The sequence below is a fragment of the Cypionkella aquatica genome (assembly GCF_030161095.1).
Lineage (GTDB): Bacteria > Pseudomonadota > Alphaproteobacteria > Rhodobacterales > Rhodobacteraceae > Cypionkella > Cypionkella aquatica.
Genome location: NZ_BSPP01000004.1, coordinates 221,561 through 279,032 on the forward strand (window position 1 = coordinate 221,561; position 57,472 = coordinate 279,032).

Sequence of the window (57,472 nt, forward strand, 5' to 3'; positions counted from 1 at the left end):
TGCGTCTTTGCAGGAACATGCGGTTGCCTTCAACTTCGCCAATCTGGCGGTGATCGCAAGCGTGGTGCTGGCGACCTATCTGGCGCTGGAGCGGTTGTCGCGCAGCCCGTGGGGCCGGGTGTTGCGGGCCTTGCGTGAAGATGAACGCGCCGCCACCGCTTTGGGCAAAAGCGCGCAATCCTATCGGATTCAAGCCTTTGCCGTCGGCGGGGCGGTGATGGGGCTGGCGGGGGCGGTGCAGGCGCATTTCATCGGCTTTATCGCGCCCGACAACTATCTGCCGACGCTGACGTTTCAGGTTTGGGCGATGCTGATGGTCGGCGGGTCGGGGTCGAACCGGGGTGCGATCTTGGGGGCGATTGTGGTCTGGGCGATCTGGGTCGGCTCGGGGTCTTTCACCGCCGCGATTGTGCCAAGCGATCTGCAAGCGCGGGCGGCGTCGCTGCAGATCGTCGCCATCGGGGTGATGCTATGCCTGATTTTGCTGTGGCGTCCGCAAGGGTTTTTCGGCGCGGGGCGCAAGAAGTGAGCGCAGATCCCGCCACGCTTTGGCATGCGACAGCGGCAGCCTTGCAGCCCTTCCCGGCGCTGAAAGGTGCGGTTGAGACAGATCTCTTGGTGATCGGTGGCGGTTTTGCCGGACTGTCGACCGCCTTGCACGCGGCCGAGGCGGGTCAATCCGTGGTGCTGCTGGAAGCCCATCGCATCGCTTGGGGCGCGTCGGGGCGCAATGCGGGCTTTGTGGTGCCTAACTTTGCCAAGGTTGATCCCGATGGCATCCGGGGGATGCTGGGGCCAAGGGCCGAGCCGCTGATCAATATGGCGGCAGGCAGTGGCGATCTTGTGTTCGATCTGATCCGCCGCCATCAGATCACTTGCGATGCGCAGCAATCGGGGTGGTTGCAGCCTTCACATTCCGATGCGGCCTTTGCCAAAGCAAAAGACCGCGTGCGGCAATGGTCGGCTTTGCAGCGCCCGGTGCAGGTTCTGGATGCCGCCGGGATTGCCGCGATGACTGGCGTTGCGCCAGATCGCAGCGGTTGGCGCGGCGGCTGGATCGACCGTTCGGGCGGAGTGATCAACCCTGTGGGTTATGCGCGGGGTCTGGCGCGGGCGGCGACAGCGGCAGGGGCGGTCTTGCACGAGGCGAGCCCGGTCACCGCCTTGCAGCAGGTCGGCGCAGAGTGGTTGGCCAGCACACCGCAGGGCCAGATCAAAGCGCGGCAAGTCGTGCTGGCGACCAACGCTTATGCGGGCGGTTTGTGGCCGGGGCTTGCGCGCAGTTTCTTTCCGCTGCGGGTGTTTCAGGTTGCGACCCAGCCCTTGCCCGACGCCGTGCGCAATCGTTTGCTGCCCGGCAATCAAAGCCTGTCGGACAGCCGCCGCAATCTGTTCACCTTTCGCTTTGATGCCGCAAATCGGTTGATCAGTGGCGGCATGCCGATTGTGCCGTGGGGAGCCGACCGCCGCCTGCCCCGTGCCATTCATCGCCGCTTGGCGCAGATGCTCGATCTGCCAGACTTGCCACCGCTGCAATTTCAATGGTCGGGCATGGCCTCGGTGATGCCGGATTTCCTGCCGCGCGTGGTCAAGCTTGCCCCCGGACTGTTGGCCGGGTTTGCCTGTAACGGGCGCGGCATTGCGCTGTCGACTGCGATGGGGCGCGAACTTGCCGATTGGGCCAGCGGCACCCCAGCGGATGCGCTGGCAATCCCACTGAAGCCTGCCGCGCCGATCCCGGCGCATGCATTGGCGCGGCTTGCCCCCAATGCTTTGTTGCCATTCAGCATCTTGCGCGACCGGATCGAGAATAAACGCTAGAAAAGAAAGCGGTTCCAGCGCTGCCCCCATTGGCAGAACCAAATCAACGCCCGCGCCGCCGCAAAACACGCAAACGCCGCCAAGGGGCCGCAATCCGGGCAAAATTTCTTGTATTTTACAGCAAACTCGGCTTTGCCCCGCTGGTGCGGGCAATGAAATATTGCCACATAGCGCCAGCCAAAGCTTGAAGGACGCCGATCATGACCAGCAGCACCGCCGCACAGGGCCTTTCCGCCAGCACATTGACGCATTTGCAGCGGCTTGAGGCTGAAAGCATCCACATCATGCGCGAAGTGGTGGCCAATGCCGAAAACCCTGTGATGCTGTATTCGGTCGGCAAGGATTCAGCCACCATGCTGCATCTGGCGAAGAAAGCCTTCTACCCCGCGCCGCCGCCGTTCCCGTTGCTGCATGTCGATACAACGTGGAAATTCCGCGAGATGTATAAACTGCGCGAGAAAGCCGCCAAAGACGCCGGGATGGAACTGATCGTGTATCAGAACCCCGAAGCGGTGGAAAAGGGCATCAACCCGTTCGACCATGGCGGTTTGCACACCGATATGTGGAAGACCGAGGGCCTGAAACAGGCGCTGACCAAGTATAATTTCGACGTGGCTTTCGGTGGTGCGCGCCGCGATGAGGAAAAGTCGCGGGCGAAAGAACGGGTATTCTCGTTCCGCTCGGCCAATCATCGTTGGGATCCGAAGAACCAGCGGCCAGAGTTGTGGAAGCTGTATAACACCCGCAAATCCAAATCCGAAAGCATCCGGGCGTTTCCGATCAGCAATTGGACCGAACTGGATATCTGGCAGTATATCCACCTTGAGGGCATCGAGATTGTGCCGCTGTATTTCAGCGAAAAGCGCCCGGTGGTCGAACGGGGTGGCATGCTGATCATGGTGGATGACGACCGCTTCCGCCTGAACCCCGGCGAGGTGCCAGAGATGAAGTCCGTGCGCTTCCGCACCCTTGGGTGCTATCCGTTGACGGGGGCTGTGGAATCCGAGGCGAAAACGCTGCCGGAAGTCATTCAGGAAATGCTGCTGACCACCACTTCAGAACGTCAGGGCCGCGCCATCGACCACGATCAGGCCGCGTCGATGGAGAAGAAAAAGCAAGAGGGGTATTTCTAAATGACCGTTGCCGTAAACACCCCTGTGGACCCCATCTATGTCACCGATCAGTTGATCGCCGACGACATCGACGCCTATCTGGTGAAGCACCAGCACAAGACCATGCTGCGGTTTATCACCTGCGGTTCGGTTGATGACGGGAAATCGACACTGATCGGGCGCTTGCTGTATGACAGCAAGATGATCTTTGAAGATCAGTTGGCCTCGCTGGAGCATGACAGCAAAACCTCGGGCACCCAAGGGCAGGACATTGATTTTGCCCTGCTGGTGGATGGTCTGGCCGCTGAACGCGAGCAAGGCATCACCATCGACGTGGCCTACCGTTTTTTCGCCACCGACAAGCGCAAGTTCATCGTGGCCGACACGCCGGGGCATGAGCAATATACCCGCAACATGGTCACCGGGGCTTCGACCGCTGACCTTGCGGTGATCCTGATTGATGCGCGCCAAGGGGTGCTGACGCAGACACGGCGGCATAGCTATCTGGTGCAGCTTTTGGGCATCAAGAACGTCGTGCTGGCGGTCAACAAGATGGATCTGGTTGACTACAGCCAAGCTCGTTTTGATGAGATCGTCAAGGATTACAGCCACTTCGCCAAGCAGATCGGGATGCAGGCTTTCCTGCCGATCCCGATTTCCGGGCTGAAGGGTGAGAATATGATCACCCGCTCCACCCAGATGCCGTGGTATACTGGCCAGACGCTGATGGAGCATCTGGAAACGGCGCCCGTGAATGATGCCCGCATGCTGGATGTGCCGTTCCGCATGGCGGTGCAATGGGTCAACCGCCCGAACCTCGATTTCCGCGGCTTTGCCGGGCAGATCGGCGCGGGGGTTGTGAAACCCGGCGATGCGATCCGGGTGCTGCCTTCGGGCAAGACCACGACGGTCAAATCCATCGTTACCTATGATGGCGCATTGGATCAGGCGATTGCTGGCCAATCAGTGACGCTGACCTTTGCTGATGAGGTCGATTGCTCGCGGGGCGATGTGATCGTCAAGGCGGATGAGCCCTGCGAGGTCGCCGATCAGTTTGAAGCGACCGTTGTGTGGATGGACGAGCAGCCGATGTTGCCGGGCCGCCCGTATCTGCTCAAGATCGGCACCCAAACTGTGACGGCCACGGTGACAGAGCCGAAGTATGAGGTGAACATCAACACGTTGGAGCATCTGGCGTCGCGCACGCTGGCGCTGAATGCGATCGGCGTCTGCAATCTGTCGATTGACCGCGCGATCCCGTTTGAAGCCTATGCTGTGAACCCCGACTTGGGTGGGTTCATCCTGATCGACCGAATGACCAATGCCACGGTCGCCGCCGGGATGATCCATTTCGCGCTGCGCCGCAGCCAGAATATCCATTGGCAGGCCGTTGATGTCGACCGTGACGCGCATGCGGCGTTGAAAACGCAAAAGCCTGCGGTGGTCTGGTTCACCGGGCTTTCGGGATCGGGCAAATCCACCATTGCCAATCTGGTTGAGAAAAAGCTGCATGCTTTGGGCAAGCACACGTTCCTGCTGGACGGCGATAACGTGCGCCACGGACTGAACCGCGATCTGGGCTTTACGGACGCCGACCGGGTGGAAAACATCCGCCGGGTGGGTGAAGTGGCCAAGCTGATGACCGATGCGGGCCTGATCGTGCTGACGGCGTTCATCTCGCCATTCCGGTCCGAACGCCGCATGGTGCGCGATCTGATGGCGGGCGGCGAGTTCATCGAGGTTTACGTCGATACGCCCTTGGCCGTCGCCGAAAGCCGCGATGTGAAGGGGCTGTATAAGAAGGCGCGCGCGGGTCAGCTGAAGAACTTCACCGGCATCGACAGCCCTTATGAGGCCCCCGAGACGGCTGAGATTGTGGTGAACACCTCGGATCTGTCGGCAGAAGCCTCGGCGGATCGGATTGTCGAAGCGATCCTTGCGCGCTAAGGCGCAGGCTTTGGGATAGGTGAAAGGCCGGGTCAAGCGCCCGGCCTTTTGCTTGCGCCGCTAGACTTTGCGCCCCTAGGCTTTGCGCCGCGCCAGCAGCAGCAGGAAATAGCTGCCACCCAGAATTGCCGCGACTGATCCGGCGGGCAGTTGCGTCGGATACAGCAGGGTGCGGCCCAGCCAATCTGACAGCAGCATCAAAGCCGCCCCGGCCACGGGTGCGACGATCAGTTGATCCTGCATCCGCCGCGCGCCCAGCAGCACCGCCAGATGCGGGCCGACCAACCCCACGAAACTGACCGGCCCCATAAACGCCGTCACCGCCGCCGTCAGACCCGCCGCCAGCACCATCAACCCGCGCCGCGCCGGGGCCAGCGCCAGCCCGCGCCCCATCGCAAGGCCGTCGCCCGCCCCCAGCAGCGTCAGGGGCCGCACGGCCGCTGCCGCCAGCGCCAAGCCCACCGCCAAACAGCCGAGCAGACCCAGAGCGCGGCTTGCGTCGATGCGGTAGGTCGATCCGCTCATCCAGCCAAGGATCGCGAATGTCTCGGACGTGCCGCCTGCCATCGACACCCGCACCACGGCATCCAGACCCGCACCCAGCGCAATGCCGATCAACGCCAGCGCCGCCGGGGCGTGGGAATGTCTGCGCCCGAACCACAACAGCAGCGCCAAAGCCCCCCCACAACCCGCCAAAGCCACCGGCAGGCGGGCGGCGTGAATGGAGCCGCCCGTCAGCAAAGCCACACCCACCAAGGCCGCAACCGCCCCTGCCGACATGCCCAGAATATCTGGGCTGGCCAGAGGGTTGCGGATCAGCCGTTGCAGAATTGTGCCGGCGAGCGCCATGCTCGCCCCCGCACAAGCGCTGGCCAGAACGCGCGGCCAGCGCAGCGACAGCACCAGCGGGTCGTGAAAGCTGATGGCCCAACCGCTTTCGGTAACGCCGATGAACAGCGCCGCAAACACCAGCGCCAAGACACTTACCATCAACACCAGCCCGCGCAGAGGGCCGACCCGCGCCGCACCTGCGGGCAGGGAATGGGTCGCGTGATCCTCGGCCCCCAATTTGCGCTTCAGCAGCCAGATCAGCGCGACCGCCCCGGTCAATGCAGCGGTGGCCCCGGTCGGCACGATATTGGCCACGAATTTCGACAGCAGCAGCGCCAGCACATCCGCACCGATCAGGCAAACCGCCCCCAGCAGCGCCGCGCTGGCAAGCTCTGCCCCCGCCCGCCGGGCGCCCAGAAGCCGCGCCAGATTAGGTGCGACAAGGCCGATAAAGCCGATCATCCCCACCGCCGTCACGGAAACTGCGGCCAGATGCAACGCGGCCAGCGCCGCAGCCGCAGCAACCGGCCACAACACCATGCCACGCCCGCCTGCCGCCTGCGCCCCCAGACGCAGCAGGCTTAGGGGCCGGATCAGCAGCGCCGCAATTACCACGCCGGGCAACAGCCGCGGCAGCAGCCACAGCGCCGGATCCCAACTCGTCTGCGTCAGATCGCCCGCGCCCCACAGGAACAGATGCTCGGTATAGGGGTTCGCCAGCAGCATTGCGGTCGCAGCCAGTGACCCGAACAGCAGGTTCACCGCCATGCCCGCCAAGGGCGCTTGCATCCCGACCAACCCACGCGCGCCAGTGACGCTCAGCACCAGCGCGGCCGCAACGGCAGCGCCACCCAAGGCCAACCACTCCGAGCGCGCCATCTCGGGCGCAAAGATCGCGGCCAGCACCAACGCCAGCCAAGCGCCCGAAGACACCCCCATCGTCATCGGCGAGACCAGCGCATTTTGCGTCAGTTGTTGCAGCAGACTGCCCGCAAGCCCCAAAGCGCCGCCGACCAATGCGGCCATCGCCAAACGCGGCAACGCACCCTGCACAAACAAAGCATCGGCAAATTCGGCAGGCTCTGCCCCAGCGAGCAACTGCGCCATCCGCATCAGCGGCAGATCACTGTCCAGCCGCAGATGCAGCGCCACAAGGGCCAGCGCAAGCAACGCCATTGCTGCGATTAGCGCCGGTTTCATTGCGCAAGCGCTGCGACGGGAATGGTCAAAAGCGCCGCCTCAAAGCCTTGGGCAAGGCGGGTGATCGACAAAGCGCCGCCATAGCTCCAGACCGGGGCGACATCGGCAAGGCGTCCGGCTTTGACAAACGGCAGAAAGGCCCAGATCGGGGTTTGCCGCAGCCCAACGCCGCCCATATCCGGGCCGATCGTCAGCACGATCCCGGTTTTTGCGGCAGCGAGGTCTTGGGCTTTGACCAAGGTAATCCCCCAACGGCTGTTCGGCTGCGGCAACTCATTGCTGAACCCAAGCCGTTTCAGCACATATTCCGGCATCGAATTGCTGCCGTTGACATAGGCCGAGGTCGCGTCGTTCAGCCGGATGCTGGTGACCTTTGGCAGGGCCGCACCAAAGTGTTCAGCCAAGCGCTTGGCGATGGCATCAAGGGTGGCCTCTTGCGCGGCCAGCTTTTGTTCGGCCAAGGCGCGCGTGCCTGTCAGCGTGCCAAGGCTTAAGAATATCTGCTGTGCCGCCGCTGCGTTGTCTTGATTGGCGTCAAACGCCTGAAACACCACCACCGGGGCGATCTGTTCCAGCACCGGCACCAAGGCCGGGTCAATATCGGCGGTGATGATCACATCAGGATGCAGGGCAGCAAGGGCTTCGAGGTTGGGCTCGGCGCGCAGACCCAGATCGACCGCGCCGGGCGGCAGGGGTGGGTTGACCACCCAATCGGCATAAGCGGCGGGTTCGGCGACGCCAGCGGGGGTCAGGCCAAGATCCAGAAGCGCTTCGGTCACCGACCAGTCCAGCGCTGCGATTTTCTGTGGCGGGCTGGCAAAAGTTTGCGGACCGCGCATGTCGGTGATCGTCACCGGATCGGCGAGGGCGGGCGATGCCAGCAGCATCAGGGCGGCGATCAGGGCGCGCATCAGGATTCCTTAACTTACCACAGCCAGCGGCAGATGGCCCTGGGGCCCCGCCACCACTTGCATTGGCACGGCGTAAAGCATCGACAGGATTTCAGCGCGCAGCAAAGCCGCAGGTGGGCCATCAAACGCGATCCGACCTTCGCGCAGCGCCACCACCCGATCGGCAAAGCGGGTGGCAAGGTTGACATCATGCAGCACCACGATCACCCGCCGCCCGGTGTCATCGACCAGCTTGCGCAGCAGGCGCAACACCTCATGCGCGTGGCCGGGATCCAGCGCCGAGGTCGGCTCGTCCAGAAGCAGGATCGGCGCGTCTTGCGCCAGAAGCATGGCGATATAGCCGCGCTGACGCTCTCCGCCCGACATGGTTTCAACCAGCGCTTCGGCGCGGCTTTCGGCTCCGGTCGCCTGCATAGCCGCATTTACCGCCGCGTGGTCTTGCGGCTGCCAGCGACCCAAAGCACCGCGCCACGGATAGCGGCCAAGACGGACAAGTTCGCGCAGGGTCAGGCCGGGCACCGGGGGCAGGCGTTGCGGCAGATAGGCCACGGCCTGTGCCAGCTTGCGCTGCGGGATGGCAGCAAGCGGTTGATCGTTCAGCGTAATCTGCCCTGTCGTCGCGGTGTCGGTGCGGGCAAGCAGGCCCAGCAGCGTTGATTTGCCCGACCCGTTATGGCCAAGGATCACCGTCAGCCCCTCGGCGCCAAGGGTCAGGCTGTCCAACCCCAGCACGCGGCGGGTGCCGTGGTCTTTGGTGATCGTGCTAAGCCTGAACATCGGCGGCGGTCCAATAGGCTGCGATCATGGTTTCAGATTTCGCCCAACCTGTTGCCGGCGTGAATTGGGCGCGCAGGCGTTGACAGAAGGCCCGCTCAGCCGCGATCCACAGCAAGCGGCCCCCGGCAAGTCCTGCGCGGGGCAAGGTTGTGGTGGCAAGGGCCGTGTCGAGCGTGTCGCCCGATGCCCGCGACAGCCAGCGGATTTGCACGCCCGGGGGTGCTGCAATCGCTTGCACGGCGCGGGCATCGGGCAGCAGGATCAGCGCTTGACCGAGTGTGTCGGGTGCCGCGTTTTCCAGTATCCGCGCGATAGCAGGCAGGGCTGTCTCATCGCCCAGCAAGACCAGATGCCGCGCCATCGGCAGATAGCCACCACCCGGCCCGATCAGCCCAACCTCGGCCCCGCGCTTGACCGCAAGCGCCCAAGCACAGGTGCGCCCGTGGCCATGCACGAAAATATCCAGCTCCAGCCAGCCCGCAGCCGGATCAATCGCGCGGATGGTATAAACCGGATCATGCAGCTTGTCGGCCCCGCTGGGCCAAACCGTGCGGCCCGTATCCGACACGCTGGGCCATACCGGGCTGCGCCCCTGCGGCGGCAGCAACAGCCGCAGATGCAGGCCGGACACCGCGAAAGGCGCCAGATGATCGGCGGCGATCCGCAGCCGGATATAGCCCGCGCCGGGCGTTGAGATCGCCACGATCCGCCCCTGCCGAAAATTCGGCGGCGTGGTCAGTTTCGGCAAGGCACGATCCCAGATCAGCCGTGGCGTCAGCGTCGCGTCAAAGCCGTCAACCAACCCCGCCACCGCTTCGCGCAGCACGAACAGATCGCTGGCCGAGATGGCAGTGATTGCGATGGCCAAACCACGCTCGGCCACCTGCAGCGTGATGGACCCGCTGTCAAAGTTGATCCGCAAGCCGCCGCAGGGCAGGCTAGCGGTGTCAAAGGCCGCGTAAAGCTCGGCGACATGGGCGGCGAAAGCACCGGGTGCGTCATGGATGCGCCCGGTCAGGGCAAGATCATCAACACGGATCATGCGGCGTGCAGATCGGCATAGCGACCCCCCCTTTGGCTGAGATCGCCATGCGTTCCAACTTCGACCACCTGCCCCTGATCCATCACCACGATCTTGTCGGCATGGCGGATGGTGCCCAAGCGATGCGCGATGATGAAGGTGGTGCGGCCCGCCGACAAACGATCCAATGCGGCCTGAATTTCGCGCTCGGTCTGGGTATCCAAAGCCGAGGTCGCTTCATCCAAGATCAACAAAGGCGGGTTTTTCAGGAACACGCGCGCAATCGCCACCCGCTGCTTTTGCCCGCCCGACAGCATCACACCGCGCTCGCCCACCACGGTATCAAGCCCCTGCGGCAGGGCGGCAATCGTGGCCTCCAACTGCGCCGAGGCGGCGGCGGCAAGGATTTCAGCATCACTCGCGCCCAAGCGGCCATAGCCGATATTGTCGCGCAAAGTGCCGCTGAACAGGAACACATCCTGGCTGACAATGCCGATCTGCGCGCGCAGGCTGGCCAGGGTCATCGCATCCAATGCGATGCCGTCAATGCTGATCCGCCCCGAGGTCGGCTCGTAAAACCGGGGCAGCAAAGCCAGCAGCGTGGTCTTGCCCGCACCCGAAGCGCCGACAAATGCCACCGTCTGCCCCGGCTGCACCGAGAAACTGACATCGCGCAGCACCGGGCGCGCGGCGTCATAGCCAAAGCTGACATGATCAAATTGCACCGCACCTTGCAGCACCGGGGCCGGAACCGCGCCGGGTTTATCCACCACATCGGGCTTGGTCGCCATCAGATCAAGATAGCGCCGAAAGCCCGCGATGCCTTTGGGATAAGTCTCAATCACCGCCGCGATTTTTTCCAGTGGGCGGAAATACACGCCGACCAGCAGCAGAAAGGCCACGAAACCACCCGCCGAAAGCGAGCCGTTCAGCACAAAGCCCGCGCCTGCGACCATCACCATCACCTGCACCGCGCGCATCCCGACATAATTCAGCGTCGCGGAAATCGACATCACCTTGTAGGCGGCAAGTTTGGTGGTGCGGTAGCTGGCGTTGTCGCGGGCGAACAGGGCGCGCTCGTGATCCTCGTTGCCGAACGCCTGCACCACCCGGATGCCGCCGACGTTCTCTTCGATCCGCACGTTGAAATTGCCGACGCGGTCATAGATCGCTTGCCAGGTCGCGGTCATCTTGCCGCCAAAGTAGATCACCAGCAGCGCTGCCAGCGGCACGATCACCGCCGTGATCCACGCCAATTGCACATGCACCATCATCATCAGCGCAAACGCGCCAACAAAGGTCATCACTGCAACGATCAGATCTTCGGGGCCGTGATGCGCGACCTCGCCGATGTCTTCCAGATCGCGGGTGACACGGGCGACCATGCGGCCCGAGTGCTGGCGATCAAAATAGCCCCAGGACAGCCGCTGCAAATGGTCAAAAGCGCGGCGGCGCATCTCGGTTTCGATATTGATGCCCAGCATATGGCCCCAATAAATCACAATCGCGGTGAGCCCGGCGTTCAGCAGATAAATCCCACACAGCGCAATGGCGCACAGCACGGTCAGCGGCCAATTGCCCTGCGGCAAAAGCCAGTCGATATAGCCGCGCACCGCCAACGGAAAAGCCAACTCCAGCAGGCCCGACAGCACCGCGCAGCCGAAATCCAGCCAGAACAGACCCATCCAAGGGCGATAATACACGGCAAATTGGCGCAGCATGGGGAATCTCGGGTTAGGTCAGATGCGGGCGGGGTCGCAAGGCAACTTGGCTGGCAAAGGGGGCAAGATCAACCCGCCCCCCCGGTTTGGATCAGAACGACTTGCTGATGCTGATGCTGGCGGTGCGGCCTTCACCATAATAACAATAGTTGGTCCCGGCACAGCTGGAGACATAGGTTTTATCGGCGACATTGGTGATCGCCAGATTGGCCGTCCAGTCGTCTTGCATCGCATAGCTGACGCCCAGATCGAACACGGTGCGCGACGGCACCCACGCGGTGTTGGCGTCATCCGCCCAACTGCCGCCAGTGTAGCGCGCCGCGCCCGTCAGGGTCAGTTCTGGCATCGAAGCTGGCGTCCAGCCCAGTTGCAGGGACGCAAATTCCTCTGGCACTTCGCGCGGGGTATTGCCGATCAGCGCCGCGTTCTGATCATCGAGGATGTCGAGGTCCATCTTGGTGTAAGCCGCCGACAGCGTCAGACCTTCCGCGATCTTGCCTTGGGCCTCAAGCTCGAACCCTTTGGATTGAACCTCACCGATTTGCGAGAACACATAGCCATAAGTGTCCGGCGCAATCAGGCCAAACTGCGATTGCGAGACGTTGCGGCGCTTGATGTCAAACGCCGATGCGGTCAGCAGGAAGCTGTCATTGATCGCCCATTTCACGCCCAATTCGGCCTGACGCGCAGTTTCCGGGTAGATGTCATTGCCCGCCGTGCTGGGCTCGATCGTCGGGTTGAACGAGGTCGAGGTGGTGCCGTAAACCGTCACGCCTTGCGCGACTTCCTTGGCCAGACCCAAGCGCCATGTCATCTCGCCGTCATTGCGTTTGCTGCCCGGATTGCCCGCCGCAGGATCGGCGCTGGCCACGGTTTCCACCCAGTCATAGCGCATGTTGGCGGTGCCGACCCAGCCATTGCCCCAACGGATCTGGTCTTGCAGATAGATCCCGGCCTGCCGCTGGGTAATGTCCACATCCTTGTAGGCGGCAGCATCCGGCTGGATAGCGCCATAGATCGGGTCAACCACGGTCAAAGGCGTCGCCGGGTAGGCGCTCTTTTCCAGAATGTCGATGTTGTATTTCTTCAGATCCAGCCCCGCCATTACCTTGTGTTCCAGCCCGCCGGTGTTGAACGTCGTTTCAACCCGGGTATCGCTGACAAGGCTGCGCGTGGTGGTGTCGTGATCGAAAACGCCGCGCACCAAGGTGCCCACTGCATCCGGCGCGCCGAAGGTGCTGTAGCCATAAGCCACGACCGAGCGTTCAGAAATATCGGCCCAAGAATAGCGCGTGGCGTTGGTCAACGTCCAGTTGCCATAATCTTGCGTGAAGCCAAAGCGCACCGAGGCCTGATCGCGGATATAGCTGTCATGGCCCGGCTCGCCCACGTTGAAATCGCGCGGGATACGGCCAAAGGACGCATCCTCGACCGATCCGGTATAGGGCAGCCAAGCGTTGCCGACATGGCTTTCATCGACTTTCAGCAGATCAAGCCCATAGCTGAGCACCGCGCCATCTTGCAGGGTTTGCTCGACCGATCCCGACAGCAGCGCATGCAGACCCGGATCGAAAGCGCCGTGGCCATCGACGCGCTCGATCTTGCCCAACAGGCGGTAGCTGAGCGAATCCGACACTTTGCGGTTCTGATCGACGCTGGCCCAGACCCGGCCATGCTCGTCCAGACCAAAGCTGAGATCGGTGCTATCCTCGCCCGTGGGCGCTTTGGTGACATAGTTAACCAACCCGCCGGGGTTCGAGCCGCCGTAAAGCACCGAGGACGCGCCCTTCAGCACTTCGATCCGCTCGATCAGGAAGGGGTCGATGAAAAAGCTGCCAAAGCCGTAGGCGCTGTTCGACAGACCATCCTGATATGCACCGGATTGCGAGGCGTTAAAGCCGCGAATGAAGATCCAGTTGGTGTCGCTGTCATAGCCATAAGGCTGGCCGGTGACGCCCGCCACATAGGCCAGCGCGCCGTCGAGTTTGGCGACATTGGTGGTCTTTAGCGTCTCGGTTGAGACCACCGAAACCGATTGCGGCACTTCGGTCACCGGCGTTGCGGTTTTGGTGCCGGTCAGGGTGGCGGGGTTGGTGCCCGTGACCGGGCCGGTGGCGCTGCCCGTGCCTGCGCCTGTCACCACAATCGGCTCTAGCTCGGTGGTGGTTTGCGCCATGGCAAGCTGCGGCAATGTGCAGGCGATCAGGGCCGTTTGGCCCAGAAGTGCTGCCAAACAAGTGCGAGAGCGAAGCGAAGTCATCAGCGTATCCTGAATATTGAAGGGTCAGAGCGCGGGGCGCGAATTCCTGACTAAATAAGTAGTCAAAGCCGCGCTGTCTTGCAGCATCCCGCTTTGAATTGCACAAACGCCGCGTGAACTGCCGCTTGGGCGCGCAACATCCGCACTGATGTCAGCCGCCATGACCCCGCCGCCATGCCGCCGGAGTCGTCCCCGTCACGCCGCGAAACGCCCGCGTCATATGGGCTTGATCGGCAAACCCCGTCGCCGCCGCAACCCCCACCAACGTGGCATCATCGCGGCCCAACATCGCCTTGGCCGCCGTGATGCGCAGGTTTTGCTGCCAGCCATGCGGCGTCTCGCCATTGCTTTGCTTGAAGGCCCGCGCGAACCAGCTTTCCGACAAGCCGATCTGTGCCGCAAGCTCGGCAATCGAGACGCGGCGGTGCAGGTTGGCTTGCATAAAGTCGGTCACGCGCCGCATCTGATGCGGTGTCAGGCCACCGCGCAAAGGCTCGGCCAGCGCGATCTGGTCATAGGCCAGCACCCGACCCAAAATCGCCTGCACCAAGCCTTCTCCATACAGATCATGCAGACCATCGCCCTGCAATTCATCGGCCAGCAGATGCGCAATCGCGTCGATCTCGGGCACACCATCCAGCGTCACAGGGCGCGCAAGCGCTGCCGTCGCCGCTGCCATGCCAAACCGCTCGCCCAGCTTTTGCGCAAGCGCCACGCTGTCGAAATGCAGATCAATATGGCGAAACTCTCCGGGCTGAACGATCTGCGACCACAACGGCATGCCCGCCGGAATGTAGGTGATCTGCGCCGCAGGGCGTGCCGCGACATCAACCGGGCTGTCAGCAAGCCGAATCGCCTTGCCGCCATCTTTCAGGAAAATCACGATCCGCGGGTCGGGCGAGACATAGTGCCCAACCCCGCCCAAGCGGCCCTCGGCATGCCAAAGATCAGCGACCACCCCGGCCCAAGCCCGCCAACGCAGATCGCTCAGCGCCCGGATACCATCGGTAAAGGCGGTCATTTTGGGGCGAAAGGTCATGGGTATAGCCACCGAAAAGGCATGAAAAACGTGAAAGGCTGGCCCGATATTGCCCTGCACCCGAAAGAATCGAGGCAGCACTGCGGGCTGGCACAGGCGCATAAATCCGGCAGCCGAAAGCCTTAGTCAATCAGTCAACTAACCCCGTGCGGCATCTGATAAGCATTGTGACAAATAGGCGACTGAAAGCATAAGAAATATTCTTGACTAGAGCAGTCAACAAACTTAACAGCCAAAATAAGCGCGGTTTGCGCCGCGTTTGGGCGGATGCCTGACCAGACCAGCCACGTGTGATGGCCGCCTCAACACTCTGAGACGGCAAAATGAACGGAGCCCTGCATGTCGAAACCGATGCATCCGATCTTGCCCCGTGTGGCAACTGGCTTTGCCGTGGCGCTTGCCTTGTCTTTGCCGCTTGCGGCTTGGGCGCAAGACACAAGCCAGCCGCCCACAGCACAGCCACCTGTCGTGCAATCCGATATGCCGCAAGGCTTGGCTCCTGCGCCCACAACCGACGCCGCCCCCGCTTTGCCGACGTTGGCCGAACCAGCCCCCTCTACAAGTGCCAGCGTGCCAGCTTCTGCCCAGCCAAGTCCTGCGCAACCAAGTGCTGCCCAGCCAAGCGCTGCCACTCCGGCCGCCGCAGCCCCTGCGCATCTGCAAACCGATTACTCGCCCTTGGGCATGTATAACGCGGCACATTGGGTCGTGAAGCTGGTGATGCTGTCGCTGATCTTCGCCTCTTTCGTGACTTGGACGGTGCTGCTGTTCAAAATCATCGAACTGGCCATCGCCCGCGCCCGTGCCCGCCGCTCGGTCAAAACCATCCACACCGCGCAATCGCTGGAAACCGCATCCGAGGCCTTGTCGCACCACAAAGACCCCGCCGCCTTCATGGCCCAAGCCGCCTTGGTGGAATACCGCCGTTCGGATGCCGCGATTGCCGCCGCTGGCCCGGATGGTGTCAAGGAACGCACCCGCTCGGTGCTGGACCGGATCGAGGTGCAGGCGGGCAGCCGTATTCGCAAAGGCACAGGCTTGCTTGCGACGATTGGGGCCACTGCCCCCTTTGTCGGGCTGTTCGGCACCGTCTGGGGCATCATGAATTCCTTCATCGGCATCGCAGAAACCAAGACCACCAACCTTGCCGTCGTCGCCCCCGGCATTGCCGAGGCATTGCTGGCCACCGCCATCGGCCTGATCGCCGCCATTCCTGCCGTGGTGATCTACAACCACTTCAGCCGCGAAATTGCCGCGTATCGTCAAAGCCTTGGCGATGCTGCTGCCGGGGTTGAACGCTTGCTCAGCCGCGATCTGGATTTCCGCCATATCAAGGTCGAGGTCTAAGCCATGGGCATGACCTCACGCGGGACCGGCGACGATCTTGAGGAAAACCACGAAATCAACGTCACCCCGTTTATCGACGTGATGCTGGTGCTGCTGATCATCTTCATGGTGGCCGCACCGTTGTCTACCGTGGATGTGCCGGTTGATCTGCCCGGCTCAAACGCGGCCCCCGCCGATCGCGCGCCAGAGCCGGTCTATATCACAGTGCAGAAAGATCTGACGTTGTCGCTTGCGTCCGAAACCATTGATCGTGCGGCGCTGGGCGCGCGGCTGGATGTGCTGACGAATGGCGACCGCAGCCAACGGATCTATCTGCGCGCCGATGAAACGGTGGCTTATGGCAAGCTGATGGCGGTGATGAACTTGCTGCGCGCCTCGGGGTATCTCAAGGTCGCTTTGGTCGGGATCGAGGGTGCAGCCGTTCAGCCATGACAGCGCATCCCGCCCATTCTGTCGATTGGTTGGCCGCTTATGCGGGCGATCACCGCTTTGGCTATGCGGCCAAATGGGTGGCGGCGGCGGTCAGCGTGGCAGGGGCTGCGGCGGGTGCGGTGGCGCTTGTGCTGTGGCTGGATGCCGCCACGGGCAGCCAGAACGCCGCCGATACCGCAGTGTTGATCGACATGGTGCCGCTGCCCGAAGCGCCCCCCGCGATCGCGACGCTGGAACCCGCCCCGGAAGTGCCCATGGCTGAATTGCCCGATACGCTGGAGCCCGTGGCGCAAGACGAGCCTTTGCCCGATCTTGCCGAACCCGAACTCGCCCCCGATCTGCCCGAGCCGATGCTGGCCCCCGATCCGTTGCTGGCCGATCTGCCCCCCGATGCCGAGGCCCCGCCGGAACCGCCCAAACCCGAGCCTGTTCCAGAAAAGAAGCCCGAAAAGCAGTCAGAGCCGAAGAAGCAGAAGGTCGAAAAGACCAAGCCAAAGGTCACGGCCAAGACCGAACAGCAGCCCGTCACCGAACAGAAAGCCGCCACTGCAGTCTCGAAGGGCACGGTCAAATCCCTGAAAGACCGCTGGGGCGCGCAGATCCGCAAAAAGATCGAACGCCGCAAAAGCTATCCGCGCGCAGCGGCGGGCAATGAAGGCGCGGTTGGGGTGCGGCTGACTGTGTCGCGCGGCGGTGGGCTTGCGGGTGTGTCGGTGGTGCGATCATCTGGCAATGCGGCGCTGGATGCGGCAGCGGTGCAAGCTGTCAACCGGGCGGGCAGCTTTCCGGCCGCACCCGATGCGCTGACCGATGGGCAATATAGCTTTACCCTGACCATCGCCTTCAAGAAGTAGCCGCTTGCGCTTGGCGCGGCGGGACTGCGATTTCAGCTTTGCGCTGACTTTGCGCCGAATTGCCCGATTGCAGAAATTTTCCGACACGCGCGACGGAAAGCTTTCCCACAGACGTATCAAAGCTATCTTCGGCGCAGCAATACGCCTGTTTTGGGCTGCTTGCCTGTCGCCCGGTCTTTGTTTCGCCTATGCTTCCACCCAGAAAAAATCAAAAGCGGATACCCTATGATTTACCCCCCGGCCCCCATGACCTCGCGGTGCATCATTCGCCATTTGGGCAGCTTATCGTTGATTTCACTGATGTTTATGGCAGGCCAAGGTCTGGCGCAAACCCCTCCGGGCGGTAAGCCCGCAGGGCCAGCTGCGGTTGGCACCGTCACCATCGAAACCCAGGATGTGCCCTATATCCGCACCTTGCCGGGACGCGCCGTGGCCTTTGAAACCGGCGAGATCCGGGCGCGGGTCAGCGGGGTGGTCGAAGAAATTCTCTATGCGGCGGGCGACAAGCTGGAACCCGGCGATCCGATGTTCAAGATAGAGGATGACAGCTACACCGCAGCTTTCGCTTCGGCCAAGGCCGCGGTGGCGGGGGCAGAGGTGCAGGTGCAAACCACCCGCGCCACGGTCGATCGTTACAAAACCCTGCAGGGCAATGCGGTCAGCAAGGCCGATCTGCAAAGCGCCGAAGCCGCCGCCGCCTCGGCAGTGGCCAGCCTTGCCGCAGCACAAGCGGCGCTGGATGTGGCGCAACTGGATCTGGACCGCACCACCGTGCGCAGCCCGATTGCCGGCATCGCGGGTATTGCCACAGTCTCGCTGGGGGCATTGGTGACGGCCAATCAGGCCGATGCCTTGGCCACCGTCACACGGCTGGACCCGATCTATATTGATGTCAGCGATTCCAGCGCCGGGATGCTGCGGGTGCGCGCCCAGATCGACGATGGCAGCCTGAAATTGGGCACCAAAGTTGGCGTCGCGCTGGTACTGGAAAACGGCGAGACTTATGACGGCGAAGGCACGGTCGTGGTGCTGGGCAATGTGGTTTCGGCCACCACCGGCACCTTTGATCTGCGGGTGCAATTCGACAATCCCAAACGCCTGATCCTGCCCGGCCAGTTTCTGCGGGTGAAGATGACCTTGGGCAGCACGCGGGCCAAACTGGTGCCGCAACGCGCGACGGGGCGCAACTCGGATGGCACGTTGACGGTGTTTGTTGCCAAGGATGGCGTGGCGAAAAAGGTGGCGCTGACCAGTTCGGGCAGTCAGGACAACGCATGGATCATCACCGCAGGGATCGAGGACGGCGATCTGGTGATCGTTGATGGCCTGACCAACCTGCGCGATGGCGCGGCGGTCAAGCCGGTGCCTGTCACGATAGATGCTGATGGCGTGGTGCATGATGCCGTGGTTGACACCGCCGTCGCGCCGGATGCTACCAAACCCACAACCGGGAATAACTGATCCATGGCGCGTTTTTTCATTCACCGCCCGGTTTTCGCCTGGGTGCTGGCGATTGTTGTCATGCTTGCGGGCGGCTATTCCGTGCTGCAACTGCCCGTTTCGCAATATCCTGACATCGCGCCCACCACGATCCGGGTGTCGGCAAGCTATGCCGGCGCCACCGCCGAGGCCGTGCAAACCTCTGTCACTGAGACCATCGAAGACGGTCTGACCGGGCTGGAAGGGCTGCTTTACACCGTAGGCTCGTCTTCCACCGGACGGGCGACTTTGACGCTGACCTTTGACGACTCGGTCGATCCCGATGACGCGCAAACCAATGTGCAGGCCAAGGTTGATCAGATCACCCGCCGTCTGCCCGATGCGGTGCAGGATTCCGGTGTCAACGTCAGCCGGTCGTCGTCGTCGATCCTGCTGGTGGGCTCGCTCGTGTCAAAAGATGGGCGCTTCAGCACGGTGCAGTTGGGTGACATCATGTCCTCCACCGTCGAAGGCGCGGTGTTGCGCACCGATGGCGTCGGCAGCATCAACTCTTTCGGCTCGGGCTATGCGATGCGGATCTGGCTGGATCCGCTGAAACTGGCCGAGTTCGCAATGACCCCCGCCGATGTGGTGAACGCGGTGCAGGCGCAGAATACCACGGTTTCCATCGGTTCTTTGGGCGCGCAGCCCGTCACCCCCGGCCAGCAATTCACCGCCACCATCACCGCCCAAAGCCAGCTGACCACGGTTGAGCAGTTCGAGCAAATTCGCCTGACCACCACCGCCGCGGGCAATACCGTGCGTTTAGGCGATGTGGCCACGGTGGAAATCGGCAAGGAAACCTACGGCGGCGACTCTCGGTTCAACGGGGCCAATGCCTCGGGCTTTGGGGTCAATCTGGCCAGCGGCGCCAATGCGGTGGATACGGCTGCGGCAGTGCGCGCCACCCTCAGCGGGCTGGAAGCCGCGCTGCCCGAAGGGGTTGAGATCGCCTATGCCTATGACACCTCGCCCTTTGTCGAGCTGTCGATTGAAAAGGTTGAACACACGCTGCTGGAAGCCATCGGCCTGGTGTTCCTTGTGATCTTGGTGTTCCTGCAAAACTGGCGCGCCACGCTGATCCCGATTATCGCGGTGCCTGTGGTGCTGCTGGGCACCTTCGCGGTGCTGGGGGTCTTGGGCTATTCGATCAACACGCTGACGATGTTTGCGATGGTGCTGGCGATCGGGCTTTTGGTCGATGATGCGATCGTGGTGGTGGAGAACGTCGAAAGGGTGATCGCCGAAGATCACCTGCCCCCCGTCGAGGCCACCGAGAAAAGCATGACGCAGATCACCGGGGCATTGATCGGCATTGCGCTGGTGTTGTCGGCGGTGTTCTTGCCGATGGCGTTTTCATCGGGATCAACCGGGGTCATTTACCGACAGTTTTCAGTCACCATCATCTCAGCCATGTTGCTGTCGGCAGCTGTGGCATTGATCCTGACGCCCGCGATGTGCGCGACCATCCTAAAGCCGCACAAACCCCAAAGCTCGGGATGGCTCAGTGCGCCTGCGCGGTGGTTCAACAATGGCTTTGGTGCGGCCACGCGCGGCTATGCCAAAACCCTGGGCGGCATCCTGCGGTTTCCCTTCACCATGCTGGTGGTGCTCGCCATCGTCTGCGGTGGCGTGGCAGCGATCTATACTCAGATCAACTCGTCCTTCTTGCCACAAGAAGATCAGGGCGTGCTGATGACGCGGATTTCCTTGTCGCAAGGCTCTACCACCGCATCGACTTTGGATGTTGTGGCGCAAGTCGAGGCGTATCTGAACACCGAAGAGAAAGCGGCGGTGGAATCCACCTTTGTGGCGATGGGTTTTGGCTTCGCGGGCACCGGGCAAAACCAAGCCATGGTCTTCGTCAAGCTGCGCGAGTTTTCTGAACGCTCCACTGCCGATCTGTCGGCCTCGGCGGTTGCGGCCCGGGCCAATGCCAAGTTCAAAACCCTGCGCGCAGGCACAGTGCAGTTCAACCAGCCACCGGCAATTCAGGGCTTGGGCAACTCGGCTGGTTTTTCGATGTATCTGGTCGATCAGTCGAACGCAGGCAACGACGCCTTGTTTGCTGCCGCCGCCGAGTTGATCAAGCAGGCCGAGGCCGATGGCAGCGTCACCAACCTGCGCAATGGCGCGTCCGAGGATGAAGCGGCGCTGAAGCTGGTGATTGATCAGGAAAAGGCCGCCGCTTTGGGCGTGTCTTTGACCGAAGTGAATGCGATGCTGTCCACGGTTTTCGCCGGGGATGAAGTCAACGATTTCCAGCTTGGCACTTCGCTGCGCCCGGTGATCGTGCAGGGCATCGCAGGATCGCGGATGCAGCCCGAAGACGTGCTGGCTTGGTTCGCGCGCAACAGCAGTGGCGAGATGGTGCCGTTCTCCGCTTTCTCGAAAACCGAATGGGCACCCGTCGCCCCCAGCCTCGCGCGGATCGACGCTTTGCCCGCCGTGCAGATCAGTGGCGCACCGGCGGTTGGCGTGTCCTCTGGCGTGGCGATGGACCGGATGGAGGCTTTGGCCACCGCGATGCCGGGTGGCTATGGCGTGGCTTGGACCGATCTGTCGTATCAAGAACGCCAATCCGGCAACCAAGCGCCCTACCTTTATGCACTGTCGGTGCTGGTGGTGTTCCTGTGCCTTGCGGCCTTGTATGAAAGCTGGGCGATCCCGCTTTCGGTGATGCTGGCGGTTCCGGTCGGCATCTTGGGCGCGCTGGCGGCGGCTTGGTTGTTTGGCCAGTCGAATGATGTGTATTTCAAGGTGGGCTTGCTGACGACCATCGGTCTGGCCGCAAAAAACGCCATCCTGATCATCGAATTCGCCCGCGAGCTGGAAACCCAAGGCCGCACCCCGGTGCAAGCCGCACTTGAGGCTGCAAAGACCCGGCTTCGCCCCATCCTGATGACGTCCCTCGCGTTCATTCTGGGGGTTCTGCCCTTGGCCATCGCCACCGGGGCAGGTGCAGGCGCGCAAAACGCCATCGGTATCGGCGTGCTGGGTGGGATGCTGTCGGCCACCGTGCTGGGTATTTTCATGGTGCCGTCGTTCTATGTCGTGGTGCGCAAGCTGACGATGAAGAAGGTCAAGGCTGTCTGAAAACACCAAGCCGCCCCGGATCATATCCGGGGCGGCTTTGCATGGGTGGTGCGCTTATTTCAGCACCCCATTCGCCTTGGCGGTAAAGGTCGCGATGTAATCCATCAGCCCCGGCGAAAGTGCGTCATAGGGTGGCAGGCCCAGCTCGGACAGACGCGCGCGGATACCGTCCATCTTGGCCGGATCGGTGCCCCCCTCGATCACCGACGATACAAACGCCGCAAAGGTCGGCGCTGCAAAGCCTTCGGTCCCCGAAAGCTCGGTATGGATGAACGACAACCCGGTGAATGGGTGATTGGGGCGCGTCACCGGCCCGTGCATATGCACACCGCAAACCTTGCAAGCATGCCGCTGGATCAGCGCGCCCGCATCGACCACCGCCAACTTATCGCCGTTCTGCATGACCTTCACATTGTCAGAAGTCACAACCGACACCATCGAGAACGCCGCCCCCGCAGGTTTCCAGCATTTGGTGCAGCCACACACATGGTTGTGCAAGCAATCCGAGCCGATCTGCACCACCACCGGATCGGTTTTGCAATGACAGGTCAACGTGCCGCCCGCAAAGCCCGCCTTACCCGGCTTTACCCCACCGTCAACCGACGGATGTATCGAAACAGATGCCATAACAACCTCCCTGAACCGACCCTCCTCCAGGGTCTGACCCAAAGCCTAGACCTGCCCCGAGAGTCGGACAAGCGCCGTAACCGACATCGCGCAGCCAAGCCGCGCCAATGCCCCCACGCGCGAAAATCCTGCTGTTGACCGAAGCGATGGGCGTGATACGCCTGCACCATGCTGCCCTTATTGACCAATGCCGCCGCCCGCCGCCTGTTCCTGCATCGCCATGCTCTGGCCGAGGCCCCGACAGGCGCAGCCCATGGCCAAGCGCTTGCTGATCTGATCCACCGCATCGGCTTTGTGCAGGTCGACAGCATCAACACCGTTGCCCGCGCCCATCACATGATCTTGTTTTCGCGCCGCCAGTCCTACAAGCCCACTGCCCTGAAAGCGCTGCTAGAGACCGACCGCGCCTTGTTTGAGCACTGGACGCATGACGCCTCAATCCTGCCGGTGCATCTGCACGGACACTGGCAGCACCGCTTTGACCGCAGCGCTGAAAAGATGAGCCTGAACCGCAAGCGCTGGTTCCCCGATGGCGACGAATCGCAACTTGAAACCATTCTGCGCCACATCGCGGATCATGGCCCTGCCACCACCTCGGATGTTGGCAAGGACGAGGTGCGCAGCAAGGGCGGCTGGTGGGAATGGCACCCATCAAAGACCGCGCTGGAATGGCTGTGGCGCACCGGGCAACTGGCGATTTCTGGCCGCGACGGCTTTCAGAAGATCTATGATCTGACCGAACGTGTCATCCCCGCCCATCACCGCGCCGCCACTTACGATCTGGCTGCGATGACAGATTGGGCCTGTGGATCCGCGCTCGATAATCTGGGCTTTGCCAATGCGACCGAGTTGCGCGCCTATTGGAACGCCCTCCGTCCCGATGAAGTGAAAACCTGGGTTAAAGCCGCGCTTGCTTCTGGCCAGATCATCGAGATTGAAATTGAGGGCGCGACGGGCAAACGCCAGCGCAGCTTTGCCCGCCCGGATGTGCTGACCGCCGCCGCCCACGCCCCCGAAGCCACCGCCCGCCTGCGCATCCTGTCGCCGTTCGATCCCGCCCTGCGCGACCGTGACCGCGCCGAGTTTCTGTTCGGCTTTTACTACCGCATCGAAGTCTTTGTCCCTGAACCGAAACGCCAGTACGGGTATTATGTTTTCCCGGTGCTGGAAGGCGACCGCCTGATTGGCCGCATCGACTGCAAGGCTTTTCGTGACGATCGCTGCTTGCGCGTCAAAGCGTTCTGGCCCGAAGCGGGCATAAAACTCGGCGCGGGGCGCTTGGCGAAACTGGACGCCGAACTTGCCCGCTATGCCGCCTTTACCGATTGCGACCGCGTGGAATTCAGCGATGGCTGGCAGCGCGACACTTTGCGGCCAGCCAGCTGACCTATCCCGGCATTGCCGCGAATTTCTGCAAGCCAGCGTCCAGATTATCCCAAGCCTGCCCCCGCGCGTGATAGGTGACAAACTGCGGCGCAAAGGCGGCTGGATCATCCAGACTGCCGGGATGAATGGCAATCATCGCAGGCGCTGCGGCAAAGCTGACAAACAGCGGCGTGCCACAATTCGGGCAAAACGCGTGATGCTTCAGATTGCCGCTATCCCCGGCAATGTCCCAGGTTTTCACCACGCCCGTTACCGCAAACCCGGCGCGGTCGGCAAATACCAGATAGCCCGAATGTCCCGTGCCGCTGCGCTGGCGGCAGTGCTGGCATTGGCAAAGCAACTCTGCCACCGTCTCTCCCGGCTTTTCATACCGCACCGCGCCGCAAGCACAGCCGCCCGTATAGTTATGGCCCATGATACCCCCCTATGCTGCCTTGGTTCTGCCAGACAAATCAAAGCCCTGCCCAGTCTCCAGATAGGATTTCAGGCTCGACAACACCAAGGGCCAGCCCTTGCTGACACCGCTCGCCATGCCCGAGCCAAGCTCCAACTCATCATGGCTGACGGTCAGCCGCACCCGGTCGCCATCTTGCGCGATATCAAACGTCACCCGGCTGTAGGCATCCGGGTTTTCCGCCTGCGAGGCCCCCGCCCAAGTGATCACCAGCCGGGTCGGGGCCACCACTTCCACAACCTGCCCCACGATCTCAACCGGGCGCGCATCATTGTCGCGTACATGCTGCCAAGCCGCCCCCGGCACCCAATCCGAGACGTTTTCATGCCCCCAATAGCGCCTTGCAATCTCGGGCTTGGTGATCGCGGCGAACACCTTTTCCGGCGTCGCGGCAATATAGGTCACATAGACAAAACTGGTCTTTTCGGTCGCCATCACGCATCCCCCTCTAAGATTGTTTTCAGATCATGCAGCAGCCCCAGCCGCTGTGTTTCAAACTTGCGCACCCAGCGCGCATAGATGTCATACAGCGGCACCGGATTGATATAATGCAGCTTTTCCCGGCCACGCTTGACGGCTGAAACCAGATTGGCCGCCACCAAAAGATCAAGATGCTGCGTTGCCGATTGCCGCGTCATTGCCAAATTTTCACACAACTGGCCAAGCGTCTGGCCGTTGTTTTCGCACAGAAGATCCAGCAGTTTTCTGCGCGTCGGATCGCCCAGCGCTTTGAAAACCAGATCGTCGTTCATGCTTCATGTCCCTTCACATTGCCATTTATGCAGGTATTTACCTGCATGTCAAGCAAAGTCACAACGGCAGCGAAAAGCTTAACAAGTCGTGAACGACCACCCCCTAAGCCATTGATTTCTTATGGACAGCCCCTGTGTCCACGCGTGGACAAGGCGTTACTGCAGCTGTTTCCCCTCGGGCCAGCGCAGCACATGATCCAATTGCACCGACTTTTTCTCGCCCGCAGCCAGATCAAACGTCCAAGCCAGAATCCCCCGCTGCCCGTCCACATCAACCTCGGATGGGGCCGGATCGGCGGTATAGCTGATCTCCAGATCTTCCTGTTCCGAATAGGGCACCTGATCGAAAAGCCGCACCGGCCAAGCCTCGGCAGTCAGATTTTCCACCTGCAACACCGCCTTTTCCTCAACCTGCGTCGAGCTGCTTAGAATCCCCCGATCCCCCTCGGCCCGCAGCGGCATATCCCGTTTCAGCCGCAGCCCTTCAATCGCGCCGAACGCCAGCTTTGCCTCAGCCCCCGCCGCCACGGTGCTGAACTGGGTCGCACCGACCAGCTCTCCCTCGCGCAGCAGGTAGGCTTGGCCGGGCAGCAAGATCTCACCGCTGTCGTTGACGAATTTCGCCATCACAAACGCGGTGTCATCGCGGCGCGGCACCGCCCAAGCCTCGATCTGCGGCACCAATTTGATCTCATCCAAAGCCAGCCGCAGATTTTCCACCCCAGTCGCCACATCCACCGCAGCCGGGTAATGATAGACCACCACATCGCCCTTTATCATCGGCGCAGCGACGACCTCGGGTTCCATCACGGGTTCCGACATGCCACCAGAATACAGCATCTCTTGCGCATTTTCATCGCCCGCCGCCGCGCGCTTTGCCATCTCAACCGGATCAATCACCCGCTTCAGATCCGGCCAAAGAACGGAAGGTTCAGCCTGCTCGGAAGGCTGTGCGGTGGATAGCGTCAGATCAACCCCGGCCCAATCTTCACCCGAGGTCTGGCTGACCAGCACGCCGCGCACGATGGTCAAGCTGGGATCTTTGCGGGTCAGCATCATGTCATATACTGGCTGCCAGCTGGCTGACTCGACATAATGCTGCACCACCAAATGCACCGGCCCCGCCGCATCAGCAGTGATTGCCACCGACAAGCCAGCATAATCCGCCGCCCGCTGCGACAGCGCATCCTGACCAGCCTGCGCGTCGCCCAACAGCTTTCTCGCATCCTCCAACACCTTCTGCGCGGCGGGAAGTTGCGTCTGCGCGGCCAAAGCTTCTTTGCGCGCCGTCAGCACTTCGACCCCGACCATGCCAGCCAACGCCTTCACGCCCTCGACCGTGACCGCATCGCCTTCGGGTCTTAGCCGGCGCAGAAAATCCACCTGCGCCTCGGCGGCCTCAACGGCGGCATTGATCGCATCGACCCCAGCCTGCGCCGAACGCACGTCGGTCTCGGCAGCCGCAACCGCCGCCTTGGCTGCCAGCATCGCGGGATCTTTCGTCTCATCCCGCGGGGGCAGCCGGTCGGTGCGCAATGAGAAAGCGCCCAAAGTCACGCCCTCGGCCTGCAACCGGATCAGCTCTGCCGGGGTCTGCGCGGGCAGATCTGGGATCAGCACATCATGCGCCCCCACTGCGGCGTCAAAATCGACCACCCGCGTCACTTGCGCGCCGTAAGGATAGACCGTCACCGCCGTGATATGGCTGGCCGCCACGATCTGATCGGCAAAGGCCGGGCCCATCACGGCAGCACTCGATAACAGCGTGGCAAACAGGGTAAAATGACGCATGGAATCCTCCTTGGGTTTACCAGAGTCTACGGCCCCCATACGTCAACAGGCAAGCCCGTTGCCCCCTTGCCCGACCATCCCTGCGCTGCCATGCTGCCGCAAAATCAAAGGGCCAACCATGACCAAAGCCGAGACTCTGACTATCACAGCCATCTTGCCGAAGGTCACTCATGGCCGTGGCAGCTATCTTTGGGATACGACGGGCAAGCAGTATATCGACGGCTCGGGCGGCCCTGCGGTCTATTGCCTTGGCCACGCACACCCCGAGGTGAACGCCGCCATCACCGCCCAGCTTGGCCAGATCGCGCACGGCTACCGCTATAACTTTTCCACCGACGCGCTAGAGGAATTGACCGAGATCATCCGCGCCCATACCGGCGGCAGCTTGCGTGAAATGGTCTATGTAACGGGCGGATCAGAGGCAGTCGAAAGCTGCCTGAAGATCGCCCTGCAATATCAAACCGCCATCGGCCAGAAATCCCGCCGCCGCTTCATCAGCCGCGAGCGGTCATGGCATGGCAACACTTTGGGGGCGCTGGGGGTTTCCGGCTTTGCCGAGCGCACGACAGCCTATGAGGGTGCGTTCATCCCCTCGATCAAACTCTCGCCCGCCAATGCCTATCGCCCTATCGAAGGGGCGACGCCCGAAACCGCAGGCCAGGCCTGCGCGGCAGAGTTAGAGACCGCCATCCTGCACCACGGTGCCGATACCATCGCCGCATTTATTTTTGAACCCGTTGTGGGCGCGGCTGGTGGCTGCGTCCCTGCCCCCGACGGCTATGCCAAGCGCATCCGCGAGATTTGCGACCGTCACGGCGTGTTGATGATCGCGGATGAGGTGATGTGTGGTGCGGGTCGTACCGGGCCGTGGCGCGCGCTGGCCCGCGACGGTGTGGAGCCTGACATCATGTCGGTCGCCAAGGGTCTTGCTGGCGGCTACATGCCCTTGGGTGCCGCGATCTGCACCACCAGAATCTGGGATGCCATCCGTACCAAAGATGGCGCTTTCGGCACTGGCCACACTTTCACCGGCCACACTGCCGCCTGCGCTGCGGGGGTCGCGGTGCAAAACATCATCGCCCGCGAAGGTTTGCTGGCCCGCGTTACCGCCAACGAGTCCCGGCTGAAATCATGGTTGGCAGAGGCTCTCCATGGCGTCGAAGCGGTCGGCGATATTCGCGGGCGCGGCCATTTCATCTGCACAGAACTGGTCGCGGATCGTGACAGCAAGCAGCCCTTTCCCGCCGCACGGCAATTGGCGCTGAAAATCCGCGCCGCCGCGATGCAGAATGGCTTGATCTGTTATCCGGTCAGCGGCAATGTCGACGGCACCAACGGCGATATCGTCATTCTGGCACCGCCCTATAATTGCACCGATGCCGAGTTGACCGAAATCACCGACAAAACCGCAGTTTCGATCCGCCAAGTGCTGCAATCTGAAGGTCTGGCATAGTTTTGCCATCACACGCAGGCTTGATGCGGCAAAATAAACGAATCGGCTAGCGTGCCTGCACGCGCAGGGATGCCACTCAGACGTCACCAAAGGGAGAAGCAAAAATGCCCCATATCTTCGCTTACATGCTGTTCGGCCTGCTTGGTCTGGTGTCGATGGCACTTGATCCGGCGATGGCCGCTGGCACAGAAGAGGCCACCGAAGTTGACGCCGATTATACCAAAGCCAAGGCCAAGATTGCTGCCGAAGATTACGCAGGTGCTTTGCCGCTGCTGGATCAATTGACCGCGTCACAACCAGAAAACGCCGATGCGTGGAACTTGCGCGGCTATGCCAACCGCAAGCTGGGCAATATGGATGTGGCAGCGGCATCCTACACCACCGCGCTGACCCTCAACCCCGGCCATCTTGGCGCGCTGGAATATCAGGGCGAGATGTTCGTTGAACTGGGTCAAACCGATGCGGCCAAAGCCAATCTGAAAAAGCTGCAAGATCTGTGTGGCGATTGCGAACAGGCCGAGGATCTGGCCGAAGCCATCGGCGTCAGCGGTTAAAGCGGGGCGGCGCAAAATCCACTGCCGGAAACGGTTTCTTTAGAAACAAGCTTTACGCCTGAACGCACGCCAGAACGGCGCGTGTGAAGGAGAGTTTATGCAGCTTGCGACCTCAGCTCGGCACCAGAATTTGGTGATCGGCCCTACCCCCGAACCACCCAGCATCGGCTATGGTGCCATCGTGCGGATGGCCTATGCCGGTGCCAGTCAATCCGCCTTGACCCGCGCACTGGTGGCCCGCGTGCAAGGCCCTGTCGCCGATCCGGGGGCTTTGCTGGATCTGGCGACGTTGCTGATGCTGCAAGGCGGCGATCTTGCGGTGGAAGGCGCGCAGATGCAGCGCCACGCGATTGCGCTGCAGAAAAGCTATCAGATCACCCATGGCTCCGGTCTTGGGTTGCGGATTCTGGCTTTTGTGACGGCGGGCGACTTCATGGCAAACACGCCACTGGATTTTCTGCTGCACGGATCAGATGCGGTGCTGATCCTGCATTTCGTCGACACGGATACCCAGCTTGCCGACCTGCCAGTGCATGATGTGGCCTTCATGGCTATCGGCGAATCCCCAGAAAACGCCGCGGTTCTGCGCCATTTGCACGCCCAACTGCAGCATTGGCCCACCGCCATCGCCAACCGGGATGCTGCCACCATCGCCAATCTGTCGCGCGACCGCGTGACGCGCACCTTGGCTGATGCGCCCGGCCTTTACACCCCGCCCACTCTGCGGCAATCCCGCTCTGATCTGATCCATCTGCTGATGACAACCCCGATCGCAGCACCGCTGATCCTGCGCCCGGTCGGCACCCATGCCGGGGCTGGCATGGCGCGGATCAACGGTGCTGGCGATCTTGCCGAATGGCTGCGCGCCCATGATGCGCCCGAAGTCTATACAGCGCCATTCATTGATTATCGTGGCAGCAACGGCCTCTATACCAAGCAGCGCATCGTTCTGATCAAGGGGAAACCCTTTGCCGGACATATGGCCAGCTCTGCGCATTGGATGGTGCATTACCTGAACGCAGATATGGCCAATCAGCCCGCCCGTCGCGCAGATGAGGCTGCTTGGATGGCGCAATTCGATCAGGACTTCGCCCAACGCCACGCGCAAGCCTTCACCGCGCTTTACCACCGCATCGGCCTTGATTACTTTGGACTTGATTGTGCCGAACTTCCCGACGGCCGCTTGCTGGTCTTCGAGCTGGACGTGGCGATGATCGTGCATGACATGGATTGCCCGCAGATCTTTCCCTATAAACAGCCCGCCATGCGCAAACTGTTCGCGGGTTTTCTGGCAGCACTGAAAGCCATGGCTAAAAACTCGGCGGACTGATCGCCCACAGCACCACCGCCTCTTCCGGGCCGGGATTGCGATAGCGATGCGGCTCGGACGAGGCATAGCTGCAGGTATCGCCCGCGTTCAGCAGAAAGTGCCGATCACCGATCCAGATTTCCAACTGGCCCTGCAGCACAAAGCCCACCTCATCGCCCTCATGCGTGTAGGATTTCTCGCTTTCCGTCCCGGCGGGCATCCGGCTGTAGATCATCTCAACCTGCAAACTCAGCTTGGGCGTGAGCAATTCATCAACGATACCGCCCGCATAGCGCAGGCTCAGCCGGTTATCGCGCCGGATGACATAGCCACGCTCGGCGTCTGGAACCGGCGATTCGCCTGCGAAAAACCATTGCACCGTGACGCCCAAGCCTTTGGCAATGCTAACCAAAGCCGGGATGGACGGCGAGGCAAGGTTACGCTCCAGCTGGCTGATATATCCAATAGACAACCCCGCCGCCCCGGCCAGATCAGCTAAAGTCAGCCCACGGCGCTTGCGCAAACCGCGCATCCGCTCACCCAAAAAACCTGCGGGATCAGTCACATCATCCATGCCGCAAACATGCCGCAGCTGCACAATAATCGCAAGTTTATTTGCCAATAGTAAAAATATCTTCCATTTTTTTACTGACCTGTTAGCTAAGACGCAGCAACCAACAGGCCCGCCATGACCAGCTTTCCGCATCTGTTCGCACCGATCACCCTGCGCCGTACCCAGATCAGGAACCGCATCCTGTCCACCGGGCACGACACCACCATGCCCACCGATGGCACCGTTAATCCCGCGCTGATCGCGTATCATCAGGCGCGGGCGAAGGGCGGGGTGGGCTTGATCATCACCCAGGTGGCGGGGGTGCATGAAACGGCGCGCTATACGTCGCACCTTTTGATGGCGACCACGGATGCTTGTATCCCCGGTTATACCGAACTGGCAAAAGCGGTTCATGCGGAGGGGGCGGTGATCTTTAGCCAGTTGTTCCATCCGGGGCGCGAAATCATGGAAAGCGCTGATGGCTTGCTGGCTGTCGCCTACGCCCCTTCTGCCGTGCCGAACGAACGCTTTCATGTGATGCCGCGCGTGCTATCCCTTGCGATGATTGAGGAAATCATCGCGGGCTATGCCTCTGCTGCCAAGCGCCTGCACATCGCGGGCTTTGATGGGGTCGAGGTTGTCGCCTCGCATGGCTATCTGCCCGCACAGTTTCTGAATCCCCGGGTCAATCTGCGCAACGATGATTTCGGCGGCTCTGACACCGCGCGCCTGCACTTCCTGACCCGCGTTTTGGCCGCGATCCGGGCGGCAACCGATCAGGATTTCGTCATCGGTCTGCGCATTTCCGCAGGCGAGCGTGACGAAGACGGCTTGACCCAGCCCGAGGCGCTTGCTGCCTGTATCGCCCTCGAATCCAGCCTCGATTTCGTCAATATCACCACGGGCACTTCGGCCAGCATCGGTGGTGCTGTGCATATTGCAGCCCCCATGGCCTTTGCTGCGGGCTATTTCGCCGCAGATGCCGGGGCCTATCGCAAAGCCCTGAAAATTCCGGTGTTTGTCGCGGGCCGGATCAATCAGCCGCAAGAAGCCGAGGCGATTATCGCGGCGGGTCATGCGGATATGTGCGGCATGACGCGGGCGTTGATATGTGACCCCAAGATGCCCGCCAAGGCCGAAGCAGGTGCTGTCGATGACATCCGCGCCTGCATCGCTTGCAATCAGGCTTGTATTGGCCATTTCCATCGCGGCCTGCCGATTTCCTGTATCCAGCATCCGGAATCCGGGCGCGAATTGGCCTTTGGCACGCTGAGCCCCACGGACAGGCGCAAGAAGGTCATGGTGGTGGGCGGCGGTCCGGCGGGGATGAAAGCCGCGATTACGGCCGCCAAGCGCGGCCATGATGTGACGGTGTATGAGGCTGCAAGCCAGCTTGGCGGGCAGGCCTTGCTGGCGCAATTGCTGCCGAAGCGCGCGGAGTTTGGCGGCATTATCACCAATCTTGCGCGTGAAATGGAACGTGCGCAGGTGAAGGTGCGGCGGGGCGTGACGGTGACTGCCGCGCTGGTGCAGGCCGAAGCGCCCGATACCGTGATCATTGCCACCGGGGCGCGGCCGCATGTGCCCGACCTGCCGACCGATGGCCAGATTCAGATCGTGACGGCATGGCAGGTGCTGCGGCGCGAGGTCAAACTGGGCGCGCGGGTTGTGGTTGCGGATTGGCGCTGCGACTGGATCGCGCCGGGGATCGCCGAGATGGCCGCCCGCGATGGCGCGCGTGTCACCTTGGCGGTGAACGGTTTGCACCCCGGCGAAAGCCTGCCGCTGTATGTGCGCGATACGATGGCGGCTGATTTGCACCGCTTGCAGATCGAGGTGCGCCCCTATGCCCGGCTGTTCGGCACCGCCGAGGATACGGTCTATTTGCAGCACACCCCGAGCGGTGAGGCGATGGAGATTTCGGGCGTGGATACTTTGGTGCTCAGCCTTGGGCATGTGCCCGTCGATGGCTTGGCAGCCGAGTTGGGCGCATTGGGAATTGCCTTCACCCAGATTGGCGATTGCCTTGCGCCGCGCACCGCAGAAGAAGCGGTTTATGACGGGCTGAAAGCGGGCGTTGCGGCCTGAGGAAGGCCAGCTACGGATGCGATTTATCACAGAAAAATCTGTCCCAGCGGGGACAGACTTGTGTTTTTATGCCGATTTTTCGGAATTTTACACAAGATGTTGTGTATTTTAGCCAGTTTCGCGCATCGGCGGTTGATCGGGTGGCTTGGTTCACATCTGCCGCATGGTCTGCTCGGCTGTAGGGCGCGCAGCAATCGGGGCATAAAAAAAGCCCCGCCAAATGGCAGGGCTTTTCCAATTTAACGCGGGCCAGATCAGCCCTTTTTCAGGTGACGACTGCCCAGCAGTTCTGCGATCTGCACGGCGTTCAGGGCGGCACCCTTGCGCAGGTTGTCAGACACACACCACAGGTTGATGCCGTTATCAATCGTGCTGTCTTGACGGATGCGGCTGATATAGGTGGCGTAATCGCCCACACATTCGATCGGGGTGATGTAGCCACCGTTTTCGCGCTTGTCGATCACCATGATACCGGGGGATTCGCGCAGAATATCGCGGGCCTCGTGTTCATCAAGGAAGTCTTCAAACTCGATATTGATCGATTCCGAATGGCCGACGAACACCGGCACGCGCACGCAAGTCGCGGTGACTTTGATGTTCTTGTCGAGGATTTTCTTGGTTTCCGCGACCATCTTCCATTCTTCTTTGGTCGAGCCATCATCCAAGAACACGTCGATATGCGGGATCACATTGAAGGCGATCTGCTTGGTGAATTTCGACGGGGCGACTTCCTGACCGGGAACGTAAAGGCCCTTGGTCTGATCCCAAAGCTCGTCAATGCCTTCTTTGCCGGCACCCGACACCGATTGATAGGTGCTGACAACCACACGCTTGATGCGGGCGCGGTCGTGCAAAGGCTTCAGCGCCACAACCATTTGTGCGGTCGAGCAGTTCGGGTTGGCGATGATCATTTTGTTGGTATAGCCCGCAATCGCATCGGCGTTCACCTCCGGCACGATCAGCGGCACGGCGGGGTCGTAGCGGTAGAGCGACGAATTGTCGATCACCACGCAGCCAGCCGCGGCGGCCTTGGGCGCGTAGATTTTGGTGGCATCCGAGCCCACGGCGAACAAAGCGATGTCCCAGCCTGTGAAGTCGAAGGTGTCGAGATCCTTGGTCTTTACGGTCTTGTCGCCAAAGCTGATTTCAGTGCCCAGCGATTTGCGCGAAGCCAGTGCGGCAATCTCGTCAATCGGGAACTCGCGCTCGGCGAGGATGTTCAGCATTTCGCGGCCCACGTTACCCGTGGCACCCGCGACGACGACTTTATAGCCCATCGGGGTCTCCTAGAATTTTGTCTGTGACCATCAAAGACGTGGCCTGTTAGCGCATGGGGCGGCGCGGGGAAAGCGTAAAACGAAGGCGGGTCAGTCGGTGCGGTCTTTTGAGACAAGGTAAACCAGCAGGCCAAGTGTCAGCAGGGCGGCGTAGAAGGCGAACAGCGCAGCATAGGGGGTGCTGGGCGGGGCGCTGTTGATCGCGGTGGCGCTGGGGGTCAGGGCGTGGTGCAAGCGCCCGGTCAGCATCTGCATGATGCCTGCAGCACCGATGCCGAACAGGTTGATCAGGGTGACGCCGCGCCCGACCAGATGCGGCGGCAGGAAGGCGCGGCCATGCGCCATCACCATCGGGAAGGATGCGCCGAAAAAGCCAACGCCTGCGAGCAAAGCGATGGGCAGGGGGCCGGGGGTGGCGGGATGGGTGTAAAGTCCCAGCAGGCAGGCAACCCCCAAGGCGTTGCCGCCAAAGATCAACCATTTGCGGGTGCCCAGCAGGCGATCCAGCGGGCCATAGGCGAAATTGCCCGCAACCATGGCCAGCCCCATGATCAGCGTGACCATGCCAATCCGGGTGGCGTCGGCTTGGAACACATCCGCGAAATAGGGGCCCACCCACAGCCCGCGCAAGCCCGCCGAGGGCGCGTAACAGGCGGCCATCATGATCAGAATTGGCCAAAGTGCTGGCATCCGCAGCAGATCAAAGATCGAGCCTTTGCTGGTGTGCTGGACCCGGGCGGGATCGCGGACCAGCAGCCAAAGCGCGGCGGCGGTGATCAGGGTCAGCCCACACAGGCCCCACATCGCACCGCGCCAGCCAATCGCCTCGACCGCCAGCGACAACGGCAGCGAGGCCGCAAGATTGCCCAGCGAGCCAATACCGATCACCACCCCCGCCAACGTGCCAAACACCGCAGGCGAGAAGGTGCGCGCGAAGATGTAGTATGCGGCCATCAGCACTGGCGCGCAGCCCATGCCGATCAGCACCATCGCCAGATTGATCGCGCCCGGCCCGGTTGCTGTGGCAAAAATCGCAGCGCCAAGGCCGCCTACCGCCAGCAATCCGGCGGAGGTTATGCGGGGACCGATCCGGTCCAGCGCGATACCGACCGGAATTTGCATCAGCGCGAAGGCGAGAAACCACAGCCCCGAGGCCGAGGCGAGGTCTTCGGCTGTTGCGCCAATTTCTGCTTTCAGCACAGGTGACAGGACCGCAAGAAACGCGCGGTAGAATTGGCTGAGCACATAGGCCAGAACAAGGGCCGCGATACCGATGCGCATTGTGGCTCCTATCGGGTCAAGCGGGCTGGGCCAGAAGCGGTTTCTCGCGGATGGGCAGATGCACGATGGCCGAGAACGCGCCCACGCCCACGCCGATCCACCACACGAGGCTGTAATCGCCCGTCATGTCGTAGAACTTGCCGCCGAGCCAGACGCCCAGAAAGCTGCCAAGCTGGTGCGAGAAGAACACCACTCCATACAAAGTGCCCATGTAGCGCAGGCCGTAGATATGGGCGACAAGGCCAGAGGTCAGCGGCACGGTCGCCAGCCACAGGCTGCCCATCACCAGCGAGAAGATCAGCACAGATGCAGGCGTCATCGGCAGCAGGATGAACAAGGCTGAGGCCACGGTGCGGGCGACGTAGATGCCCGACAGCAGGTATTTCTTGGTGTAGCGTTTGCCAAGCCAGCCGGACATGATGCTGCCTGCGATGTTGGCAAGGCCAATCACCGAGATAGCGATTGCGCCCAGGATTGAGGTGGTGGTGATGCCGATATCCGCCAGCAAGCCCGAGGGGTCAATCGCGCCACATTTCTCGGTGATGAAGGCGGGGAAGTGGGCGGTGATGAAGCCAAGCTGATAGCCGCAGGAAAAGAAGCCGACGAAGATCATGGTGAAGGACGGGTCTTTGAAGGCGCGTTTCAGCACTGTGCCCAGCGACTCGTCCAGCTCGGCCTTGGTGGCGACGGTGGGCGAGCGCAGGAAGGGCAGCGCGAACAAAGCGCACAGGATCACCACGGCGAATATGATGAACACCACTTGCCAGTGATAGTAGTTCAGCAGGATTTGTGCGGCGGGGGCGCCAAAGACTTGGCCCGCAGACCCTGCAGCGGTGGCGATCCCCAACGCGAGCGAGCGGTTTTCCGGTTTGGCGGCGCGGCCCACGATGGCAAGGATGACGCCAAAGCCGGTACCTGCGATGCCGAAACCGACCAGAATTTCCAAGAATTGCATCTGGCCGGGGGTCACAGCAAAGCTGGAAAGCACCAGCCCCAACGCATAGAGGATCGCGCCTGCGATGATGGCGCGGCGGTCGCCGAAGCGTTCGGCAATCGCGCCAAAGATCGGCTGACCAACGCCCCAAGCCAGGTTCTGAATGGCAATAGCCATGGAAAACTCGGCCCGTGGCCAGTTGAACTCGGCTGCAATCGGGATCTGGAACACCCCGAAACTGGCGCGGATGGCAAAGCCAAGCATCAGGATCACGCAGCCGGAAATCAGAACGGGGGTGAAAATGCCGGATTTCGGCGGGGTTTGGATCATGGCAAGGCTCCTGCTTGGGCGTCACGGTTAGCCGATGGGCAAGCCGCGTCAACGGAAGAATTGTGCGGACACAAGGGCGGGGCGGATTGTGCAGCGTGTTCAAAGCGGTTTAGGCTTGGGCAACACAGATATTCGGAGGCGGGGTATGGCGGAATGGTGGCGCGGTTCGGTGACCTATCAGGTCTATCCGCGGTCGTTTCAGGATGACAACGGCGACGGGGTTGGCGATCTGAAGGGCATCACGCGGCGGCTGGATCATATCGCGGATCTGGGCTGCGATGCGGTGTGGCTGTCGCCGTTTTTCACCTCGCCCATGTTGGATATGGGCTATGATGTGTCCGATTATACCGACGTTGACCCGGTGTTTGGCACATTGGCCGATTTCGATGCGCTGGTTGCGCGGGCGCATGATCTGGGTCTGAAGGTGATCATTGATCAGGTGCTGAACCATTCATCCGACAAGCACACCTTCTTTGCCGAAAGTCGCAAAAGCCGCGATAACGACAAATCTGATTGGTATATCTGGGTTGATCCCAAGCCCGATGGCACGCCGCCCTGCAACTGGCTGTCGGTGTTCGGTGGCCCGGCATTCACTTGGGATGCGCGGCGCAAGCAGTATTACATGCACAGCTTTCTGTCGCAGCAGCCGGACTTCAACTACCGCAATCCGGCGGTGGTGGATTACATGGAATCTGTGCTGCGGTTCTGGTTGGATCGCGGGGTGGATGGCTTCCGGTTTGATACGGTGAATTATTTCTACAAAGATGCGTTGTTCCGCAATGATGCCGCCGATTTCCGGGTGAAAACCAAGCCCGATGGCAACCCGTATGAGATGCAATATCATTTGTTCTCAAAGGGGCAGCCTGAAAATCTGGGCTGGATGGAGCGTATCCGGCGCGTGATGGATGAATATACCGACCGCGCGACTGTGGGCGAAATGGGCGAGGCGCATCATGCCATTCGGATGATGGGCGAATACACCGCCCCCGGTCGGCTGCATCAATGCTATTCGTTCGAGATGATGGGCTACGATTATTCCGCCGCGTTCTTTCGCGGCAAGATCGAGGAATTCTTCGCCGGCGCGCCGAATGGCTGGCCGATGTGGGCGTTTTCCAACCATGATGTGGTGCGGCAGGCGTCGCGGTGGGCCAAGCATGGGGTGTCGCAAGATGCGTTGGCGCGGCAAGCGGGGGCGCTGTTGCTATCATTCCAAGGCTCTATCTGCTTGTGGCAGGGCGAAGAGCTGGGACAGACCGATACCGTCTTGGGGTTTGAGGAATTGACCGATCCTCAGGGGATCAATTTCTGGCCAGAGCCTGTGGGGCGCGACAACACCCGGACGCCGATGGTGTGGGATGCGTCTGAAAACGCTGGATTTTCGGCGGGCAAGCCGTGGCTTCCAGTGAAAGCGCCGCAATTGGCGCGGAACGTGGCATCTCAGGCAGGGGTCGCGGGGTCGGTGCTGGAGACCTATCGCGCCATGTTGCAGTATCGGCGCGGGTCAGAGGCGTTGACGGCAGGGGCGACGGTGTTCTTCCGTGTGCCCGAGCCGATCTTGGCGTTTACCCGCGGCGATGCGTTGCTGTGCGTGTTCAACCTGTCACCTACCGAGGTTTCTGTGGCGGTTGAAGGGGTTGCGGGGCTGGAAGGGCCGTCTCAGAGTGCGGCTCTGGATGGCGCGCAACTGGTACTGGGGCCGAATGGGTTTGCGTTTTTGCCGGTGGCCGGGCGGGTATCGGTGCGGGCCTGAGGATTTTTCAGCACGGCGCCCCGGACTTGATCCGGGGCCTCTGATCACAGCATGAGGTCCCGGATCAAACCCGGGGCGCCGTGGTTCTTGCTTAGGGTTCGCCCAATATAACCTGATGTTCACGTTGCCCTTTTGCGACCCCTTCGATCACAAAGGTCGCACCGGACAGCGGGGCGATTTGCAGCGCGGCGGCATCAAGGTTCTTGCGCGCAGATGTGACGATCATTGCTGACAGCTGCGGGCCCGCGAAGGCCGGGCAGGTGGTTTGCGGCGCATCGACGGCAACGGCGCGCAGGAAGCGGCCTTGCGGATCATAGGCGGCAACGCGCGACGCACCCCATTGTGCAAGCCACATCACACCATCGGCATCGATCACCGCGCCATCGGGGTAAAGCCCCTCGGCGGTCAGATCCAGAAACACTTCGGGCGTGGCATTGGGCCAGCCTTCGGCATCCAGCGCCACTTTCATCACCTTTTGCGTGACAGTATCGGTGAAATGCGCAAACGCCCCGGCGGGGGGGAAGCAGATCGCGTTCGGGATGGATATGTCGCTGTAAAGCTTGCGCAATTCACCCTTGTAAAAGCGGTAGATTGCGCCTGCGCCGATGGCTTCATCTTTCGCCATCGTGCCGATCCAGAAGCCACCAAGCGGGTCGGCGCGGCCATCGTTGGGGCGGTTCTTTGGCTTGTCTTGTTCCAGCAGGCAAAGCGGTTCGACCTCTTCGGTTTCAAGGTCGAACAGGAAGAGATCGCGCTCTCCGGCGATCAGCAGCACATCGTCACTGACCCAGCCCGCGGCGGAAACGATCTCGGGGAAGCGCCATTCGCGGGGGCCGTCGCGGTCTTGCGACAGCAGTTTCTGGTTGTTGATGTCAAACCAGAACATTTGCTGACGCGCGGGATGCCAGAGCGGGCCTTCGCCCAGATCACACAGGCGGGGATCGAAGATCATGCGCGGGCCTCGTCATAAGCGGTGACAATGGTGCGGGCTTTGGCGGTGACTTCGGCGACCGACAGACCGGGGGTGTAGAGTGCGGTGCCGATGCCAAAACCGTCGGCACCCGCCTTGATCCACTCGCCAAAGTTTGACGCGCCAGCGCCGCCGACCGCATAGACTTGCGTGGCTTTCGGCAGCACGGCGCGGATGGCTTTCAAACCGTCTGGGCCGATCAGATTGGCGGGGAAGATCTTGAGCCCGTCTGCCCCGGCGGCGAGGGCGGCGAAACATTCGGTGGGGGTCATCACGCCGGGCCAGCTGGCCATGCCTGCGGCCTTGGTGGCGCGGATGACCTCCGGGTTACAATTGGGCGAGACGATCAGCTTGCCGCCAGCAGCGGCTACGGCGGCCACATCTGCGGTCGTAAGCACCGTGCCTGCGCCGATTTCTGCCTGCGCGCCAAATGCCTTGGCCATTGCCGCGATCGAGTCGAAGGGTTGTGGCGAGTTCAGCGGCACTTCGATCCGGGTGATGCCTGCGGCGATCAAAGCCTCGGCGACGGTTGTGGCCTCGGCGGGGGTGATGCCGCGCAGAATGGCGATCAAAGGGCGTGTCATGGCATGGCTTTCTGCATAAGGCCGCGCGCTGCGGCAAGGCCTGCAAGGGTGCAGGCGGTGGCGTCCAGAGTTTCCGAGGCGGCACCCTGCGCTTGAAGGGCGTCGGCGTAGCGGGTTGAAAGCGCTGCAGCCCCGATCAGGGCGATGCGCTGACCCAGCCAGTAGGGTTTGGCGGCCGCAAGTTCCAGACCGATCAGCAGGCCCGACAACCGCGCGCGGGCGGCGGCGGGGGACAGTCCATGCAGCAGACCTTCGGCGCGCAGGGTGAACAGCCGGGCCGAGATCTTTTCTGGCCGCGCCATCGCATCCGCCAAGCCTTCGGCAAAGGCCGCATCATCTTCGCCCTCGCCGCCCATGCCATGCCGCAGAACTGAGTGTTGCGACAGCAGGGCGAACATCTCGCCAGTCATGAAGGTTTGAAACGAGACCACCTCGCCCGCCGACACATGCGCCCATTTGGAATGGGTGCCCGGCAGGCAGAACACGCCGTCAAAGTTCGACAGCAGCGCCAGCGCTCCGGCGATCTGCGTTTCCTCACCGCGCATCACATCGGCAGGTTTGGATTGGCTGAGCCCCGGCGCGATCATCATGCGGAGACGCGGATCATCGGTTTGCACCGCCATCAGCGCCCCCGAAGCGACAGGCGCGCAGGGGGTTTGGCGATAGGGTGCCTCGCGCCAGCCTTGCCGCGCACCGACCATGCCGCAGGCGATCACCGGGGTCTGCCCCGCACCCAGCCATGGCGCGATCAGCCGCAACAGGGCCGGTTCAAACTCGGCCTGCGTCAGCTTGCCCATACCGTCGTCAGAGCTGCCCGAGGCCAGCACTCCATCCGGCCCCATCGCCCAAGCACGCAGGTTCGAGGTGCCCCAATCGACCGCAATCCAGTCCGAAATCATCAAATGGTTCCATTATTTGAAACTAAGTCTTGCATAGTGGAAATCATGCACCTTACCATAGGTCCTGTCAATTCCACTGGAGAGCCGATGCGCGACAATCAGCAAGACGGCACTGTGGGCAAGGCGCTGGACGTGCTGGAGATGGTTGCGGCACGGGCGCCGGTGCGGTTCAGCGATCTGATGGCGCAGGGTGGCTATCCCAAGGCGACGCTGTACCGGCTGCTGCAAACGCTGACGCATCAGGGCATGTTGGCCTATGACGAGGCGCGCGGCAGCTATAGTTTGGGGCTGCGGCTGGTGCGGCTGGCGCATGGAGCTTGGTCGCAAAGCGCGCTTGCACCCTTGGCGCGGCAGGTGTTGGACCGATTGGCACAAGCAACCGGCGAAACGGTGCATCTGGCGCAGATGGATCAGGGGCAGGTTCTGTATGTGGACAAGCGCAATGCGACGCGCCCGGTCGAGATGTTCTCGCAAGCGGGCAAGGTGGGGCCAGCCTATTGCACCGGTGTCGGCAAAGCGATGCTGGCGTTCATGAAGGATGCGGCGCTGACAGAGGCGCTGGCGCGACAGTCGTTCCACCGATTTACAGCGCACACGCTGGACGCCTCTGCGCTGCGGGCGGAACTGGAGACGATCCGACAGCGCGGCTATGCCTTTGACCGCGAAGAGCATGAGGCTGGCATCATCTGTGTGGCGGTGCCGATTCTGACGGGGCTGGGCCGGATGATCGGGGCTTTGTCGGTCACATCAAGCACGGCGCGCAGCAGTTTGCCGGGGTTAGAGGCGCAGGTGCCAGCATTGCAACAAGCCGCCAGCGACATTGGGGCCGAAGCCGAAAGCTGGCGGTTTCCCGAAAGCAGCTAGTCTGAAAAATGTGCCTCGCCACGGGCTGCGGCCAAATCAAGCTGGCGCTGGCGCTCGCGGAAGCGGTCGCGGTCGGCGTCGGTATATTCCGCAACACAGTGGTGGCAGCACGCGCCACGTTCATATTCCGGGCGCTGCTTGTCTGCAGCACTGATCGGGCGGCGGCAGGCATGGCAGCTGTCGTAATCACCCGGCACCAAGCCGTGACCAACCGAAACCCGGCCATCAAACACGTAACATTCGCCATTCCAAGCCGAGGCTTCGGCCGGGACTTCCTCGAGATATTTCAGGATGCCACCCTTGAGGTGATAGACCTCATTCACCCCCTGCCCCAGAAGGTAATTCGTTGATTTTTCACACCGAATACCGCCTGTGCAGAACATCGCGATGCGCTTGCCCTGATATGCGTCTTTGTGGGTCTGCCACCATGCAGGGAAATCGCGGAAGGTGCGAATGTCGGGATCAACCGCGCCCTGAAAGCTGCCGATGCCGACCTCGTAATCATTGCGGGTGTCGATCAGCACGACATCAGGATCAGCGATCAGGGCGTTCCAATCCTGCGGTGCGACGTAAGAGCCCACGCGCGCCACCGGGTCGATGTCGGGCTGACCCATCGTGACGATTTCCCGCTTTAGTTTGATCTTCAAGCGGCGAAATGGCATCTTGGCGGCATAGCTTTGCTTATGCTCTAGCCCCGCGCAGCCGGGCAGCGCGCGCAGATGTGCCAGAACGGCGGCGATACTGGCATCAGGGCCTGCAATCGTGCCGTTGATGCCTTCGGCGGCAAGCAACAGCGAGCCTTTCACGCCTTGGCTTTCGCAAAGCTTTACCAGCGGCCCGCGCAGGGCTGCGGGGTCGGGAAAGCGGGTGAAGTGATAAAGCGCGGCTACGGTCAGCATGGCCGCGATTTACGCCTTGCAGCGGCGCAGGGCAAGTTTAGGTTTTGATTGACCGGGCATATGCTGCCGCATAGCCGACGGAAAACCGCACAGGAGACCGCCATGCGCCGCAGCGATGAAGCTTTGATCGTGATCGACATCCAGAATGACTTCTGCCCCGGTGGGGCTTTGGCGGTGACGGACGGCGCGGCGATCATTCCACAGGTCAATGCGTTGATGGATGAGTTCGCTTGCGTGGTGCTGACGCAGGATTGGCACCCGGCCGACCATACGTCGTTCGCCGCAAATCATCCGGGGGCCGAGGCGTTTTCGGTGATAGAAATGCCCTATGGCCCGCAGGTTCTGTGGCCCGTGCATTGCGTGCAAGGGGGCTCGGGGGCGGCGTTTCACAGCGATCTGCGCAGTGATCCGGCGCAGCTGGTGGTGCGCAAAGGCTTTCGCAGCGGCATCGACAGCTATTCGGCGTTTTTCGAGAATGACCACAGCACGCCAACCGGGCTGGAGGGCTATCTTCGGGCACGCGGGATCACTTCAGTGACTTTGGTGGGATTGGCCTTGGATTTTTGCGTGGCCTATTCGGCGATAGATGCGGCGCGGCTGGGCTTTTCGGTGACACTGCTGGCAGGTGCCTGCCGCGCGATTGACCTGAACGGCACGCTTGCCGAGGCCAAGGCGAATTGTCTGGCTGCGGGGGTGAATTGGGTTGCCTGACCGCAGGGATGCCGAAATCTCGGCAGGGATCGTTTTGACGTTGCCTGCGTTCCTGTCGTAGACACTGTCGCAAAGGGAGGGCCACTATGGTTGATATCGCCGCACGCGTCTGGAACCACAAGTGGAAGATCGACCCGATCGTTCGCTCTTTGATCGACACGGATTTTTACAAGCTGCTGATGTGTCAGTCTATTTTCCGTAACAGGCCGGATACGACCGTGACCTTCAGTTTGATCAACCGCTCTCATTCCGTGCGGCTGGCGGATCTGATCGACGAGGGTGAGCTGCGCGAGCAGTTGGATCATGTACGCTCGCTGAGCTTGACGCGGGGCGAAAGCACTTGGCTGCGCGGCAATACGTTTTACGGCAAAAGGCAAATGTTCCGGTCGGACTTCATGGAATGGTTCGAGGGCATGCGGCTGCCCGCCTATCATCTGGAAAAGCGCGATGGTCAGTATGAATTGACCTTTGAGGGCAGCTGGCCCGAGGTGATGCTGTGGGAAATCCCGGCGCTTTCGGTGCTGATGGAGCTGCGCAGCCGTGCGGTGCTGCAAAAACAGGGGCGGTTTGAATTGCAGGTGCTTTATGCCCGCGCGATGACCAAGCTATGGGAAAAGATCGCCCTGTTGCGCGAGATTGACGGCCTGAAGATCGCCGACTTCGGCACAAGGCGCAGACATTCTTTCCTGTGGCAGGATTGGGCGGTGCAAGCCATGCAAGAGGGGCTGGAGGGCAAATTCACCGGCACCTCAAACTGTCTGATCGCGATGCGGCGCGAGATGGAGGCAATCGGCACCAACGCACATGAATTGCCGATGGTTTATGCGGCGCTGGCGAACTCGGATGCCGAACTGGCGCAGGCGCCTTATCAGGTTCTGGCCGATTGGCAGGAGGAACATGACGGCAATCTGCGCGTCATTTTGCCCGACACTTTTGGCACTGCAGGCTTTCTGAAAAATGCGCCGGATTGGCTGGCATCCTGGACAGGGATGCGGATTGACAGCGGTGATCCGGCGACGGCGGCAGAGCTGGCGATCCAATGGTGGAAGGAACGCGGCGAAGACCCAAAGCAAAAGCTGGTGATTTTCTCGGATGGTCTGGACGTCGAAAAGATCGTCGAATTGCACAATCAGTTCCGGGGTCGGGTCAAGGTTTCATTCGGTTGGGGCACTATGCTGACCAATGATTTCAGAGGCTTGGCACCTGATGATGGGCTGGCTCCGTTCAGCGTGGTGTGCAAGGCGATTGCCGCCAATGGCCGCCCCACGGTCAAGCTGTCTGACAATCCAAGCAAGGCGATGGGCCCGGCGGATCAGATCGAGCGCTACAAGCGGGTGTTCGGTGTCGGCGACCAAGTGGCGCAGCCGCTGGTGGTTTAGGCCATCACCCGCACCGCACAACGGACCGCGCGGGCGATGTGGGATGCGTGAACCGGATCATCAGGCGCAAGTCTTGGCGCCGCCCAACCGACCGAAGCGCAGCAGCGCGCAAGTGTGAACAGATCCGCCAAAGCAGCGGTGGCGGGCCGGGTTTGCGCATAGCCTGCCACCAAAGCATCGCGGATTTGGGAGTAATCGGGCTCGTGCAGGTTCTGGCTAAGGGCGGTGCCAAGATCATAGAGCCGAAAGCCAAAGCCGGAATCGTCAAAGTCGATCAGTGACAACGCGCCGTTGTGAACAAGGATATTCTCGCGCAGCACATCGGCATGGATCGGGCCGAAATCGCCGCCCGATTGCTGATGCTCGCGCAGGTTTTGGTGCAAAAACGCCCGCGCGGCATGCAGGATTTCAACCTGCGCGGGGCTGGCCGAGGGATGCTCCCAGAACCGGCCCCAGAACGGGGTCGCGCCCACAAGACCGTCAATATCCCAGCGGGGGCGGGTGAAATCGGGCGGCAAGGTCAGTCGATCCGTCTCGGCATGCACGCGGGCAAGCAAAGCGCCCAAGGCATGGTGCCGCGGCAAGCGGTCTTCGGGCGCGCAGGGCAGCGGTTTTCCGGCCTCGCCAAAGGCTTCACCCTCCATCCACGCGATGATCGAGGCGTTGCGGCCATTGGACAGTTTCACCAGAAACGCGCCGGTGCGGCTGGGCAAAGCGGCGGGCACGGCGACCCCGGCCTTGGCCAAAGCGGCGCACCACCAAAGTTCTGATCTGATCGCAGCATCGTCCTGATAGCCGACACGGTGCAGACGTAGCGCCGCGCGCCCGATGGGCAAAGCCACCTCGAACACCGCGTTTTCGCGGTTGCGCAGAAGGCGCGTTACCTTGCCATTCCAATGGCTTACGGCCTCGGCTGCCAAAGCTTCAATGGTCATTCGTCATCGCCCGGTTTGCCACGCAGGGCCTTTACCTCGCCCCGTTGCACTTTGGCGGCGACACGGCGCAACTGGCTGCCGTAGCTGGGCTTGGTAGCGATGCGGCGTTTCGGGGCAACCAACGCGGCGCGGATCAGATCGGCCAGACGTTCACGCGCGATTTCGCGATTGCGGGCCTGGCTGCGGGTGTCTTCCACTTGCAAGATCAGCGCGCCTTCCAGCGTCCAGCGCCGCCCAGCGAGTTTTTTCAACCGCGCCTTTACCCCCGGTGCCAGATTGGGCGAGCGTTCGGCCTCAAAACGCAATTCAACAGCCGTGGATACTTTGTTGACGTTCTGGCCACCCGGCCCCGAGGCGCGCATGAAGCTTTCGCTCAGCTCCCAATCCGCAATTGAAATGGTGTCGGTGATCCACAACATAAGCGCAAACTAGCGGGGGTTCTGGAAAAGAGAAAGGGCTGCCGGCCTGTATGCGGCAACCCTTTCCGAGATCTAAGGAGATGGGCCAGTTAGGTATCAAAAGCCCAATCTGTGGTCTGTTTCGCTAGAGGGCTGCCCCTAGAAAACACCCCCCATGACTGTCCCGACACCGCTCTCCAATATCACTCTAGACACTGGGTCACCTCCTTTCAAAATGTTGCCGATAAGGAAAGCCTGACACAGATTTTCGGTTTGTCAAAAGGTTTTACGCAGCGCGGCTTGCGTATTTTGCAATGGCCAGGCGGAACGGCATCAGGGCGATTAAATCGACGGCAACTTTTACACAAAAGTCAGCCAAGGCCAGCGATTGCCATAGCGGAACCTCGGGGCCAAAGCCCAAAAGCGGCACCAGACCGGTCGCCCAAGACACATCATTTGCAGGCTCTAACCAGATGAAATCAGCCGAGAAAGCCAGAGTGAAGAAGATCATCGTATCTACCGACGACCCCATCAGCGAGCCTAGGAACGGCGCGCGCCACCACTCGGCCCGGCGGAGTTTGTCAAAGATCGTCACATCCAGCAATTGGCCGATCAGAAACGCCAGACCAGACGCGACCGCCACCCGAAAGGTGACAAGCGGACCAAATTCGCCAATGATCTGCGTGCCAATCGCCGAGCAGACCAGACCAACTGCAAAGCCAGCATAAACCACCCGGCGGGCGGCGCGGGCACCGTGGAAACGGTTGACGAGTTCAGAGACCAGAAAGGCGAAGGGATAGGTGAAGGCGCCCCAGGTCAGCCATTGGCCAATCGGATATTGCACCAGAATATTCGAGGCCACCACGATGATGGCCATGGCGATCACGCCAAGCAGCAGTTTGTTCATGTTTATTCCGTTTTTTACAAGGTCGCGGAGACTTGGTTGGGGGGTAGGTTCGCCCATTGCGGGACGCGGCGGAGTAGCGCGGCCTTGGGGGCGGTGTCAATCGGGCAGTTGATATTCCACAATCTGACTGCGCAGGAAGAATTTGAAATTGTCGTCCGATACCATCGTGGCCGTCAAATGCCCTGCCGCATCGCGCCAGATTGAGACACCTTCGAGGTTGTCATACAATCCAACCGGGGTCTGCAACAAAACCTCGCCCTGATCAAAGCCCTTTGGCCCCAGAGTAAAGCGGCGCAGACGGCTGGAAAATCCGGCAAGGCCGCGAAAATCCCGTTCCAGCAGATAGAATTTGCCATCGGGGCCGAAATCAGCCCCAACCGCAAGGTAGCGGCCCAGCCGTGGGATTTGCAGCTTTTTGTCCCATTTGCCGCCTTTGAAACGGTAAACCGGGAATGGTTTTTGTTCGGCACCAGAACGCTCTGGCAAGGTGTAAAGCGTGCCTGCCGCATCGACGGCAAGCGCCTCTAGCGCCGAGTTTGCTTGCAGCGCCTTGAAACCGGGTGGCGAGGGCAGGTTTTTCGCGGGGCCATCCAGCGTTGCATAATGCAGGACGCGGGCATGGCCCTCGAATGAGACATAGATCGTGCCATCGGGCGCAAGCGCGATACCCTCGCTGTCAGAAAAGCCGGGCTGTAGTGCCGCACCTTCGGCATCTTGCAGGGTTCGCATCGGATTGGTTGCAATCGAGATGATCCGCCCGGCTTCATCGCGGGTGATCTGGGCTGTGGTATAGGCACCCCGATCCGACAACACAGTGATGTCGCGGCCATTCTTGGCGACTTCAATCCCAGAAAACCCGCCAAAGCGCGGGGTGTCCACTTTCCAGGTAAATGCATCAAGAAAGCCCGGCGGCGGGGTTGGGCTGGCGCTGCCTTCAGGGCCTGCGACCAGCACCAAGGCCGCCGTTACGGCGAGGAAAGCACGTCTGCGCATTGGCGGGGCAAATCGGCCATGGTGAATTCACGCGGGCCTTTCTTGTGCGGCACGGGTTTGGTGGGCTTGGTCGGCTTGACCGGTTTGGGGTTGAGATAAGCGTCAGACACCCACCATGCGAGGGTTTCATCGCAGCCATCGCCACCATTGGACAGTTCGGAAACCGTCGGGCTTTGGGTTTCACACAGCCGCGCGCCTTTCGGGCATTTCAGGCGCACATGGAAATGCGTGTCATGGCCCGCAATTGGGCGGATCTTTTGCAGCCATTTCTTGTCGGATCGCTTGGCGGTCTTGCACATCTCGATCTTCACCGCAGCGGCCACAAAAATCCGGTCGATCCGCGGATCAGACGCAGCAGCCTGCAACAGGGCCGCATGGCGCGGTGTCCAATTTGCAGTCACCGAGCGCTGATCGGCCGAACGCACTGGGATCGAGCTGATATTCTCGCGGTCCTTGCGCGACAGGTTCAGGCTTTTGGGCGGCAGCATCCAGATATCGGCATCCAGACCGATCTGATGGCTGGCATGGCCAGAGGTCATTGGCCCGCCGCGCGGTTGGCCCATATCGCCGATGTAAAGCCCGCGCCAGCCGATCTGAGTGGCGGTTTGCGACAGATCTTCCAGATATTGCACCAGCACCGGATGGCCAAAGTTGCGGTGCCGTGACAAGCGCATCGCTTGCCAGGTCGGCCCCGTTTCCGGCAACTCCACCAGACCAGCCGCACAGCCGCGCGCGTAAGACCCGATGGGCATGGGCGCCTGTTGGCTTGGATTATCTGCCGCGCCAAACAGTTTGTTCGCCAGCTTTTCGGCATGGGCAGGCATGGCTGCAAGCAGTGCCATGCACAGGATTAAAGATCGCATCATGCCTGTTCGCCTTTCGGATTGACCCAGATCAGCAGGATAAGCCCGATGATAAACAGCACGACAATCGGAGAAATCCCCAAACGTGCGTTTTGGGTGAGCGCTGTCGCAATCGTGATCAGTGCCGGGGCGATAAAGCTGGTGACCTTGCCCGACAGCGCAAACAGGCCAAAGGCCTCTGTCGCGCGGTCGGGGGTTGTGTGGCGCAGAACCATGGTGCGGCTTGCGGCTTGCAGGGGGCCACCTGCGGCACCGATCAGACCGCCGCAGATGTAGAAGATGATGTCGGGGGTGGTGGAGGCCGGGTCCATCGCTATGCCCCACAGGCTGTCACGCTCCATCCCGACGATGACAAGGCAGACCACGATCAGCACCACGATTGAGCCGACAATCACCGGCTTGGGGCCAAAGCGGCTGTCGAGCTTTCCGCCCAGCCAGCTTGCAATCATCGCGGTGATGCCGCCGAGGATACCGAAGACGCCAATTTTGCCAATGTCCCAGCCCAGCACGTTGGAGGCATAGACACCGCCAAAAGCATAAATCCCGGTCAGCGCATCGCTATAGGCAAGGGTAGAGCCAAGATAGGCGGCAAGGCTGCGGCGGAAGCGCAGGCTTTTCAGCGTTTCCCAAAGGCTGGCGAGTGCCGCGCCGATGTGAAAGGAACCAGCCCCGCCCTTCGGCTCTTTCACCCACAGCGCGAAGGGGATCATGAAGATAAGATACCAAACAGCGCTGAGTGGCCCGACAATGCGGGTTTCCTGACGTGCTTCTGGATCAAGTCCGAATATGGTCGGGTCGATGCCTGCGCGCGTCACCTCGGAATCACCGTTCAACACGAACAGCGACAGCATGATGCCAAGCGCAATCAATCCACCCAGATAGCCAAAGGCAAAGCCGCTGCCCGAGATTTTGCCCATATTCGCGCCGTCGTCCAAGGTCGGCATCAGCGCATTGGTGAAAATCGCGGTGAACTCCATGCCGATCAGACCGATCCCGAACAAGATCGCGGCCCAGCGCAAGGCCCCCAACTCGGCCCCCGGCGCAAGCTGCCATAGGCTGAATGCGCCAAACACATAGAGCACCGAGAAGCCCCAAACCCAGATCAACCGCCGCCCGGTGCCTTGGGCCACCGCACCCAAGATCGGGGCCATGCAAGCGATGATCAGCGAGAATATCGCATACCAAAAGCCCCAATAGGCTTGGGCGGCAGCTTTGGCGGCTTCTTCCTCCATGCCCGTGCCCATGAAATAGCCGCGCGCGACTTCGGCAAAATATGGGCCGAAAATGAAGGTAAGCAACAAGGTGTTGTAGGGTTGGCTGGCCCAATCGTAAAACCACCAGCCCCAGATGCGCTGCCGCTGCGTTGCCATGCCCTGCCCCTCCGTGCACCTTCGTGCGGTTTTTCGCGATCAAGCCTGAAAAAGCGCGTCCGCGCAAGCGCCGTTAGCTGCGTAGCGGAGGCCAAGGCCGCATCGCATCCGCCGCGATCCAAGCCGTGATCCAATCTGGCATCACCGGGCATTGCGCCGGGTGCCCAAGGGCTGCGATCACCTCGGCAGGTTTGACCATGCCGCGTTTGGAAATGAACGCATAGCGCAACAACATATGGCTGGTACATTCATCACCGCGCCAGAAGCTTTGCTCGATATAGCCGAAGCGATCATCCCAACCGACCACCCGGCTGATCTGCGTCACCTTTTGAAACACCGTCAGCCGTTTGCGATAGCGCGTGGTATTGCCCGCGACAGTGATGCCCCAGCCGTTGGCTTTGGCGACCTTTTCAAAGCCCATCCGCACCGACATCGGGATGCGGCCGAGATCAAACAGGGTCAGGGTGCGGCCATTGTTCAACTCGCGCCACGGATCCAGATCCCACGGCCAGATACGATGCGTGCTGATATGCGGATCAAACAGGCCCAAGGGCGGCGCGCTTCGAAAATTCCAAAGCTCTTTCGCCATGCGAATATACGGATACATTGGGCACCTCCGCTGCCTCACCTGCCTTTTGTCGCAGCCTTCGTCAACCAAAACGCTGCGGAAAGCATTGCCCTTTTGGGGGTGTCGCGTTACCTCTGCCACTATCTGTAGTAGGGCCATTGCGTTTGCCCTTGTGGTTGGAGCCGCCGATGACCTCTGTGTTTCAGATTCTGCTGATGATCCTTGATATCGCCAAGTGGATCATCCTGATCCATATCATCATGAGCTGGCTGATCAATTTTCAGGTGCTGAACCTGCGGCAGTCTTTGGTCGCGCAAATCTGGTATGGGCTGATCCGCCTGCTTGATCCGATTTACAGCCGGGTGCGCGCGGTTTTGCCGAACACGCCGGGTCTGGATCTGGCACCGCTGATCGTGCTGCTGGCGATTTATGCGCTGCGGATCGTGGTCTATAACAATATGTACAGCTTTTCCTGATCTGATCGCGTCAGCGCCGATTTGGCGCGAAGAAAGCCCATGCCCGCACCGCAAGACCTTCTACATTCGATCTTCGGCTTCCCCGGCTTTCGCCCGGGGCAGGAAGAGATTGTCGATGCGGTCATGGCGGGGCGTAACACGTTGGCGATCATGCCGACGGGCGGCGGCAAATCCTTGTGTTTTCAACTGCCTGCGCTTTGCCGTGATGGGGTGACGGTGGTGATCTCGCCGCTGATTGCGCTGATGCGGGATCAAGTGCGGGCGTTGCGCGAAGCGGGGGTAGAGGCGGGCGCGCTGACTTCGGGCAACACCGAGGAAGAAACCGAAGATGTCTTTGCCGCGCTGGACGATGGCCGCCTGAAGCTGCTGTATATGGCACCCGAACGGTTGGCATCGGCGGCCACGCTGACACTGTTGCGGCGGATCAACTGCACGCTGATCGCGGTGGATGAGGCGCATTGCGTCAGCCAGTGGGGCCATGATTTCCGCCCGGATTACCTGCGCATTGGCGAATTGCGGCGCGCGCTGAACGTGCCGCTGGCGGCGTTTACTGCCACCGCAGACGAGGAAACCCGCGCCGAAATCATCACGCGGCTGTTCGACGGCAAAGCGCCGGAAAGCTTTCTGCGCGGCTTTGACCGGCCGAATATCCATCTGGCTTTTGCCGTCAAGGACAGCCCGCGTGAGCAGATCTTGCGGTTTGCGGGGGCGCGGCGCGGTCAGTCCGGCATCGTCTATTGTGCGACGCGGGCGAAAACTGAAACCTTGGCGCAGGCATTGAAGGCCGACGCCCACTCTGCCTGCTTTTACCACGGCGGCATGGATGCCGAGGACCGCCGCCGCGTCGAGATCCGCTTTCAGCAGGAAGACGGGCTGATCGTCGTCGCCACGGTGGCCTTTGGCATGGGCATCGACAAGCCCGATATCCGCTGGGTCGCGCATGCCGATCTGCCGAAATCCATCGAGGGCTATTATCAGGAAATCGGTCGCGCTGGCCGCGACAGCGCTCCGGCCGAGACGATGACGCTATATGGCCCCGATGATATTCGCCTGCGCCGCACCCAGATCGACGAAGGTGCTGCGCCTGCGGATCGCAAAGCCGCCGATCATGGCCGCCTGAACGCGCTGCTGGGTCTGGCCGAGGCGATGGCTTGTCGGCGGCAGGTCTTGCTGGGCTATTTTGGTGAAAGCGCCGAACCCTGCGGCAACTGCGATCTGTGCCAGCGCCCGGCGTTGCTGTTCGATGCGACCGATGCTGTGCGCAAGGCGTTGTCCGCGATGCTGCGCACCGGTGAGTGGTTCGGCGCGGGCCATCTGATTGATATTCTGACCGGCAATGCCACACCCAAAGTGCGCGAGAAAGGCCATGACAGCCTGCCGACCTTTGCGGTTGGCCGCGATCTGTCCAAACCGGCTTGGGGTGCGGTGTTCCGGCAAATGATGGGCCGCGATCTGGTTCGGCCTGACCCGGATCGGTTTGGCGCGCTGCGGATGACCGATGCCGCGCGCCCGATCCTGCGCGGCGAAGCCTCTATCACGTTGCGGCGCGATACTGTGGACAAAGCCGTGCCGCGTGTTGCGATCAAAACCCAAGTGTCCGAGGAAAATAGCAGCCTGCTGTCGGCGCTGAAAGCCAAGCGCCGGGCCTTGGCCGAGGCTGCAGGCGTGCCCGCCTATGTGATCTTTGCTGATAAGACCCTGATTGAAATGGCAGAAATCCGCCCGGGCAATCTAGACGCGATGATGGGTATTTCGGGGGTCGGGGCAAAAAAGCTGGAAAGCTATGGCGCTGCGTTTTTGCAGATTATCACCGGTGCCGCTGCCGCTCCGATGCATCCAGCGCGGCGTGCTTTGGCGGGGCGCGATGCGGGGGCGGTCTATGATCGGCTGTGCGAGGTGCAACTGCAACTTGCGCGCGGGCCGGATGGCATCGGCAAGCTGCTGTCCTGCACGCAATCCACCCTGCGACAGATTGCCGAACGCAGGCCCTCGACCCTTGGCGCGCTGGCCGATATTCAGGGCATGGGCGATTTGAAAGCTGACCGCTTTGGCGCGGCCTTTCTTGCGGTTCTGCAAGAGGGCTAGCGCCCATCCCAACCGAACATCGCGAAGGAACGCGCCTTGCTGACTGTCATTTCTCCGGCAAAACGCCTGAACGAAACTGCCCACAGCAGTGATTTTGCGCCAACGGTGCCGGATTTTGCCACAGATGCGCTGCGTCTGGCAAAAGTGGCGCGCGGGCTCAGCGTGCAGGACCTTTCCGCGCTGATGGATATTTCGCCGAGTTTGGCGCAGTTGAACCATGCCCGATTCAAAAGCTTTCGCGCGGATGCGGCGGGGCAGCCTGCTGCCTTTACCTTTGACGGCGATACCTATGCCGGGCTTGAAGCCCGCACGATGGGCCCCGATACGCTGATCTGGGCGCAGGGGCATTTGCGGATTTTGTCCGGGCTTTACGGGCTGTTGCGCCCATTGGATGTGATCCAGCCCTATCGCCTTGAAATGGGCAGCAAGCTTGCCAACCCCAAAGGCGCTGATCTGTATGCCTATTGGGGCAGTAAAATTGCAAAGGCTTTGAACAATTTGGCCAGCGATCAGCAGACGCCGTTTCTGATCAACTGCGCCTCGGCAGAGTATTTCGGGGCTGTGGATCTGCAGGCGCTGAAACTGACGGTGGTGACCCCGGTGTTTCTGGAGGAGCGCGACGGCGCGGCCAAGGTTGTCAGCTTTTGGGCCAAAAAGGCCCGCGGCGCGATGGCGCGGTTTATCAGCCAGCATCACCTGACCAACCCCGCCGATCTGCGCGGCTTTGATCTGGGGGGCTATACGTTCCGTGCCGCGCAATCTGACGCGACACGGCTGTTTTTCGCGCGCCAAGTGGCACAAGCGGCGGCTTAGGCCGCTTGCTCGTCCGCCAGAATGGGGCGGGCAAAGACGGGGCAAAAGCCTGCCAAAGTCTGCGTGATCTCTGCCTTGCGCAGGGGTTTGGTCATGTAGCGGTCAATACCTGCGGCCAAGATGCCTTCTGAATCGCCGTCCAAAGCATGCGCGGTCAGCGCTACGATCGGAACATGGGTTTTGCCAGCTTCAAGCGCGCGAATGGCTTTTGCGGCGTCGCGGCCATCCATTTGGGGCATGGAGATATCCATGAAGATCAGATCGGGCTTGAAGCTTTGGAACAGCGCCACGGCTTCAACGCCATTGTTGGCGAAGACGAGATCAATGTCGATGTGGCGGACCATTTTCTGAAACACCAACTGGTTGGTCCGATTGTCCTCGGCCGCCAGCACACGCATTTGCCGCAGCGCGCCTTCCGGCAAGATTTCCACCGCCAAGGCCGGCTCGACAGCTTGAACAGCCAGCGATTGCAACCGCCGATACAGGTCGGCCCGCAAGATCGGCTTTTGCAGCGTTGCGGCCAGATGCTGCGCCCCCTCGCCTTCGCGCGCATTGGCGACGCTGGACGACAGCAGCAGGATCGGCGTTTCGATGCCCTTGGCGCGAATATGGCTGGCCAAAATCAGGCCATCCATCTCTGGCATTTCATGGTCGGTGATGATCGCATCAAAGCTGCTTTCGCCCAGCGCCAGCAACGCTTCGGCACCCGAGCGGCACAGCCGGACCTCGATGCCACAGGGCACGAGTTGACGTTCCAGAATGGTGCGGTTGATGAATTGATCATCGACCACCAGCACCCGCTTTACATTGATCGGCAAGCGCGGCTGCTCGGCGTCTTCGGCGATTGGCAGCGGGATACGGAAGCCAAAACACGCGCCTTTGCCAAGTTCACTGTCAACCCAGACCTCACCCTCCATCCGTTCGACCAAGCGCTTGGTGATCGCGAGACCCAGACCCGTGCCTTCAAACTTGCGGTTCGACTGGCTTTCAACCTGATTGAACTCGCCAAAGATATGCGCCAGATTTTCGGCAGAGATGCCGATGCCGGTATCCTCGACCGTGACGTGCAGATCCTGACGCCCGTCTTCGCCATCAAGCCCGACGACACGGATCAGCACATGGCCTTTGTCGGTAAACTTGACCGCATTGCCAATCAGGTTGGTCAGAATCTGCCGCAAACGTCCTGGATCACCGATGTAGCGGGTGGGCAGGAACATATCGAAGTCGATCATCAGATCGAGCCCTTTTTCACGGGCGCGCGGTTGCAACAGCATGGTGATTTCGTGGATCGTGCGTTCCATATCAAAGGGTTCTGGATGCAGCGTCAATCGTTCTGCCTCGATCTTAGAGAAGTCGAGAATATCGTTGATGATCACCAAAAGCGCCTCACCCGACGAGCGGATGGTTTCCGCGAACAGCCGCTGTTCTTCGGACAATGCGGTGTCGCAGAGCAACTCTGCCATGCCAACAACCCCGTTCATGGGCGTGCGGATTTCGTGGCTCATGTTGGCGAGGAAGGCCGATTTGGCGCGGCTGGCGGCTTCTGCGGCGACACGCGCGGCTTCTAGCGCGACCTGCTGTTCTTTTAGATGGGTGATATCGACCCGCAACCCGACCCTGCCGCCATCTGGGGTGGCGTGATCTTGCGCTCTGATCCAGCGGCCGTCGGACAGTTGCTGTTCAACCGGCAGGCCGGGATTGCGATGCTGCGCCAAGCGGTCTGCCAGCCATTGGTCTTCCTGACCTATGGCGTCGCGGTGCTGGCCATGGCTGAGACCATAGCGCAGAATGTCTTCAAATTTCGCCCCCGGGATCATGGCGGCGGCAGAGACAGGGTAGATGTCGCGGTAGTTCTGGTTGCAGGTCAAAAGCCGTTCCTCTCTGTCAAACAGCACGAATCCATCGGGAACCGCCTCAATCGCGGCCCAAATTCGCATTTGTTCGGTGATATCCAGCGCAAGGCTGACCATGTCGCCGTCGCGGGCGCGCTGATCGACCAAGCGAATCCAAGTGCCGTTCTTGAATTTTATCGTGATCGGGTCGATCACCTCGGTGTCCCAACGCGCCAGCATATCGGCCACCCAGACATCGGGCGTGCTGCCGCCAAGCTCGATCCTGCCACCCTCGGCCGCGATGCAAAGCAGATCGACATAGGGCAGGCCCGGCACGATTTGCGGGTCTTTGAACGCCGAAAGATAGGCGGAATTCGCGGCAACCAGCTGAAGGCCGGAATCGAACACTGCAAAGCCGTCTTTGATGGTGTTGATGCTGTCCCACAACCGCCGCTCTGCCATCACGGCGACGGTATGGGCGCGGTCAAGGTCTTCGACAAAGCGCGACTGCTGGCCCTTCAACTGCTCGGCCTCGGTCAAGGCGGATTTCACCACCTGACGCTGCTCGACAATCTGATCTGACAACGCGCGGGCATGCAGGCCAAGCTTGGCATTGGCCGCAAACAATTCGCGGCTTTTCTGTTCCAGCAGGCGTTCCGCCGCAAGCCGCGCGCGCCTTTCCTTTGCCAGCCTTTCCGCAAATTCCATAGTTGATCCGATCCGCCACATTCTGCGCGTCAGGGTCTTGCTGCCCCGAGTCTTGAGCAATTTGGCGCAACAAAATGAATCCCTGATTAAGATGACAAGTTTCGTTGCCCAGATCAGATGGCTTGCCGAATCCGCACCACGCGCCCTACAGTCGTGGCACTGATTTCAGGAGGATTTTGCTTATGTCGTTTGGATATGGTCGTTTTGTGCTGAACGCGGTTGCTGGTCTGTTCATGCTGGCGTCGATGCCCGTCATGGCGCAGGATCTGGTGCCCGCCAAGCGATTGGTGCTGAGTGAAAACACCGATATGCCGGGCGGTGACATTGCCTCGATCTTCGACACAACGCTTGAGGCCTGCCAGCGTGCCTGCCTGACAAACAAGCAATGCAAGGCCTTTACCTTCAACACCCGCAACGGCTCGTGCTTTCCGAAATCAGCTGTTGGAGAGGCCGCTTCCTTTGCCGGGGCCTATTCCGGGGTGGTGCTGCAGTCTGAAGCCGGCGCTGAAGACCGTGCCAAGGCCCGCCGTGCAGAGCTGAACTTTGTGCAGGACTGGGAGTTGTCTGGTATCACCAGCCAAGCCGAGCAACTGGCCAACACCCACACCACCAACGGCTATTCCGCCGAAGATCATCTGAGCGCCGCCGCCGATGCAGAGGCAAATGGCGATGCAGCTTTGGCCAGCAATTACGCGGGCGCTGCGGTCAATCTGACCGATTCCGCCGCTGATTGGGCCGAATACGCGCGGCTGTTGCTGGTGGCTGGGCAGAATTCTGCCGACCAACAGCGCACATACCGCGAGCGCGCCTATTACGCCGCGGCCAATGCCT

50 protein-coding genes (2 of these 50 cut by a window edge) are annotated in these 57,472 nt (G+C 61.3%); 22 read left to right on the plus strand and 28 right to left on the minus strand.

Annotation, left to right across the window (positions count from 1 at the left end; all coding sequences use genetic code 11):
• The 4 genes from QQJ98_RS04675 to cysN all read left to right on the plus strand — a co-directional run.
• On the plus strand, positions 1–529 hold the 3' portion of the coding sequence (locus tag QQJ98_RS04675) for a branched-chain amino acid ABC transporter permease (protein WP_284324163.1). The gene continues 401 nt to the left of window position 1, outside the view; only the last 529 of its 930 coding nucleotides appear in the window; its start codon lies off the left edge, out of view; its stop codon occupies positions 527–529.
• The gene (locus QQJ98_RS04680; RefSeq protein WP_284324164.1) at positions 526–1,821 is read left to right on the plus strand and encodes an NAD(P)/FAD-dependent oxidoreductase; all 1,296 of its coding nucleotides are present in this window, start codon (positions 526–528) and stop codon (positions 1,819–1,821) included. The genes QQJ98_RS04675 and QQJ98_RS04680 overlap by 4 nt, the downstream gene beginning before the upstream one ends.
• Positions 1,822–2,021: 200 nt before the next feature.
• On the plus strand, positions 2,022–2,954 hold the full coding sequence (gene cysD / locus QQJ98_RS04685) for a sulfate adenylyltransferase subunit CysD (RefSeq protein ID WP_284324165.1): 933 nt from the start codon (positions 2,022–2,024) through the stop codon (positions 2,952–2,954).
• Complete coding sequence (cysN, locus tag QQJ98_RS04690; protein WP_284324166.1) at positions 2,955–4,880, plus strand: sulfate adenylyltransferase subunit CysN; 1,926 nt, start codon at positions 2,955–2,957, stop codon at positions 4,878–4,880.
• A 75-nt stretch (positions 4,881–4,955) separates the two neighbouring features.
• Here the strand turns inward: cysN and fhuB are convergent, their stop codons facing one another.
• From fhuB to QQJ98_RS04725, 7 genes are all read right to left on the minus strand, one after another.
• Positions 4,956–6,911 carry a Fe(3+)-hydroxamate ABC transporter permease FhuB gene (fhuB, locus tag QQJ98_RS04695; RefSeq protein WP_284324167.1) on the minus strand — a complete coding sequence of 652 codons (1,956 nt, stop codon included), beginning with the start codon at positions 6,909–6,911 and terminating at the stop codon, positions 4,956–4,958.
• Positions 6,908–7,822 (minus strand): iron-siderophore ABC transporter substrate-binding protein, encoded by a 915-nt coding sequence (locus QQJ98_RS04700; RefSeq protein ID WP_284324168.1) that lies wholly within the window; start codon positions 7,820–7,822, stop codon positions 6,908–6,910. The genes fhuB and QQJ98_RS04700 overlap by 4 nt, the downstream gene beginning before the upstream one ends.
• A 9-nt stretch (positions 7,823–7,831) precedes the next feature.
• Positions 7,832–8,599: an ABC transporter ATP-binding protein gene (locus tag QQJ98_RS04705; RefSeq protein ID WP_284324169.1), complete on the minus strand. Its 768-nt coding sequence runs from the start codon at positions 8,597–8,599 to the stop codon at positions 7,832–7,834.
• On the minus strand, positions 8,586–9,641 hold the full coding sequence (locus tag QQJ98_RS04710; protein WP_284324170.1) for a siderophore-interacting protein: 1,056 nt from the start codon (positions 9,639–9,641) through the stop codon (positions 8,586–8,588). The genes QQJ98_RS04705 and QQJ98_RS04710 overlap by 14 nt, the downstream gene beginning before the upstream one ends.
• Entirely contained in the window at positions 9,638–11,341 is a 1,704-nt protein-coding gene (locus QQJ98_RS04715; protein WP_284324171.1) for an ABC transporter ATP-binding protein, read from the minus strand. Before QQJ98_RS04715 ends, QQJ98_RS04710 begins: the two co-directional genes overlap by 4 nt.
• Positions 11,342–11,432: 91 nt before the next feature.
• Positions 11,433–13,601 carry a TonB-dependent siderophore receptor gene (locus QQJ98_RS04720; protein ID WP_284324172.1) on the minus strand — a complete coding sequence of 723 codons (2,169 nt, stop codon included), beginning with the start codon at positions 13,599–13,601 and terminating at the stop codon, positions 11,433–11,435.
• 151 nt (positions 13,602–13,752) lie between these two features.
• Entirely contained in the window at positions 13,753–14,640 is an 888-nt protein-coding gene (locus QQJ98_RS04725) for an AraC family transcriptional regulator (RefSeq protein ID WP_284324173.1), read from the minus strand.
• A gap of 339 nt (positions 14,641–14,979) precedes the next feature.
• Here QQJ98_RS04725 and exbB point away from each other — a divergent pair, with 339 nt between their 5' ends.
• From exbB to QQJ98_RS04750, 5 genes are all read left to right on the plus strand, one after another.
• Positions 14,980–15,987, plus strand: a complete 1,008-nt coding sequence (gene exbB, locus QQJ98_RS04730) for a tonB-system energizer ExbB (protein WP_284324174.1) — start codon at positions 14,980–14,982, stop codon at positions 15,985–15,987.
• A 3-nt stretch (positions 15,988–15,990) separates the two neighbouring features.
• On the plus strand, positions 15,991–16,419 hold the full coding sequence (gene exbD / locus QQJ98_RS04735) for a TonB system transport protein ExbD (protein ID WP_431307792.1): 429 nt from the start codon (positions 15,991–15,993) through the stop codon (positions 16,417–16,419).
• Entirely contained in the window at positions 16,416–17,273 is an 858-nt protein-coding gene (locus QQJ98_RS04740) for an energy transducer TonB family protein (RefSeq protein WP_284324176.1), read from the plus strand. Before exbD ends, QQJ98_RS04740 begins: the two co-directional genes overlap by 4 nt.
• A 300-nt stretch (positions 17,274–17,573) precedes the next feature.
• Complete coding sequence (locus QQJ98_RS04745; RefSeq protein WP_284324177.1) at positions 17,574–18,734, plus strand: efflux RND transporter periplasmic adaptor subunit; 1,161 nt, start codon at positions 17,574–17,576, stop codon at positions 18,732–18,734.
• Positions 18,735–18,737: 3 nt separating this feature from the next.
• Entirely contained in the window at positions 18,738–21,848 is a 3,111-nt protein-coding gene (locus QQJ98_RS04750; RefSeq protein ID WP_284324178.1) for an efflux RND transporter permease subunit, read from the plus strand.
• 54 nt (positions 21,849–21,902) lie between these two features.
• Here the strand turns inward: QQJ98_RS04750 and gfa are convergent, their stop codons facing one another.
• On the minus strand, positions 21,903–22,475 hold the full coding sequence (gfa, locus tag QQJ98_RS04755; RefSeq protein ID WP_284324179.1) for an S-(hydroxymethyl)glutathione synthase: 573 nt from the start codon (positions 22,473–22,475) through the stop codon (positions 21,903–21,905).
• Positions 22,476–22,643: 168 nt separating this feature from the next.
• Between gfa and QQJ98_RS04760 the strand changes: the two genes are divergently transcribed.
• Complete coding sequence (locus QQJ98_RS04760) at positions 22,644–23,861, plus strand: winged helix-turn-helix domain-containing protein (protein ID WP_284324180.1); 1,218 nt, start codon at positions 22,644–22,646, stop codon at positions 23,859–23,861.
• 1 nt (position 23,862) lies between these two features.
• Here QQJ98_RS04760 and QQJ98_RS04765 read toward each other — a convergent pair whose 3' ends face one another.
• The 4 genes from QQJ98_RS04765 to QQJ98_RS04780 form a co-directional block, all read right to left on the minus strand.
• Complete coding sequence (locus QQJ98_RS04765; RefSeq protein WP_284324181.1) at positions 23,863–24,276, minus strand: GFA family protein; 414 nt, start codon at positions 24,274–24,276, stop codon at positions 23,863–23,865.
• A gap of 9 nt (positions 24,277–24,285) precedes the next feature.
• Complete coding sequence (locus QQJ98_RS04770; protein ID WP_284324182.1) at positions 24,286–24,750, minus strand: SRPBCC family protein; 465 nt, start codon at positions 24,748–24,750, stop codon at positions 24,286–24,288.
• Positions 24,750–25,067, minus strand: a complete 318-nt coding sequence (locus tag QQJ98_RS04775; RefSeq protein ID WP_284324183.1) for an ArsR/SmtB family transcription factor — start codon at positions 25,065–25,067, stop codon at positions 24,750–24,752. Before QQJ98_RS04775 ends, QQJ98_RS04770 begins: the two co-directional genes overlap by 1 nt.
• Before the next feature lie 156 nt (positions 25,068–25,223).
• Positions 25,224–26,858 carry a DUF4139 domain-containing protein gene (locus tag QQJ98_RS04780; RefSeq protein ID WP_284324184.1) on the minus strand — a complete coding sequence of 545 codons (1,635 nt, stop codon included), beginning with the start codon at positions 26,856–26,858 and terminating at the stop codon, positions 25,224–25,226.
• 118 nt (positions 26,859–26,976) lie between these two features.
• Between QQJ98_RS04780 and QQJ98_RS04785 the strand changes: the two genes are divergently transcribed.
• From QQJ98_RS04785 to QQJ98_RS04795, 3 genes are all read left to right on the plus strand, one after another.
• A complete protein-coding gene (locus tag QQJ98_RS04785) occupies positions 26,977–28,311 on the plus strand; it encodes an aspartate aminotransferase family protein (protein WP_284324185.1) in 1,335 nt (444 codons plus the stop codon).
• Between the two features lie 104 nt (positions 28,312–28,415).
• Positions 28,416–28,865: a tetratricopeptide repeat protein gene (locus QQJ98_RS04790; RefSeq protein ID WP_284324186.1), complete on the plus strand. Its 450-nt coding sequence runs from the start codon at positions 28,416–28,418 to the stop codon at positions 28,863–28,865.
• Positions 28,866–28,962: 97 nt separating this feature from the next.
• A complete protein-coding gene (locus tag QQJ98_RS04795; protein ID WP_284324187.1) occupies positions 28,963–30,195 on the plus strand; it encodes an ATP-grasp domain-containing protein in 1,233 nt (410 codons plus the stop codon).
• Here the strand turns inward: QQJ98_RS04795 and QQJ98_RS04800 are convergent.
• Positions 30,176–30,748, minus strand: a complete 573-nt coding sequence (locus tag QQJ98_RS04800; protein ID WP_284324188.1) for a helix-turn-helix domain-containing protein — start codon at positions 30,746–30,748, stop codon at positions 30,176–30,178. The two genes, QQJ98_RS04795 and QQJ98_RS04800, sit on opposite strands and share 20 nt — an antisense overlap.
• Before the next feature lie 114 nt (positions 30,749–30,862).
• Here QQJ98_RS04800 and QQJ98_RS04805 point away from each other — a divergent pair, with 114 nt between their 5' ends.
• The gene (locus tag QQJ98_RS04805; RefSeq protein WP_284324189.1) at positions 30,863–32,815 is read left to right on the plus strand and encodes an oxidoreductase; all 1,953 of its coding nucleotides are present in this window, start codon (positions 30,863–30,865) and stop codon (positions 32,813–32,815) included.
• A 254-nt stretch (positions 32,816–33,069) separates the two neighbouring features.
• On the opposite strand, the gene QQJ98_RS04810 is transcribed toward QQJ98_RS04805, so the two are convergent.
• The 3 genes from QQJ98_RS04810 to QQJ98_RS04820 all read right to left on the minus strand — a co-directional run bounded on the left by QQJ98_RS04810 (position 33,070) and on the right by QQJ98_RS04820 (position 36,637).
• Entirely contained in the window at positions 33,070–34,092 is a 1,023-nt protein-coding gene (locus QQJ98_RS04810; RefSeq protein WP_284324190.1) for an aspartate-semialdehyde dehydrogenase, read from the minus strand.
• Positions 34,093–34,182: 90 nt separating this feature from the next.
• Positions 34,183–35,373, minus strand: coding sequence for an MFS transporter (locus tag QQJ98_RS04815; RefSeq protein WP_284324191.1), 1,191 nt, complete (start codon positions 35,371–35,373; stop codon positions 34,183–34,185).
• A gap of 16 nt (positions 35,374–35,389) precedes the next feature.
• A complete protein-coding gene (locus QQJ98_RS04820) occupies positions 35,390–36,637 on the minus strand; it encodes an MFS transporter (RefSeq protein WP_284324192.1) in 1,248 nt (415 codons plus the stop codon).
• A 145-nt stretch (positions 36,638–36,782) separates the two neighbouring features.
• On the opposite strand from QQJ98_RS04820, the gene QQJ98_RS04825 reads away from it, so the two are divergent.
• Positions 36,783–38,387, plus strand: a complete 1,605-nt coding sequence (locus QQJ98_RS04825) for an alpha-glucosidase (RefSeq protein WP_284324193.1) — start codon at positions 36,783–36,785, stop codon at positions 38,385–38,387.
• 91 nt (positions 38,388–38,478) lie between these two features.
• Here the strand turns inward: QQJ98_RS04825 and QQJ98_RS04830 are convergent, their stop codons facing one another.
• Genes QQJ98_RS04830 through QQJ98_RS04840 form a run of 3 tightly spaced genes read right to left on the minus strand, consistent with a single transcriptional unit; the run spans position 38,479 to position 40,840 of the window.
• Positions 38,479–39,339 carry an SMP-30/gluconolactonase/LRE family protein gene (locus tag QQJ98_RS04830; protein ID WP_284324194.1) on the minus strand — a complete coding sequence of 287 codons (861 nt, stop codon included), beginning with the start codon at positions 39,337–39,339 and terminating at the stop codon, positions 38,479–38,481.
• Positions 39,336–39,941, minus strand: coding sequence for a 2-dehydro-3-deoxy-6-phosphogalactonate aldolase (locus QQJ98_RS04835; RefSeq protein ID WP_284324195.1), 606 nt, complete (start codon positions 39,939–39,941; stop codon positions 39,336–39,338). Before QQJ98_RS04835 ends, QQJ98_RS04830 begins: the two co-directional genes overlap by 4 nt.
• Positions 39,938–40,840, minus strand: coding sequence for a 2-dehydro-3-deoxygalactonokinase (locus QQJ98_RS04840; protein ID WP_284324196.1), 903 nt, complete (start codon positions 40,838–40,840; stop codon positions 39,938–39,940). Before QQJ98_RS04840 ends, QQJ98_RS04835 begins: the two co-directional genes overlap by 4 nt.
• A gap of 87 nt (positions 40,841–40,927) precedes the next feature.
• On the opposite strand from QQJ98_RS04840, the gene QQJ98_RS04845 reads away from it, so the two are divergent.
• A complete protein-coding gene (locus QQJ98_RS04845; RefSeq protein WP_284324197.1) occupies positions 40,928–41,704 on the plus strand; it encodes an IclR family transcriptional regulator in 777 nt (258 codons plus the stop codon).
• Here QQJ98_RS04845 and trhO read toward each other — a convergent pair.
• Positions 41,701–42,603 (minus strand): oxygen-dependent tRNA uridine(34) hydroxylase TrhO, encoded by a 903-nt coding sequence (gene trhO / locus QQJ98_RS04850; protein ID WP_284324198.1) that lies wholly within the window; start codon positions 42,601–42,603, stop codon positions 41,701–41,703. The two genes, QQJ98_RS04845 and trhO, sit on opposite strands and share 4 nt — an antisense overlap.
• Before the next feature lie 102 nt (positions 42,604–42,705).
• On the opposite strand from trhO, the gene pncA reads away from it, so the two are divergent.
• Together pncA and pncB are read left to right on the plus strand one after the other, a co-directional pair.
• Entirely contained in the window at positions 42,706–43,314 is a 609-nt protein-coding gene (gene pncA / locus QQJ98_RS04855) for a bifunctional nicotinamidase/pyrazinamidase (RefSeq protein ID WP_284324199.1), read from the plus strand.
• A gap of 86 nt (positions 43,315–43,400) precedes the next feature.
• Positions 43,401–44,693 (plus strand): nicotinate phosphoribosyltransferase, encoded by a 1,293-nt coding sequence (gene pncB / locus QQJ98_RS04860; protein ID WP_284324200.1) that lies wholly within the window; start codon positions 43,401–43,403, stop codon positions 44,691–44,693.
• Here the strand turns inward: pncB and QQJ98_RS04865 are convergent.
• From QQJ98_RS04865 to QQJ98_RS04895, 7 genes are all read right to left on the minus strand, one after another.
• Positions 44,690–45,628: a phosphotransferase enzyme family protein gene (locus QQJ98_RS04865; protein ID WP_284324201.1), complete on the minus strand. Its 939-nt coding sequence runs from the start codon at positions 45,626–45,628 to the stop codon at positions 44,690–44,692. The two genes, pncB and QQJ98_RS04865, sit on opposite strands and share 4 nt — an antisense overlap.
• On the minus strand, positions 45,625–46,047 hold the full coding sequence (gene arfB / locus QQJ98_RS04870) for an alternative ribosome rescue aminoacyl-tRNA hydrolase ArfB (protein WP_284324202.1): 423 nt from the start codon (positions 46,045–46,047) through the stop codon (positions 45,625–45,627). The genes QQJ98_RS04865 and arfB overlap by 4 nt, the downstream gene beginning before the upstream one ends.
• Positions 46,048–46,312: 265 nt before the next feature.
• The gene (locus QQJ98_RS04875) at positions 46,313–46,933 is read right to left on the minus strand and encodes a queuosine precursor transporter (RefSeq protein ID WP_284324203.1); all 621 of its coding nucleotides are present in this window, start codon (positions 46,931–46,933) and stop codon (positions 46,313–46,315) included.
• Between the two features lie 96 nt (positions 46,934–47,029).
• Positions 47,030–47,926, minus strand: a complete 897-nt coding sequence (locus QQJ98_RS04880; protein ID WP_284324204.1) for an esterase-like activity of phytase family protein — start codon at positions 47,924–47,926, stop codon at positions 47,030–47,032.
• A complete protein-coding gene (gene mepA / locus QQJ98_RS04885) occupies positions 47,899–48,792 on the minus strand; it encodes a penicillin-insensitive murein endopeptidase (RefSeq protein WP_284324205.1) in 894 nt (297 codons plus the stop codon). Before mepA ends, QQJ98_RS04880 begins: the two co-directional genes overlap by 28 nt.
• A complete protein-coding gene (locus QQJ98_RS04890; RefSeq protein WP_284324206.1) occupies positions 48,789–50,159 on the minus strand; it encodes an MFS transporter in 1,371 nt (456 codons plus the stop codon). Before QQJ98_RS04890 ends, mepA begins: the two co-directional genes overlap by 4 nt.
• A 73-nt stretch (positions 50,160–50,232) precedes the next feature.
• On the minus strand, positions 50,233–50,766 hold the full coding sequence (locus QQJ98_RS04895; RefSeq protein ID WP_284324207.1) for an acyl-CoA thioesterase: 534 nt from the start codon (positions 50,764–50,766) through the stop codon (positions 50,233–50,235).
• A gap of 149 nt (positions 50,767–50,915) precedes the next feature.
• On the opposite strand from QQJ98_RS04895, the gene QQJ98_RS04900 reads away from it, so the two are divergent.
• Genes QQJ98_RS04900 through yaaA form a run of 3 tightly spaced genes read left to right on the plus strand, consistent with a single transcriptional unit; the run spans position 50,916 to position 54,101 of the window.
• A complete protein-coding gene (locus QQJ98_RS04900; protein WP_284324208.1) occupies positions 50,916–51,203 on the plus strand; it encodes a YggT family protein in 288 nt (95 codons plus the stop codon).
• A gap of 39 nt (positions 51,204–51,242) precedes the next feature.
• Positions 51,243–53,288 (plus strand): DNA helicase RecQ, encoded by a 2,046-nt coding sequence (gene recQ / locus QQJ98_RS04905; protein ID WP_284324209.1) that lies wholly within the window; start codon positions 51,243–51,245, stop codon positions 53,286–53,288.
• 36 nt (positions 53,289–53,324) lie between these two features.
• Positions 53,325–54,101, plus strand: a complete 777-nt coding sequence (yaaA, locus tag QQJ98_RS04910; protein WP_284324210.1) for a peroxide stress protein YaaA — start codon at positions 53,325–53,327, stop codon at positions 54,099–54,101.
• Here the strand turns inward: yaaA and QQJ98_RS04915 are convergent.
• Positions 54,098–56,641 carry a hybrid sensor histidine kinase/response regulator gene (locus tag QQJ98_RS04915; protein ID WP_284324211.1) on the minus strand — a complete coding sequence of 848 codons (2,544 nt, stop codon included), beginning with the start codon at positions 56,639–56,641 and terminating at the stop codon, positions 54,098–54,100. The two genes, yaaA and QQJ98_RS04915, sit on opposite strands and share 4 nt — an antisense overlap.
• A 182-nt stretch (positions 56,642–56,823) precedes the next feature.
• Between QQJ98_RS04915 and QQJ98_RS04920 the strand changes: the two genes are divergently transcribed.
• Positions 56,824–57,472, plus strand: the beginning of a protein-coding gene (locus tag QQJ98_RS04920) for an alpha-2-macroglobulin family protein (protein ID WP_431307793.1). Its footprint extends 4,802 nt past the window's final position; the window shows 649 of its 5,451 coding nt (coding positions 1–649); it begins with the start codon at positions 56,824–56,826; its stop codon lies off the right edge, out of view.

Bases quoted from the DNA above. Each gene is read 5' to 3' on its own strand.
- QQJ98_RS04840 (WP_284324196.1), bottom strand. From the start codon at position 40,840: ATGATTTCGGACTGGATTGCGGTCGATTGGGGCACCTCGAACCTGCGT.
- QQJ98_RS04825 (WP_284324193.1), top strand. From the start codon at position 36,783: ATGGCGGAATGGTGGCGCGGTTCGGTGACCTATCAGGTCTATCCGCGG.
- QQJ98_RS04900 (WP_284324208.1), top strand. From the start codon at position 50,916: ATGACCTCTGTGTTTCAGATTCTGCTGATGATCCTTGATATCGCCAAG.
- QQJ98_RS04715 (WP_284324171.1), bottom strand. From the start codon at position 11,341: ATGCTGCGCCAATTTGCCGTGTATTATCGCCCTTGGATGGGTCTGTTC.
- mepA (WP_284324205.1), bottom strand. From the start codon at position 48,792: ATGATGCGATCTTTAATCCTGTGCATGGCACTGCTTGCAGCCATGCCT.
- QQJ98_RS04785 (WP_284324185.1), top strand. From the start codon at position 26,977: ATGACCAAAGCCGAGACTCTGACTATCACAGCCATCTTGCCGAAGGTC.
- QQJ98_RS04775 (WP_284324183.1), bottom strand. From the start codon at position 25,067: ATGAACGACGATCTGGTTTTCAAAGCGCTGGGCGATCCGACGCGCAGA.
- QQJ98_RS04805 (WP_284324189.1), top strand. From the start codon at position 30,863: ATGACCAGCTTTCCGCATCTGTTCGCACCGATCACCCTGCGCCGTACC.
- trhO (WP_284324198.1), bottom strand. From the start codon at position 42,603: ATGCTGACCGTAGCCGCGCTTTATCACTTCACCCGCTTTCCCGACCCC.
- QQJ98_RS04765 (WP_284324181.1), bottom strand. From the start codon at position 24,276: ATGGGCCATAACTATACGGGCGGCTGTGCTTGCGGCGCGGTGCGGTAT.
- QQJ98_RS04705 (WP_284324169.1), bottom strand. From the start codon at position 8,599: ATGTTCAGGCTTAGCACGATCACCAAAGACCACGGCACCCGCCGCGTG.
- QQJ98_RS04710 (WP_284324170.1), bottom strand. From the start codon at position 9,641: ATGATCCGTGTTGATGATCTTGCCCTGACCGGGCGCATCCATGACGCA.
- QQJ98_RS04700 (WP_284324168.1), bottom strand. From the start codon at position 7,822: ATGCGCGCCCTGATCGCCGCCCTGATGCTGCTGGCATCGCCCGCCCTC.
- QQJ98_RS04795 (WP_284324187.1), top strand. From the start codon at position 28,963: ATGCAGCTTGCGACCTCAGCTCGGCACCAGAATTTGGTGATCGGCCCT.
- QQJ98_RS04890 (WP_284324206.1), bottom strand. From the start codon at position 50,159: ATGGCAACGCAGCGGCAGCGCATCTGGGGCTGGTGGTTTTACGATTGG.
- recQ (WP_284324209.1), top strand. From the start codon at position 51,243: ATGCCCGCACCGCAAGACCTTCTACATTCGATCTTCGGCTTCCCCGGC.
- QQJ98_RS04815 (WP_284324191.1), bottom strand. From the start codon at position 35,373: ATGCGCATCGGTATCGCGGCCCTTGTTCTGGCCTATGTGCTCAGCCAA.
- QQJ98_RS04865 (WP_284324201.1), bottom strand. From the start codon at position 45,628: ATGACCATTGAAGCTTTGGCAGCCGAGGCCGTAAGCCATTGGAATGGC.
- QQJ98_RS04720 (WP_284324172.1), bottom strand. From the start codon at position 13,601: ATGACTTCGCTTCGCTCTCGCACTTGTTTGGCAGCACTTCTGGGCCAA.
- QQJ98_RS04875 (WP_284324203.1), bottom strand. From the start codon at position 46,933: ATGAACAAACTGCTGCTTGGCGTGATCGCCATGGCCATCATCGTGGTG.
- QQJ98_RS04880 (WP_284324204.1), bottom strand. From the start codon at position 47,926: ATGCGCAGACGTGCTTTCCTCGCCGTAACGGCGGCCTTGGTGCTGGTC.
- cysD (WP_284324165.1), top strand. From the start codon at position 2,022: ATGACCAGCAGCACCGCCGCACAGGGCCTTTCCGCCAGCACATTGACG.
- QQJ98_RS04830 (WP_284324194.1), bottom strand. From the start codon at position 39,339: ATGATCTTCGATCCCCGCCTGTGTGATCTGGGCGAAGGCCCGCTCTGG.
- fhuB (WP_284324167.1), bottom strand. From the start codon at position 6,911: ATGAAACCGGCGCTAATCGCAGCAATGGCGTTGCTTGCGCTGGCCCTT.
- QQJ98_RS04835 (WP_284324195.1), bottom strand. From the start codon at position 39,941: ATGACACGCCCTTTGATCGCCATTCTGCGCGGCATCACCCCCGCCGAG.
- QQJ98_RS04845 (WP_284324197.1), top strand. From the start codon at position 40,928: ATGCGCGACAATCAGCAAGACGGCACTGTGGGCAAGGCGCTGGACGTG.
- exbB (WP_284324174.1), top strand. From the start codon at position 14,980: ATGTCGAAACCGATGCATCCGATCTTGCCCCGTGTGGCAACTGGCTTT.
- QQJ98_RS04820 (WP_284324192.1), bottom strand. From the start codon at position 36,637: ATGATCCAAACCCCGCCGAAATCCGGCATTTTCACCCCCGTTCTGATT.
- pncA (WP_284324199.1), top strand. From the start codon at position 42,706: ATGCGCCGCAGCGATGAAGCTTTGATCGTGATCGACATCCAGAATGAC.
- QQJ98_RS04780 (WP_284324184.1), bottom strand. From the start codon at position 26,858: ATGCGTCATTTTACCCTGTTTGCCACGCTGTTATCGAGTGCTGCCGTG.
- QQJ98_RS04790 (WP_284324186.1), top strand. From the start codon at position 28,416: ATGCCCCATATCTTCGCTTACATGCTGTTCGGCCTGCTTGGTCTGGTG.
- QQJ98_RS04915 (WP_284324211.1), bottom strand. From the start codon at position 56,641: ATGGAATTTGCGGAAAGGCTGGCAAAGGAAAGGCGCGCGCGGCTTGCG.
- QQJ98_RS04750 (WP_284324178.1), top strand. From the start codon at position 18,738: ATGGCGCGTTTTTTCATTCACCGCCCGGTTTTCGCCTGGGTGCTGGCG.
- QQJ98_RS04745 (WP_284324177.1), top strand. From the start codon at position 17,574: ATGTTTATGGCAGGCCAAGGTCTGGCGCAAACCCCTCCGGGCGGTAAG.
- QQJ98_RS04740 (WP_284324176.1), top strand. From the start codon at position 16,416: ATGACAGCGCATCCCGCCCATTCTGTCGATTGGTTGGCCGCTTATGCG.
- QQJ98_RS04770 (WP_284324182.1), bottom strand. From the start codon at position 24,750: ATGGCGACCGAAAAGACCAGTTTTGTCTATGTGACCTATATTGCCGCG.
- exbD (WP_431307792.1), top strand. From the start codon at position 15,991: ATGGGCATGACCTCACGCGGGACCGGCGACGATCTTGAGGAAAACCAC.
- QQJ98_RS04800 (WP_284324188.1), bottom strand. From the start codon at position 30,748: ATGGATGATGTGACTGATCCCGCAGGTTTTTTGGGTGAGCGGATGCGC.
- arfB (WP_284324202.1), bottom strand. From the start codon at position 46,047: ATGTTGTGGATCACCGACACCATTTCAATTGCGGATTGGGAGCTGAGC.
- QQJ98_RS04725 (WP_284324173.1), bottom strand. From the start codon at position 14,640: ATGACCTTTCGCCCCAAAATGACCGCCTTTACCGATGGTATCCGGGCG.
- QQJ98_RS04760 (WP_284324180.1), top strand. From the start codon at position 22,644: ATGCTGCCCTTATTGACCAATGCCGCCGCCCGCCGCCTGTTCCTGCAT.
- pncB (WP_284324200.1), top strand. From the start codon at position 43,401: ATGGTTGATATCGCCGCACGCGTCTGGAACCACAAGTGGAAGATCGAC.
- cysN (WP_284324166.1), top strand. From the start codon at position 2,955: ATGACCGTTGCCGTAAACACCCCTGTGGACCCCATCTATGTCACCGAT.
- QQJ98_RS04810 (WP_284324190.1), bottom strand. From the start codon at position 34,092: ATGGGCTATAAAGTCGTCGTCGCGGGTGCCACGGGTAACGTGGGCCGC.
- QQJ98_RS04895 (WP_284324207.1), bottom strand. From the start codon at position 50,766: ATGTATCCGTATATTCGCATGGCGAAAGAGCTTTGGAATTTTCGAAGC.
- gfa (WP_284324179.1), bottom strand. From the start codon at position 22,475: ATGGCATCTGTTTCGATACATCCGTCGGTTGACGGTGGGGTAAAGCCG.